Here is a 57,671-nt window from a genome sequence, read left to right as displayed (position 1 = left end):
CGGGATGACGATTATCGGCGTGATGTTTGGGGTATACCCGGCATTCAAGGCCGCGAAACTTGATCCCATAGAAAGCCTGCGGTACGAGTAGCAGAAGGTCGCGGAGGATCATGCGTTTTTTATAATTTTTTGAGTCCGGACACGGAAAATGCCTGCAATTGCAGGGGCGGGAGCTAGCGCGAATAGATCCTGATCAGAAAAACAGCGGACCTCCTTCAGATTCTCTTCAAATTGCATGGCTATGTTGAAGCAGTACAGGCAGCAGTGGAACTGGAATTGATGTACTTTCTCATTTTAACTTAGCAGAAAAATTCTTTAGTTAGTTTTTCAAGGATATCTATTAACCCCAATCACAAGCTCGATGAACGAAGAAATTCTCGAAAACCTGAACAAACGGCTCGACGACGCCCTGGACCGCGGGCGGCAGATCGTTGATGACGATGAACTGGCAGAACGGATCGAAGAACTGAAACTGCGTGCAGAGTCCGTCATACGGGAGAATCCCATAAAAAGCGTAGCCGGGGGACTGCTGATAGGCTATATAATCGGCAAAATGCTAAGTTCCGGTGAGGAATAAATATGTCACAAAAGAAAGAGGACCCTCTTGGGAACCGTCTGAAAGCAATTTCGGGCGATCTCAAGCGATATGTTGAAAAACGGGTGGAACTGTTATTGCTCAATGTCGGAGAGCATTTTTCCCGCATGATGGCGGAATCTGTCCAAAAAGTGGCTGGAATTCTGATGCTTTCGGGGGCCCTGGTCTTTCTGCTGGTGGCCCTGGCACTGTTTCTGGGAGACCTGCTGAATAACGAGAGCCTGGGATATATCCTGGTTTCGATACCTATGCTTGTAGCGGGCCTGCTGTTTTACTCCCTGAAGCCCAAAAGTATGGCTGAAGGTCTGCAAAGTCATTTCGAAAAGGAAATTATCAGGGCTATATCGGCGAATGAGGAACAAAAAAAAGAGCAATTAACGCCCGGGCCCGAACAGCAGCAAATGGATGAACAGACTAAATAAAACGAACGGTTACAATATGTCGAAAGAGGAACTGGACGAACTGAAAGCGAAAAAAGAGGAGCTCGAGGCCGAACTTAACCGGATTCAACATGAACTGGACAGTAATATTGATGAGGTTCGCGCCGATGTTAGCGAAAAGCTGAAGCCCTCTGAAATTATAAAAAACTACCCGATTCCCGTGGTGGGATTATCGGTGTTTGTCGGATTTTTGGCCGGGCATACCCCCAAACGAAAAGGCAGTTCCCGGTCAGGCTCGCATAGCTCCGGGGATGGATTTGCCGCTCTTCTGATATCCGAGCTAAAAAAGATAGCTACCCGCAAGGCAGTATCGGCGGCAACCGACTATTTTGATAATTTTATAGAATCCCGAAAAGGGGACCTGTTGAATCATATGGAAGAGACGCCGGAACAGGAGTCGTAGAGGGGAGCATTTTCAAATCTCCGTTTGTACAAGTGAAACTAATCGAAATGAGATTCGTGTACCTCCACGAGTCGCCAAACAGAAATGCTAAAATATCTAACCGAAGTTATATGAAACGTGGGATAATTCTACTACTCATCGTTGGGATGCCTCTCTTACTGCACGCTCAAGACACCAGTCCCGAAATGATCTCTCTTGAAGAAGCGATAGAACTCGCCATAGAAAATAATTATCAGCTTAAACAGGCGCGCAACGACCTGGATTTGGCAGAATACCAGGAGTTTAGCGCCAAAGCCGATTTCCTGCCTTCGGTCTCGGCAAGTCTCAGTGGCAACAAGCGGGTTGGTCGCCAGTTCAACCAGACGACGGGTGATTTTGGTGATTTTACCATTAACGGGTTCAGCAGTAACCTGAATACCAGTATCCCGCTGTTTACCGGGTTTCAAAATATCAACAATTTAAGAAGCAGCCAGTATTCGTCCGAATCGCAGGAGGAGACCGTCCAGCGGGTAAAAGAAAATGTCATCTTTGATACCGCATCCCGCTACCTGCAGGTACTGCTCGACAAGGAGTTGCTGCAGATAGCGAACGAAAATCTGGCTTCCTCCCGCAAGCAGCTCGAGCAGGTTCAGGCCCAGGTTGAGGTGGGGTCGAGACCTTCGGTTGATCTATATAACCAGGAGGCGACTGTGGCCAATAACGAACTTGAAGTAACCAACCGGGAAAATGCCCTGCAGATAAGCCGGCTTCAACTGATCCGCACGCTGCAGATCGACCCGCTGGGACAGTACGAATTTTCAATTCCTGACATTGGCGCCGAGGATCTGACGCCCCGGGAATACCAGCTGCAGGCACTGGTTGATGCCGCTCTCGAAAACCGTTCGGACCTGCAAAGTGCCCGGCTCAATATCAAGGCCATTGAACACCAGCTGAAGGCCACCAAAGGAAGTCTGTACCCATCGCTGAACTTTAGCGCGAGCTTGTCGAGCAACTACAATGATCAGAACTTCGACCGCGCTACCGGGGAGCTCGTTGGGTTCCAGGACCAGTTTTTTGATCAAAACCTCAACCGGTCGCTCGGACTTTCAGTGAATATCCCGATTTTTGACAATTTTAATCGCCGTACCAATGTACAGTCGCAGCTAATCAGCTATCGGAACCAGCAACTCTCGCTGGAAAATACTGAGCTGCAGGTCGTGCAGGAGGTCAACCAGGCGTATACCGACTACCAGGCAGTCATAAAACAGCTGGAGGCCACAGAGAAATCACTGCGTGCCGCTGAGCGTTCCTACGAGACTGAAAGGGAGCGTTACAATGTTGGAGCCACCACCCTGATTGAGCTGAGCAATGCCAACGCACAGTATGTCCAGGCACAATCTGACCGTGCACGGGCCGTTTTTAACTTTGTATTTCAACAAAAATTACTGGATTACTACATCGGGCGGCTGGACCAAAATATTTCGTTAAATCAGTAAGCCAATGACCGTACATTTTTCACACATGAGGGGATAAGAGAGGGGATGCGTTATGGCCGGAAAGACCAAAAAATCGCCGACAAAAAAACTGATGATGGCAGGGGGAGTCCTCATTATTGTAGTAGTTCTCGGGGCCCTGGCCGCCAAATCGATGGGCTGGCTCGGCGGGGAGGGCGAAGGCATCACGGTAGAAACGTCGACAGCCAAATTGAAAACAATTACACAGGTCGTTTCCGCATCCGGCAAGATACAGCCCGAGGTGGAAGTCATCCTCCGTCCCGAAGTTTCCGGTGAGATTATTGAGCTGCCGGTGAAGGAGGGCGACTATGTTGAAAAGGGCGACCTGCTGCTGCGCATAAAACCGGATATTTATGAAGCACGGATTGAGGAGATTAACGCCACGCTGCTGACGCAGAAGGCGCGCCAGGAACAAGCGAAAGCCAACCTGCTGGAAGCGGAATCGAACTATAACCAGCAACAGCAGTTATACGAAAAGGAAGCGATCTCCCAGGCGCAGTATGTGCAGGCAAAAACTGCGTATGAGGCGCAAAAAGCCAATTACAAGGCCGCTGAATACCAGGTTCAAAGTATTGAGGCCCAGCTCGACCAGGCGGAGGAGGAGCTTAAAAAAACGACTATTCGTTCGCCCCGGGACGGTACAATCAGTGCCCTGGCCGTAGAAACGGGCGAACGCGTCTTGGGACAGACCCAGATGACCGGCACGGAGCTTATGCGCATCGCCAAAATGGACCAGATGGAAGTGGTCGTTCAGGTCAATGAAAACGACATTGTGAATGTCGCACCCGGAGATACGACCAGGATTGAAGTGGACGCCTATCCTGAACGCATCTTTGACGGCCTTGTCACGGAGATTGCAAACTCTGCTGAAATCACCGCGTCGGGGACGAATGAGCAGGTCACGAACTACGAGGTTAAAATACGGATCACAACCCCTCATAACCTGGATATGGCGGGGGGAGAGCAGATCGTGCAGGAGGCATCGCAGGAACTGCCCGGCAGCGAATTTGTACCCAGTTTCAAGCCTGGGATGTCGGCCACCGTGGATGTGGAGACCGAAACCGTGTACAACGTGGTGTCGGTGCCGATCCAGGCTGTGACGGTCCGCGACTTCGCCCTGGACCGCAGCAGCCGCACTGATACAAGCGCCACGACCCCGGAAACGGGTACGGATTCGGATACAGCAGATACCGGGGAAGGGATGATTATCCCCGATGAAGACCTGCGCAAAGTGGTATTCCAGGTTGAAGGTGGGATCGCCAAACGCCGTGAAGTAGAAACCGGGATCAGCGACAACAGCCATATCCAGATTCTTTCCGGGATTTCCGCCGGAGATGAGATTGTGATCGGAAGTTATCGAACCCTATCCCGGGATTTAAAGGATGGAGACAAGGTGAAGGTGGACAACAATCAATTTCAACGATTCGCACAAAACTAACCTGATTATGAAACGAGCAATAATTGAGATCCGGGATCTCACAAAAATATACCTGATGGGAAACAACGAGGTGCGGGCCCTTGACGGCGTCTCGTTTGACGTACTGGAAAATGAATATATCGCCATTATGGGTCCTTCCGGTTCCGGGAAGTCTACCCTGATGAACCTGATCGGCTGCCTGGACACTCCCACTTCCGGGACCTATATCCTGAACAACCAGGATGTGAGCGAGCTGGAGGATTCCGAGCTGGCCGAAGTGCGAAATCGCGAAATCGGATTTGTGTTTCAGACCTTTAACCTGCTGCCCCGCACCGACTGCCTGGCCAATGTTGAACTGCCGCTGATCTATTCCGGGGTAAAGGCTTCGGAACGGCACGAACGGGCCACAAGTACGTTGACCCGGGTGGGCCTGGGAGACCGCATCGACCACAAGCCGAACGAGCTTTCCGGCGGACAGCGGCAGCGGGTAGCCATTGCGCGGGCCCTGGTCAATAACCCCTCCATCCTGCTGGCCGACGAGCCGACGGGAAACCTTGACACCAAAACGGGAGAGGAGATCATGCGACTGTTTGAGGAGCTCCACCGCATGGGAAATACGATTCTGCTGGTTACCCACGAAGATGAGATCGCCAATCACGCGCGGCGTATAATCCGCCTGCGGGATGGAAAGATTGAGAGTGATCAAAAGGTGGAAAATCCTGAACTGGCCAATTTGGAGATCAACGTAGCCCCGGCTTAGCACAGACATTCGGCCGCCGGGTGATCCTCTCAGAGCAGGAACAGGATATTGTTTATCAGAGGACTTTGCAAAACACTCAATTCCTCGTTTTGAGGGAGTTTACTCCCGTTAAAGGTCCCCAAGGTCGGTAGTACAGGTACCTCCCAACAAATGGCAGGCTCTGCAAAGGTTCCTAGCAGAATATTCTGCACCTGTACTCAGCTGCTCCGTGCAAAACCGGTGTTGCACAGCCCTCTCCATATTGAATTCCGTGCGTTGATTATATCCGTCAACTTTTTTACCGGGAGAAACGGTATATTATCCCCGATCTTTTATTTTAATAAATCAATCTATTCTGTTTTATTACTGCCGAGTGGATCGGCACAACAGTTCACCATGTTAACAGATTAATCACAAGCTTCTGCATTTTGAGTTATTATTCCAATAATTACAGTCCCAATACAGCCTTTTCCATATTTCCGCCTGCCGTAAAGCATCTTTTGATTATAAACGGGTTGTTTTTTGTGGGATTAAGCACCCCGGTTGTGGGACAGTTTTTATTCCAGTACGGGGCTCTTTGGCCCATAGGATCCGGGTTGTTTCAGCCCTGGCAGCTGATTACCTATATGTTTTTGCACGGCGGATTCGGCCATATTTTTATGAACCTGTTTGCCCTCTGGATGTTCGGACAGTCAATAGAAAACTACTGGGGGACCAGGCGGTTTGTCTGGTATTATTTTTTAACCGGCATCGGGGCGGCCCTGCTGCATATGTTTATCGGAGGGGGAGGAGCCCCTACTGTCGGAGCTTCGGGCGCGGTCTACGGGATATTGCTCGCCTTTGGCATGATGTTTCCTGAACGTCCCATTATGCTGCTGTTTCCGCCGATCCCTATAAAAGCCAAGTATTTTGTTGCTATTTTCGGCGGCCTTGAATTAATGAACGGGGTCATGGGTACCGCCACGGGGGTCGCTCACTTTGCTCACCTCGGTGGAATGATCGTCGGCTATTTCCTGATCAAATACTGGGGATTAAAGGGAGAACAGTACTATTAGGGAGGTCTCTGCAAAACCCTCAATTTCTCGTTCAGAGGGAGTTATACTCCCGTTTAAAGATCAATAAGTTCGGTGGGATAACCACTTCCCAACAACGTAGCAGGTTCTGCAAAGGTCCCTGTTAGTTCCGTGTCCTTCACACCAGGGACACCTTGCAAAACCAGGAGTTTTAGTCCAGGTCGTCTAACAGACATACCATTTTGTTGATGAAGAAATCCGGGCTGGAACGTCCATCGGTTAACAAGTGAATTGGTTTTCTGTACACAACGTTTCAGCCTCTTTCCCAGGGGCGACTTGTAACAAAAGTGGGAGGAACCATCATGGTGATCTCATCATTTTCCAAACGCCCGGTCATAGTCCTCCATCGCGGCGTCGATCACCTTAATCGCCTTTTTCTTGTCATAGACTTCTTCCACCGTCACGGTTTTATCTTCACCCTGCACCAGCTTGTAGGTGGCAAAGTAGTGCCTCAGACGGTCTCTTATATTGTCCGGCAGGTCAGAGATATCGTGGGCGTCAGCCCAGAACTTGTCGTTGTTCAGCACGGCAATGATTTTGTCATCTGCTTCTCCGTTGTCGATCATATGAATACCTCCGACAACCCGTGCTGTCAAAATGACCTCCGATTTACTGATGGGGCGCTCACTCAAAACGCATACATCGAGCGGATCGTGGTCCCCCTCGTCGGTATAGTCGGAGAGCGCTCCCACCCGGTTCCCGCAATAGGTACGGGGGATAAATCCGTAAAGCGATGGCGGGAGCGAGGAGCTCTGCTGGGGGCGGTCAACACGGAGATATCCCGTGGCTTTGTCCACTTCATATTTGACCAGGTCAAATGGAGTGATTTCAATAAAAGCGTTAATAATACCGGAATCTACATCACCGGGTTCGAGTCCGTGCCAGGGGTGCGGGCGCCAGCGGTAAAAAGGGTCGGGAAAGCTCATTGGCTTTATTTATTCGGTTAAGGGGTCTTTGTCACAAGAAAATAAGATAACCTGTTAATTTTACAAGACATCCTGAAGTAAAACCAATATCTTTGGCTCTAATTCGAACCAACAATATATTACATGATTGACCGATATTCGCGTAAGGAGATGGCAGAAATATGGACCGAGGAAAGCCAGTTTCAGGCGTGGCTGGATGTGGAGCTGGCCGCCTGCTGGGCCTGGAGCCAACTGGGGCATATTCCCGAAGAAGATGTCGAAAAACTCTACCAGAAGGCCACCTTTGATGTGGAACGGATTAAAGAGATCGAAAAAGAAACCCGTCACGATGTCGTGGCTTTCACCCGTTCTGTATCAGAGTCGCTCGGTGAGGAGAAAAAGTGGGTACACTACGGCTTAACATCCACCGATGTCGTTGACACAGCCCAGGGAGTACGCCTGAAGCGGGCGAATAAAATTTTGCGTGATGATATCGAGCACATTATTGATGTGCTGGCCGCCAAGGCCAAAGAGCATAAATACACGGTGATGATGGGACGAACCCACGGCGTGCATGCCGAGCCGACGACGTTTGGCCTCAAGTGTGCTCTCTGGTATGCAGAAATGAAGCGGAACCTCGAGCGTTTTGAGAAGGCGGCGCGCGATGTCGAATTCGGAAAAATGAGTGGGTCTGTGGGCACGTTTGCCAACATTCCGCCGGAGGTGGAAGAGCTGGTTTGCGAGCGACTGGGCCTTCAGCCGGCGCCCATCTCCACGCAGACGCTCCAGCGCGACCGCCACGCCCATTATATCGCGACGCTGGCTCTTGTAGGTTCCACGCTCGAAAAAATGGCGGTGGAGGTGCGTCACCTGCAGCGCAGCGAAGTTCGTGAAGCCGAAGAGTTTTTCCGCAAGGGACAGAAAGGCTCCTCCTCCATGCCGCATAAACGGAACCCCGTGGGATCGGAAAATATCAGTGGCTGTTCGCGCGTACTCCGGGGTTATATGCTCACTTCGTATGAGAATATTCCCCTTTGGCACGAGCGCGATATCTCTCATTCCTCTGTCGAGCGGATCGTCTTTCCCGATGCCACAATCCTGCTTGATTACATGCTGAAACGGTTTTCCGGGATCATTGAGAAGCTGACGGTTTACGAGGACAACATGGAGGAAAATATCTACAAAACGTACGGCCTGACATTTTCGCAGCGCCTGCTCCACCTGCTGATTGACAAGGGGATGTCGCGCGAAAAAGCCTATGACACGGTCCAACCGCTGGCGATGCAGTCGTGGGAGGAAAAACGGATGTTCCGTGAACTGGTGGAGGAGGACCCCGCGATCATCGAATATCTCACCACGGAAGAGATCGAGAAGGCGTTTGATCTCGAACATCACACCAAAAATGTGGACCGGATTTTTAGCCGGGTCGGATTGGAGTAATGAATCTCAATATTTTTATAACTGATAGCCATAAATCACAGCATCATGAAAAAAATAATACGTGTTACACTGGTCGTCTTGTTTGGGGTGGCCGCTTTTGCCGTGCAACAGGGAGTAAACTCCACGGGTGAGCGCCAGGAATGGATCCCGATCTTTAATGGAGAAAACCTGGACGGCTGGACGCCAAAATTTGCAGGGCATGAACTCGGGGTAAATTACAAGAATACCTTCCGGGTCGAGGACGGGCTGCTGAAGGCCTCCTACGAAAATTATGATCAGTTTGACGGGGCGTTCGGCCACCTGTATTACAAGACGCCCTATTCACATTATAAAATCAGGGCGGAATACCGGTTTGTGGGAGAGCAGGTTCCGGGAGCCCCCGACTGGGCCTGGCGCAACAGTGGACTCAAGCTGCACAGCCAGCCCCCGGAAACGATGGGAAAAGACCAGATGTCACCGGTATCCGTGGAGGTACAGCTGCTGGGTGGAAACGGCACGGATGAGCGTCCCACGGCGAATATGTGCTCTATGGGAACCCATATTGAGATGGATGGGGAATTGGTTACCCAGCACTGCGTGAATTCCAGCTCCGAAACGTTTCATGGCGACCAGTGGGTTACCGTGGAGGCAGAAGTGCGGGGTAGTGAACTTTTCCGACATTTTGTGAATGGCAGGAAGGTGCTGGAATACACCAACCTTCAGTATGATTCGGAAGATGCCAACGCACAAAAGCTGATCAAAGAGGGACAGCAAAATTTACTGATCGATCACGGATACATATCGCTGCAGGCCGAAAGCCACCCTGTTCATTTTAGATCCGTGGAGATTTTACCGTTGGAGAAGTAGAAATTTTTAAAATGTATGCGAGCCCGTTTCAACGAACGGCGCGCATGTTGAATTTGTCCCTGTTATGACCGACTGGAACGAGCTGATCTTTGATGACGAGGTGGACTTCTCGGCGAAGCTGGAGAACGTGTTCACGTACCAGTATAGAGAGAACAAGGTTTACCGGCGGTTTTGTGATGCGCTCTCCTATTCGTTTGATCCGGATACCGAACCGCCTCTGCTGCCGATCCGGGCGTTCAAGGATGCGGTGGTGACCTGCAAGCCCGATAAAAAACCGGATCTCGTTTTTCAAAGCAGTGGCACCTCCGGCATGGATCGAAGCCGGCACCTGGTGGCTGATGAAACGTTGTACCGGCAATCGCTGCTTCGTGGTTTCCGCCAGTTTTATGAGCTGGATCGATCGGTAATATGGGCGTATACGCCCGGCTATTCCGACAATCCGGTTTCTTCACTCATCTGGATGCTGCATGAGCTGATTGAGCAGGAGCAATCCGGACTGAGCCGCTTTCTCCCCTTGGGTGAACCGCTGGATCGGGCCGATATAAGCCAGGTCGAAAAGACGGGCAAGCAGCTTATACTCTTTGGAGCTGCTTTTGGATTGTTGGACCTGCTGGATATGGGGGCACCTCAACTTCCGGGCAACAGTATCGTCATAGAAACGGGTGGAATGAAAACGCACCGCCGGGAGATCGGCAAAGAGGAACTGCACAGACGGCTGGCGGCCGGTTTCGGGCTGGATCAAAGTCGGGTCCATTCGGAGTACGGCATGTGCGAGCTGCTCAGCCAGGCCTACACCACCGGTGGTCAGTGGTTTAAGACGGTGCCCTGGATGAAGGTGTCAATCCGAAATCCCGACGACCCGCGGTCAGAGATGCCGCCATTCCAGGAGGGGCTGATCGGTGTCATCGATTTGGCCAATGTGCACTCCTGCTCCTTTTTGTTGACCGGGGACAAGGGAATTCGTCACAAGGATGGCCGGTTTAAAATTCACGGCCGATGGAATCCAAAAGACCTGCGCGGGTGTAATTTTTTGATCGATGAGGATTAGAAGATAAACGTAAAGCACACATATTTTAATCCAGGTACTTGAATCGTCATAACCCTTAACCCGGATTATTCACCAGGAAATTCGGTTGTGAACGAGGTGAAGGAAAAAAGACGGCGGAAAGGCACGGTTGTACCTTGAGTACGTCATTTTTCCTCCAACGAAGTGCACGGCCCAATTTCGCAGCCGTTGCAGCTATCTTCTATAAATTTGGGGCATAAACAATTTTCGATATGCAGAGTAATAACAATGACTTACCCATCCATTGTCAGCATTTCGTGAATAATCCGGTTAAAGAAACCATCCGGGGACACTTGTTATTCCCGTTTTGGATTATTTGATTGAGAGCTTTGCAAACCCCTCAATTCCTTGTTTATAGGGAGTTGTACTCCCGTTTAACGGACAATAAGGTCGGTGGTACAATCACCTCCAACAACATAGCAGGTTCTGCAAACGTCCCTAATGATCAGATTTTTTTGTTGAAGGAATAAAACTAAAAATTATCAGTATGCATTTGGAAAAACGGATATCGGCTCTTCTGGAAGCCACTCAAAACTGGCTGAACAAGGATAACGAGTATCTCAGTACCGCGTATGACCAGACGGTTCGGGAGGGTTTTTTTAGTTTTGAAGATGTGAAATACGCCCTCCTGGCAATCAGGGAAGCAGTCAGTGAGACAGCCGTCCGAGATTGGGTCCAACGGGCCGGACTCTCCGATACAAGCAGCGCAGAAGGGCAGAATGTGCTCTGCCTGCATGCCGGAAATATTCCGTTGGTCGGGTTTCAGGACGCTTTTGCCGCGATTCTCAGCGGAGCAACCTATTACGGTAAAATATCGCGAAAAGATCCCTACCTGCTACCTACTTTTTTGAATGAGGTGAAAAAGACCGGGGTTTTTTCAGATATCGATATCCAGTGGGTCCACAACCTGAAGCACCTGGAAGGCTTGCAGACGGATAAAATCCTGTTCGCGGGTTCCGAAGACTCGGTGCCCGGCGTCAAACAGAGGATTGAGGAACTCCACCTGGCCAGCAGCAAAACCCGGTACCTGGTTCGCACGGCCCACTTTTCGATAGCTTGCCTGGCAAACCCGCAGGATTTACGGATGGAGGAGCTTGTGGAAGCAGTGTTTCGATACGGAGGCAAAGGATGCCGTTCGGTTGCGATCGTTGTGGCTCCTGTTGGACTCGATGAGGTGAAAAGTGAACTGACCGATCATGTCCGCGACTTCTGGTCAAAAAATCCACAACAGGAGTCGCCGGGTCCCCGCCTGAAGTACCGTTATGCCTACAACAGGGCGATAACACGAACCCAGGTGTGGCTGAATGATTTCCTGCTGCAGGAAGGAGGATTGGAGATGGACCAGGATTTTATCTGTTACTGGGTGCAGGGAGATGAGCAGAAGGCTGCTGAATTGGCAGCCGGGGCCGGCGATCGGCTGCAGAGCGTGTATGTGACGGACTCTGAAACCAGGATTCCCGGTTTCGAAGAGCGAACGGAGCTGCTGTCTGTGGCCCAGGCTCCCCCGCTCGACTGGAAACCCGACGGTACGGACACGCTGGAGTGGTTAACAGAAAGGTAACGTGTTGTCCCGCCTGTACTTCCCTTCGACTTGCTGAGGAATAAATTTCTTGATGAGAAATTTGCGCTGGTTCCGGTAAGTCCGTGAAAAAACTCCTGTAAAAAGCCTGCTTGAAGCGTATTCAGATTGTATTAACAGTAAAACAGCCCTAATCGGGATATTCTCCCCGTAACATACGCAGAAATGCATTTCGGATCTCGGGACTTGCATCCCGGTAGGTTTTGAATTCGACATGCTGTTTGGCCCGGGTGGTGTCGGCTACAATACCCCACAGTGGCGTTACTGAAGTAGGAAGCATGGCATAGCGCCCGTCGCCGATCACCTGTGGACGGTCCGGGTGCGCCACGAGGAGTCCTTCCGAGAGCGTGCTGAATCGTTTAATATCGTTGTAGAGCGTTGTTCCCTTGTAACGGGCATAGGTTTGCTGCCAGGGAATAAGCTGGGTCGACCGCCCCCGGAATACCTGGGGTTTGGAAAAGGGAATGATCCGCACCCCGTCGGCATATATGCGGTTGCCGCTCACATAGCGGGTGCTCCACAACAGCTGATTGGCAATGGTTGGCTTTACGACAAGTCGCTCGACAAAGTGGTTGCGCTGACTGGCCAGTGCCCGGGCCGTCAGCCGGGCCTGTTGCTGCTGGGTTATCGCAAAAAGCAGGTAAACCGTGATCCAGATAAAAGAGATTCGGGCAACTCCCTTTTGCTTCCGGTACAGGGCAAGTCCGACGGTAAGGATTAAACCGAGAGAGAAAAGCGGGTCAAATACGGAGACAAGATTCCAGGCAAAGCGCTCGTCGGTCAGTGGCCACAGCAGCTGAACACCGTAGCTGGTGAAAACGTCAGCAATGCCGGCCGTTGCAGTACCCAGCAGGGTGAAGCTATATGTTTCTTTAAAGCTCAGTTTCTTTTTGACCAGCCACCAGCAGGCGACAGCGGCGAGCAGGGCACCGACCGGAATAAAGAGGAGGGCGTGGGTAAATTGACGGTGGAACTCCAGGGTGAGCAGCGGATCCGAAGAGGTGCCGATCAATATATCGAGGTCCGGCAGCATGGCACCGGTGGCTCCAGCCAGTGCAGCAAGTCGCAGCTTCTCCTTGTCAGCAAAAGACTGGGAGGCAGAAGCCCCGATAAGGCCGTGAGTAACGGGATCCATTTGGCAGAACGTTTGTTATATGATCGTTATTGAGATGCCTTTATTCCGGCAGTTCACAAAAGATAAACGCATGAAGATAAAGATATTGGATGCTGAGTCCCCAGAAATCGGCAAGTTTTATCCCCTATGATTCCTTGATTAACCCAGACCGATATGCTTCCAGCAGTTGCTTAAGGTCCTCAATCTTTCGCTGGATCTCGCGACCGTTGTCGGTATCACGTACGCGGATACGTTCCGTATTTTGTTCCAGTATTCTTGTGTTGGAGTGGATATCGATCTCTTCTTCAATGGCTTTCTGGCGCGACTCAAACGGCTCGTGGGCGGCCAGTATCAAACCGTACGAATTAAAGATGAGGGTATAGCCGGCGATGCCCGTCTTTTCCTGGTAGGCCTTGGCAAATCCCCCGTCGATAACCAGCAGTTTTCCGCCTCCCTTTACCGGGCTTTCACCCCGGGTGACTTTTACCGGAACGTGACCGTTTATGATATGGCCGTTTTCCGTATCTGCGCCAAACTCTTCCAGGATCTTTACGGCTACCTCTTCGTCGCCCCTGTAGTCGTAGTAGGGATTCATCTGCTCTTTGTGGGTAGAGGGATCTTCAATAAAATAGCGTTCAAATGTAGCCATCTTGTCTTTCCCGAAAAGCGGAGACTGGGATCCGCTCCACAGGTACCACATCGTGTCCATGCCGTACTGTTTTTTTTCAGGATTGTCTTTGGCAAAGTATCCCTGGCGGGCCAGCCGGTCCAGTCGATCCATAAAGCTGCTGGGGCTGTGCGCCACCCCGTCAAACGTAAAGTGGCGCAGGCGGCCGTTTTGTGTCATCGGGATACAGCCGTGATACAGGAGGTTGCCGTTATACGCAAGATACATGCTGCCTTTGGAGAACAGGAACCGTACATGCTCCTGCAATCGCTCGCTGTTCTGGAACGAGAGGCGGATTTTATCCATTACCGACTTCTCCTGGGCCGAAAGTGCATATGGATTTTCAGGATCAACTGTGGGAAAATGGGTATCAAGCAGCGGGTAGGATTGATCACCGACCCGGACAGTGCCCTGCTGGAAATCGATCTTGTCGAGCAGCAGCCGGTCCTGCATCTGGTATTGAGGCCGCCGCTGTATAATCTGTCCCTCCAGTTTGAGCTGTATCATGGTAATCGCCTTCTGCATCTGGGCCATCAGCAGCTGCTCGTTTTCCGTGAACTCCTCATCAGCATCTTTGGGACGGAACTGCTCGCATGGGTCGTCACCATACACATCCACGGCAAGTGAAATCAGCGGGAGCATGCTGATGCCATAGCCATTTTCCAGGGTTTCCATATTGGAATATCGGAGGGAGACACGAATTACATTCGCAATACAGGCTTCGCTACCGGCCGCCGCGCCCATCCACACGATGTCGTGGTTGCCCCATTGAAAATCGACGGCGTGATGTTCCATCAATTTATCCATGATGATATGCGCCCCGGGACCGCGATCGTAGACATCCCCGATGACATGCAGCCGGGCTATGGTGAGCTGCTGAATCAGGCGGGCCAGGGCGACGATAAAGGCACCTGCCCGGTCGGTCTCAATGATCGATTCAATGATACTGGTGTAATACTGTTCCCGGTTTTTAATGCTCTCCTGTTCGTGCAGCAGCTCCTCAATAATGTAGCTGAAATCTTTCGGCAGGGCCTTGCGAACTTTGTTACGCGTATATTTCGAGGAGTACACCCGGCAAAGCTTTATAAGCTGAAACAGAGTCTTCCGATACCACTGCTTCGGATTTGAGATCTTTTTTAAAATAATGGCCATCTTTTCCTCGGGATAGTAGATGAGGGTGGCCAGGTTTTGTTTCTCCTGTTCATTTAGCGAATATTCGAATATTTCGTCGATCCTTCGTTTAATCGACCCCGACCCGTTGCGAAGTACATGTAAAAATGATTCGTACTCTCCGTGGATGTCAGAAATGAAGTGCTCGGTCCCTTTTGGTAGTTCCAGGATTGCACTGAGATTTATAATCTCAGTTGATGCCGCCTCGATAGAAGGATATTGCCTGGAAAGCAATTTGAGGTAGCGCATTTGACTTTCGGATGCCTGCATGAAATACTCCCGGTGGCTGTTTTTATAAATTGATGCGCAGCGCGGCCGCGTGAAATCCCGTTGTCTTTGTACTGTCAAATCTGATGATTGAGCGTACGGCTGCACTGTTGAATGTACCCCGACATTGAGATGAATTCAATCGATAAAACGGATCTCCCGCTAAGACAGGGGGACAGACCATTAATTCAGACTCCCGCAGCTGCTGCCGTGCCCGATCCCTAAACCGGACCAACATTATGTTGAAGGGACCTTTCTTCTGGTTTCTGCAATAACGATGAACCCGAGCCCGAGGAACGAAAAGGCGATCATGCTAACCGGGAACCAGTCGCCCCAGCGGGCGTAAATTGTTTGTTTTACGAGAATGGGAACAGCGTAGCGAAAGGCGGTTTTTTCCCAGTAGTCGGTCTTAATCTCGATATTTCCGTGGGGATTGATGATACCGGAGATCCCGTTGTTGGCACTGCGGACCACCCACCGCCGGAACTCGATCGCCCGCAGCCGGGCAAAGGCAAAGTGTTGATGGTGCCCGCTGGTATTGCCCCACCACCCGTCGTTGGTGATAATGCTGATAAAGCCGGAACCCTGCTCTACATATTGGCGAACCCAGTTGGGGAAGACCGAATCGTAGCAGACCAGTGCCGGTGTTGCGGTGCCATTGACCTGGAACTGCTGGGCGGTGGTCCCTTTCCCATAGCCCTGAACATCAGCCCAGTTCACCATCCCAAAAATGTCAAGCTGATGGAGCGAGTGGACAAAGGGAACGCGTTCTACGATGGGGACCAGGTTGTATTTCCGGTACACCTCGTATGGCTGATCGGGGTAAAACGCCAATGCCGCATTATAATAAAGGTAATGGGAGTCGCCCGACGTTCGCGCCAGCGGGGGGATGCTGTCCGGCGGAAAGTAGTCGAAGTAGGTGGACCCGGTTATCAGGGTGCTGTTCCACTGTTGGGCAGTATTGCGAAGCTGGTTCTTGATTTCAAGAGCGGTTGACCCCTCCACTTCCCGGGATGTCAATGAGGTGCGCACTGCATTTTCCGGCCAGAGGAGGAGATCTGTGGAGTCGGTCCGGAGTGAATCCGAAAGTTCCAGCAACACTTGCTGGGTTTGAAAAATGTTCTCATAGCCCCCATAGGTTTGGTAGGTGTCAAAGTTGGGCTGCACTACTACCGCTTCAATTTTTTGATCAGAAGAAAAATTGGCTGAATGGTACTGTATTAATGAAAGGGCGGGGAACAGGAAAGCGGCGGTCGCCGCCCCGATAGTGAGCCGGTTGTCATTCGTCCTGATCGCCTGCCACGCCAGGCTTGCCGTAACCAGTATCCAGAAGGAGATACTCCAGTAGCCGGTCAGCGAAATGTACTGGACCAGTCCCGGAACGTTGGACCAGGCGTTGCCGAGGGTCAGCCAGGGCCACGCCAGGTCCCAGTTGTGATGCAGGAACTCGTAGCTGATCCAGGCGGCGGCGTGCAGGGGAGCAGTCAGCCAGGGCGATGCAAGCTTTGCCTGGAACTGCCGCTGGATTACGAAGGGGATCGTCATGACCGCCGAATTGGCCAGTATGGCCGCTATTCCACCGGCCAGGGTCGCCATCATCAGCCAGTAGGTAGTGATCAGGTTCCATATTACGAACGAGATGTAGCTCCAGAAGGCGGCTCCGCGGTTGCTTTCACATAGCTCTGCCAGCCGGAACAGCAGGATCCAGGCCGGAAAGACCAGGAACGGAAAGGGCAGGGGAGGAAAACTGAGTCCCAGCAGCAATCCGGCCAGGATACTTAATCCCCATTTACTGGACCATATATTGGTGGTGATTTTGGTCAGACTACTCATCATATCCCTTTGGTGCCAGGACAATAACAAATTCTCCCTTCAGTTCTGAACGACTGCCAAATTCCCCCAGCAGATCTTTCAGACGCCCCCTGACCACTTCCTCAAACTTTTTGGTCAGTTCGCGGCAGACGGCTGCCCACTGGTTCTCGTCAAAATACTCAACCAGTTCTTCCAGCAGCTTAACTACCCGGTAGGGGCTTTCATAAAATACAATGGTGCGATCTTCGTCCACCAGCTGGTTCAACTGTTTTTGGCGCCCCTTTTTGTGGGGAAGGAACCCCTCATACACGTAGCGATCGCAGGGCAGACCGCTGGCCACCAGGGCCGTAGTGGCGGCATCGGGACCAGGAATGACGGAGACGGTATGGCCCTGCTGGTGAGCGGCGCGTACTGCCAAAAAACCGGGATCGGAAATGCCGGGCATTCCTGCATCGGATATCAGCGCTACGGATTGGTTGGCATCCAAAAGCTGAATAAGATGCTCCACTTTTTGATGCTCATTGTGCTGATGGAATGAAAAAGTGGGTGTATCTATGCCGTAGCGATTCAATAGTACCCCCGAGTTCCGGGTATCTTCACAGGCGATATAGGAAACCGAATTCAGTACCTCGGCCGCACGGGGAGAAAAATCATCCAGATTTCCGATCGGGGTTGCAACGATATAAAGTGTAGACACGGTGGCTCACAGTTGAGGTTCAAGATCTGGATGAAGATAAGAGCTAAAAACGTTATTATCAGGGCTAATGAAGAAAGAGTGAATGACGGACAAATGATTTTGATACGAACAATGTATCCATTTCCTTTGGAAGTAAGAGAGCTTTGCAAAACCAGGGTTTGGTTCAGGGTCAAAGCATAAGCGAATTCGAATCCGCAGTTTATATCTCATAAATGAGGATTTCGAATCCGCGAAAATACAGAGATTGGACAAGACAACGGTTTTGCAAAGATTTCAGTAATTACAGGCAGCCCCGGAGTTCGATGAGGGGTTTACAATACATTCAACATATTAATTTCGATCACAAATAGAAGAATATGGCAAAATTTAATCCTTCAGGACTGAATCACATAACAATCAGGGTGAATGACATTGAGAGAGCTGAAGAATTCTACGGTGAGATTCTTGGCTTTGAGCTGGTTCGAAAAATGGGTAAAAGCATGGCGGTCTACCAGGTGGGTGAAGAAGATACCCTTGTACTGGTGGAAGCTGAAACCAGCTATGATCCCAATTCCCGTGATTACCGCGTGGACCATTTTGGATTTTATGTCGATTCCCCAGAAGAGGTGGATGAAATGGCAGAATATTTCAAAGAACAGGAAGTCAGTATTTTGAGCGGACCCGCGAACCGGAAAAGGGGACGATTTGTCTTTATCTCTGATCCTGATGGCAACATGATTGAAGTTTTTTACGAAGAGGATGAAGACTGAAGCCAGGCAAACAGCCGGACTGGGTAGCCTGGAGACAGGCTCCCGGCGGTTCACTTTTCTGGCCCCGAGCCCGGGAAACATCCGGTATCCCCACAACAGGTTGATGTTTGCCGGCAAGTACGATACTGCGAAACTTTGGCAGTAAAACGGGATTCAAAACCGGGTGGCATGTTATTTGCATAAAAAGATAGCAGTGCATGAAGCGATTTATTGAATTTTTTAAAAATGACAAGGATATGAGCGACACGAATGAAAAGGTGAAAAAGGACCAGGAAACCCAGGATGAGCCGGAAGAGCTGGATACTGCAGAAGGCAAACAGTCTGCCGACAAAGAAGAAAGTAAATACGCCGATTGGCAAAGGGAAGAGCTGATCGAGAAGCTGGAAGAACAGGACCTGCTTATCGAAGAGCTCCAGAAGGAGATGGAAACAGCCAAAGAAAATCATCTCCGGAAAGCCGCTGAACTGGAAAATGTACGAAAACGGTTCAAACGCGAGCGAACCCAGCTTTTCGAGACAGCCCGCGCCAAGGCCCTTGAAGATTTCCTGCCGATCAATGACGACTTGCACCGGACCCTGAAAGCGTTTGAAGAATCGGAAGTAAATGAGAACTTTATGGATGGAGTGGAGCTGGTTGCCAGTAAGTTCGAAGAGGTATTACATAAATACGATGTGGAGCGAATTGATGAAGAGATGGTCCCGTTCGATGTAGATCTGCACGATGCGATGATGCGCCAAAAACCGGAAGATGACAGCATCGACAGTGATATGGTTTTGAAGGTTGTTGAAAACGGGTACCGCATGGGCGACCGCACCATCCGACATGCAAAAGTAATTGTAAGCGAATAACGGAAGGACATAACTTAGTATGCCCCGCGATTATTACGAAATTCTTGGAGTGACAAAAGATGCCAGCCAGGACGAAATAAAAAAAGCCTATCGAAAGCTGGCCATGAAATATCATCCGGACCGAAACACGGATGATCCCAAAGCAGAAGAAAAATTTAAGGAGGCCTCTGAAGCGTACGAGGTGCTCCGCGACGAGCAGCAGCGTGCCAAATACGACAAATTCGGCCACCAGGGCGTAAACGGTGGCGCAGGATTTGGCGGCCGTGGCCAGTACCAGGATGTTGGATTTGATGATATCTTCAGCCGGTTCAGCGAAATTTTCGGATCTGATTTCTTCGGCGGAGAGTTCAGCGGCGGCGGTCGTGGTCGCTCGCGGGGGCGCCGTTCGTCGGGCCAGCCGGGCTCCGACATGAAGCTCCGTGTTAAGCTCAGCCTGGAGGATATCGCCTTTGGTACCGAAAAAAAATTGAAGGTAAAAAAGCAGGTCAAGTGTGATGAGTGCAACGGAACCGGCGCTGAGACCGAGCACGACTTTGAAACCTGCAGCACCTGCGACGGCATGGGAGAAGTGCGGCAGGTACACCGCACGATGCTCGGACAGATGGTTAACGTGCAGCGATGCCCCGACTGTAACGGGGAGGGACGAATAGTCAAGAACAAATGCTCCAAATGCCACGGCGAAGGTCGCTACAAGGGAAAAGAGACCGTCAAGATTCGCATTCCCGCCGGAGTTTCGGAGGGTAACTACATCACGATGCGCGGCCAGGGGAACGCCGGTATCCGCGGAGGTGAAGCAGGCGACCTGATTGTATTAATAGAGGAGGAAGAGCACGAGGATTTCGAGCGCGACGGCAACGATATTTACTATGACCTGGTCTTGAGCGTCCCCGACGCCATCTTGGGCACCGAGGTGGAAGTGCCAACCCTGAAAGGCAGGGCAAAAATCAAGATTGAGCCCGGTACGCAACCCGGCAAGTTGTTGCGGATGAAGGACAAGGGAATTCAGAAGCTGAACAGTTCGCAGACCGGAGACCAGTTTATCCGGGTCAATGTTTATATCCCGGGCAGTCTTACCAAGGAGGAGCGCGAGCATGTGGAAGCGCTCAGGGGACAAGATCATTTTGCCGCCACCAACAAGGAGGATGACGGCAAAGGCTTTTTCTCAAAGATAAAAGATGTATTTACCTAGCCTGTATTACCGGGCAATCAGATGATTAACCTGGTTCGTGATTCCACCTCATTTCCGGGGTAAATAGCTGGTTCAGGATTATATCCAGGATGTGATTGCTGTTTCTGATTCCCCCGCAATACCGGGGCTCTGTTGCCAGCGTGATCCCTTCCAGGCGTTCCTGCAGAAAGATGAATAAGCGGCTGTTGGGATCGATCAGGCTTTTGATCTCCTCATCCCCGTAGAGCTCGACCTTTTCACGCTGATAGGGAGCGACTTTGTTTTTGATGAAGTAGTCGAGGTCGATGTCGAGGAAAAACCGCTCGTTGTCCCGGCTCACAATCTCTGACTGAAATCTGCTGGGATCCCTGAATTCCAGGATCTGATGGGCATTATCCAGCTGATCAGGCCAGACATCCTGCTGTTCCATCCCGTAATTTTTAAGCAGTATGATGTCCCCCACCAGGTTCAGCCATGCCGCCGAAAGAATTTGCCCGTCGTTGTGGGGATCAAGCCCGTTGGTGGTAAACTCCACGACTGTTTGCAGATTCTGTTGGTGAAGGTCGTTTAACATCCGTTTTTCAGCTTCCGAAGGAGGAGCGAGGTCGCGGTGCCAGTCAATGGTCACGAGCGTGGGTGGCGGGGTATTCCAGCCGTTTTGGAGCTTCCTGGTCCACTTCAGCCAGTAAAAAAAGGAATAACGGTGATCGTTGAAAATCGCCAGTTCAATCTGCCGTCCTGAATCTTCACACGGGAGAATGATATCCTCAGCATATGTCCCGGGGGGAGCGGGGTCCGATATTTTGGGATCTTTATGCATAGGCTGGGCCAATCATAACATTTCTCAATCACTCATTCTTTCAAGTATCAAGTCACTCAATCACCAAATCAGAAACCTTCCACACGTCATCCTCGGTTTGATGGACTGATGCAGTGAAATGCGCTTTGACGGTATCACCAGACCGGGTTTGGTATTCGGCATAACTTTCTACCCGGTAGGTCTGTTTTTTGCCGGTTCGACGGATGCTGACAGCCGAATTCCAGGGAAATTCTACCGGTCCGGTGTCCTTGAGTTGTTCCCGAACTTTGTCCTGAACGGCCAGGTATGCGCCCATCCAGTCATCCTCGTTGCGGAACTCTTTGGCCTGTGACTCCACCTCTTGTTTTTGGGAAACGGTGGAGTCCGTTTGAGTGGTTTGCGAAGAGGGGTTAAATGAAAAGTCACTGCTGTTGATATACTGCATCGCCCACAGGGCCAGCAAGCCCAGTCCGAGGCTGATTACAATTTTTTTAACAGGGTATTGTCTCATGATTTTATCGCTTTTTCATGGTGACTCCCATGCCGGCGCCATGCATCAGCAAGAACATGGTTTCGAGCACGGGATTTTGTGTAATTGCTTCAATATAATCGGGGTCTGGACTGGGATACCGCATGTTGTGGGCGATAACCAGTCTGCCGGGCAACACCGGAAAAGAGACAGCAACAAGCATAAAAAAGGTCGTCAAAAAAATCATTGAATATTTCATGCTATTCTCCCCGGTTTTAACACATGGACGTTGCACAAGAGATAACGAACAAGGTATACATTCAAATTTATATTTATTGGTTGCGGCCTATTATTATTCAATTTCCAATCACTCAGTCACTCATTTACTAAATCATTCATTTTCGCCTGTCTTTAATATAGATCGCTTTCGACTGCCCTTCGCCCACGGGACGCTCCTCCATCTCAAAAAGCCTGGTGGCCTGTACCAGTTCACCCAGTTTTTGATACCCGTAATTCCGGGGATCGAAATCGGGTGACTGCTTGGCAATATAGCTGCCCACCGGCCCCAGGTGCGCCCAGTTTGTTTCGTCGGACGAGGCCTCTACGGCATTGCGGAGCAGGTTTACCAGCTTGGTATCCTGCTTCAGCTCGTTGGTGGAGCGGCGCTTCATCTGGGGCTTGTCGTCCTCTTCGTCGCGCAGTACCTCGGTATACACAAATTTGTCGCAGGCCGCTACAAAAGGTTCGGGCGTTTTTTGTTCGCCGAATCCATACACCACCAGGCCGGATTCACGAAGCCGGGCCGCCAGCTTGGTGAAATCACTGTCACTGGAAACCAGGCAGAACCCGTCAAACTTGTCTGAGTAGAGCAGGTCCATCGCATCGATGATCATGGCACTGTCGGTGGCATTTTTCCCCTTCGTATAGCCAAACTGCTGGATCGGCTGTATTGAGTGCTGAAGCAGCACCTCTTTCCAGCTGCTGAGTCGCGGGGAGGTCCAGTCGCCGTAGATCCGTTTTACGTTGGCCGTTCCAAATTTGGCCACTTCTGCAAGCAATCCCTCAACGATCGAGGGCTGGGCATTGTCAGCGTCGATGAGTACCGCCAGTTTATCTGTAGTTTCAGATTCCATATCCCGATATCCTGATGTTTTGTAATGATTGATTACTGCAATATAAGGAAAAGCAACCGACTGAATTACATGAGGCGATATAGCTGTTTCTGGTGCTTTTACATTCAAGGTCGTTAAAAAATGAGAGGCATGCAGACTCCCGGGACTTCTTAAAAAAATCGTGGCAGCTCAACGTCCGGGAAAGTCCCCAGTCACTCAAATGACCGTCCACAGCCGCGGTAGGTTTTGTCATCAACCGTTAACAGGGTGGTAGAAGGAAACTCCTTGCCCGAAGGGGCGATACACTCTTCAGCCGTTATCCTGATCGAGATATGGTGATCCGCCGCATTCATCTGGTATACTGTCTCCGTGCTATCCGGGTTGTAATCGGGTTCCGTAGTGGGTGCGGAGAATGAATATTCGCCATAGTCAAGGACAAAGGTAGTGGTGTCTGGAAATAGTTCAAGGTGCCACCCCGGCTCAAACCCGGAAGCCCGAAACGCAGCTCCCCGGAATTTGGCATCCTGCCAGACCGCTTCCTCCGGGTCCAGGTCGCAGTAGCCGTAGCTTTTGTCGTCGATCTCGATGATCGCATCATCGCCTTTCGACCAGTACATATAATCCCCGCCTTCAGACATAAACCGTGCTCCCGAAGCCGACCTGCGCCGGGGGAGATGCACCGTGGTGTCCGGGAGTATCAGCCAGGCATCACTGGTATCCACTTTCACCACCAGGTCCCACTCCACGAGGCAGTCATAAACCAGGGTTTTGCCGGTGGGCTGCGGAGCTGACGGCGTAACTTCGCCGGGCAGCTGATCTTTTTCAGTACTGCCGGTGCAGCCCGTAAATGAGAGAGAAAACAGGAGCAGGAGGGATAGCAAAAGTCGAGATCGCATAAAATGGTTTTGGATTAACATGTTGCCAGGATTAGGGATTGGCATCTTCATGACCCCAGAGGGAGATTCCTATCCACGACATTCTCACATTTTTTTGGAATAACGGCAAAGCTGGAAAATAAGCTTGTGCCCGGAAAAGCTAAAATGTATTCCTTCCTGTGGCCAGAGAAAATAAAATAACTGGCTGCCTGCAACCTTGCGTATCCCAAAGCCGTAGAGCAGGTATGTTTAATTTGAAAGGGAAGCTCATATCAAAACCCCAACTTTATAATCGACCAAAAGATATCTGATATGAAAAAATGGCTTAAAATTACAATAGGGATCATAGTCATCGGCGCAGTGGGAATGGCTGTCTTTGCGATGGTACAAAACGATAACACCGACCAGGAAGAAGTAAAAACGGTGGAGGTAAACCGCAGCAAGCTGCAGGATATCGCCATTGCAGTGGGAGCCATAGAACCACGAGTAGAGGTGGACGTAAAATCCAAAATATCGGGAGTGGTGGAGAAGCTGTATGCCGAGGCGGGAGAATACATTGAAGCCGGCGAACCGCTGATGGAGATCAAACCGACGCCGACCCCGCAGGAGCTGGTGGACGCCCGCCGGGAGCTGGAACGCATGCAGTTGTCGTTCAACAACGCGGAAACCGAATTTGAGCGGATCTCCAAATTAAAGGAGAAAGGATTGATTGCGGATCGGCTGTATGAGGAAACAGACCAGTCGTACCAGCAGGCCCGGGTAAACCTGCAGGCCGCCCGGGAACGGCTGGACCTGATTGAAAAGGGAAGCATTACGACCTATGGACAGGAGATTAAGTCTGTCGTTACAGCCCCGATTTCCGGCTACATACTGGAGAAAGCCATTGAAATCGGTGATCCTGTGGTGCCGCTTACCTCATACCAGGAAGGGACCGTATTGATGACCATGGCGGATATGGACGACCTTTTGTTCCGGGGAACGGTGGATGAAATAGATGTCGGAAAGCTGCAGGAGGGCATGCAGGCAGATATCAAAATCGGGGCGCTGCCGGATGCCGAGGTACGGGGAGTTCTTTCAAAGATTTCGCTTAAATCCCGTGATGAGGACAACACTATCGTTTTTCCTATTGAAATAATGCTCACTGACCTGGGGGGAAATGTGCTCCGGGCCGGATATTCCGCGAATGCCGAAATTATGGTGGAGGAGCGAGATAACGTACTCACGATCCCGGAACGGCTGATCACCTTTCGGGGAGATACCGCACATGTAAACGTGCTGCTGGCCGACGGTTCCCGGGAAGATCGGGTCATCGAGATGGGACTCAGCGATGCGATCAACGTGGAAGTGAAAGAGGGGCTTGCCGAGGGCGAAAAAGTGATTGAAAAAGAAGCGAAAGAGATTGAGTAACCGGAGATCAACGATGTCGATATGGGCCTTTTTACAGCAGTTTTGGGTGGACCTGAAAGCCCAGAAGTTACGGTCAACGCTGACTATACTCGGAATTACGTGGGGAACCGTTTCCGTGGTGGTGCTGCTTGCGTTCGGGATGGGACTGGAAAAACAGAATCGAAAAAACATGCACGGTATGGGGCAGGGCATCGTAATACTTTTCCCCAACCAGACGACCAAGCCGTACAAGGGGTACCCCGACGGGCGAAGAATTCGGTTCACCCCGCGTGATGCCGAAATCCTGGAAGCCCAAATCCCCCAGATTACCAGTATCAGCCCGGAGTTCAGGCGCTATGGCACACCGGTTCGCTATAAAAACAATCGAACGCTTCCCAATATTATCGGGGCAAATGAGAAGTACGGGGAGATGCGTAACATTATTCCGGACGACGGAGGACGCTATATTAACCGGCGGGATGTGGAGCTGCGACGCAGGGTGGCCGTGATCGGCGACAAGCTGAAGACGTTGCTGATGGGAGATGCACCCGCTATCGGGGAGACAATCTATATTGCCCAGTCACCCTTTACCATTGTGGGCGTCATGAAGCCCAAAGTGCAGAACTCATCCTATGGCAGTCGCGATGAAGACTGCATCTTCATACCAAATACGACCTACCAGTCGCTCTTTGGGGATGTGTACCTGAACAACCTGATCTTCCGGTACGACGACCCGGAGGCTTCTGAGTTTGTGACCGCCAGCGTATATAATACTCTCAGCACTATTCACACCTTCGACCCCACCGACCAGGATGCCGTATTTATCTGGGATACTAATGAGATGGATAAATTTTTGAACTATTTCTTTATCGGATTTAACCTGTTTATGGGAATCATCGGGGCTTTTACCCTGACCGTCGGGGGGATCGGCGTGGCTAATATCATGTTTGTGGTAGTCAAGGAAAAAACCGGGGAGATCGGCATTAAGCGGGCTATCGGGGCCACGCAAAGGACTATACTGGGCCAGTTTTTCCTGGAGAGTTTCGCTATCGTCATGATCGGCGCCCTGCTGGGATTCCTTATTTCGGTCGGGATGGTCGAACTGGCAGGCCTGCTCCCGATAGAGCAGGAGGTGGGTCAGCCGGAAATCTCTTTTGCGGTGGTTGCGGTTACCGTTGTTCTCCTTTCGGTGATCGCCCTGCTGGCAGGATATTTCCCCGCGCGAAAAGCTGCAAAACTGGAACCAGCCGAATGTCTGCGGCAGATCGCCTGAACCTGATAAAAAGGATAACGATATGTGGAAAGTATTATTCCAGGAATTTATTAATGACTTGCGCATACAGAAACTCCGGTCATTTTTGACGATGTTCTCCATTGCGTGGGGAACAATTGCGGTGGTGTTGCTGCTGGCGTTCGGGGAGGGGGTCAAAAACGTAATGTCGGCCGGTTTTACCAACGCGTATGACAATATTCTGATGGTCTATGGCGGCACCACCAGCAAGGAGTACGAGGGGCTGCCCAAGGGGCGGTCCATACGATACAAGCTGGAAGATGTGGAGATGCTGGAGCGGGCAATACCGGCGATCGAAAAAATAAGTCCTTCGTACGGCAAATGGGGCACGAGCCTGCAGACCGACCTGATGAAGCGCACCACGTATATGGAGGGGGTGTATCCCTCATTTGTAGAATTGCGGTCGATGTATCCGGCGGAGAAAGGACGATTTTTAAACGACCTGGATGAGAAATACCGGCGGCGGGTGGTGTTCCTCGGAAATGACATTGCCGCCCAGCTCTTCGGGGATGAATCGCCTGTGGGCAAGCAGGTAAAACTGGACGGTATGCCGTTTACGGTGATCGGCGTTATGATCCCGAAAATACAGAACAGCATGAACAACGGGCCCGATGCCGACCGCGCCATTATACCGGCTTCCACCTTCAAAGCTGTTTACGGCAGCCAAAATATCAACCACATGCTGATACGCCCGCGTTCAACCCAGGAGATAGAGCAGGTAAAGCAGGAGGTTACCCGCCTGCTGGCCAATCGCTACAAGTTTGACCCGGCCGACCCCAATGCCATATCCATTTGGGATACCATAGAAACAGCGGCGAATATCCGGATGGTGATGCTGGGCATACAGATTTTTCTGGGCGTAGTCGGTTTATTCACGCTCTGCATTGCGGGGGTGGGTATCGCCAACATCATGTATGTAGTTGTAAAAGAACGAACCCGTGAAATCGGTATTAAACTGGCGGTGGGGGCCCGCCGGCTTCATGTCCAGATTCAATTTATGTTTGAAGCACTTGCAATTTCGCTGGCAGGGGGTGGCATCGGCCTGGCTTTTTCGACAGCTGTTATTGCGGCTGTACGCAGCATTCCCGCCGATGACGGGGCTATGCAGTTTCTCACGCAGCCTGAGCTCTCAACCGCCATAGCACTGCTTTGTGCTGCTGTACTGGTGGCAGTCGGTGTTGCCGCGGGCTTTTTCCCCGCCCGAAAAGCCGCTTCGCTTGACCCCGTTGAGTCATTGCGGTACGAGTGATTTGACGGCTTCTCAAGGTGCTATTTTTGGAGCGAATCCGGGATGGTGAGCACTTCCTGGGTGTTGACTTCATCGGCACCGCGCACTTTGGACCCCGCAGCAATATAAATGTTACCGTCGTAAACCACCGCCTGGGTCCCGTGCCGACCGGTATTCAGTGAGGGAAGAGCGGTCCACTCGCGGGTCTCGGTATTATAGGCTTCTACTTCTGCGTGGGCCTGCTGTTGTGCTCCGCTTTCACCGCCAATAACAATGAGATTGGCTCCCACCGAGATGGCAGTAGTACCGGCCCGTTCGGTCGGAAGGTCACCGGAAGGGGGGAGCGGAGACCAGGTGCCGGTCGCAAAATCATAAACATCCACTTCCGGGATGGTGAGCTGGAACGTCTCACCGGTGGCCTGGGAGGTTCGTCGCCCGCCGGCGGCGTAGAGCTTTCCATCAATAATGGAAACCTGGAAATGATCGCGATAGCGGGGAGCATCAGCCAGCCTGGTCCACTCTCCGGTTTCCGGATCAAACGAATCGAACCAGCGCACATGCCCGTCAATGTGGCCGTTCTGGATGCCGCCTACAAGATAGATTTTCCCATTATGGGCGATCGCTCCCGCAGCCCCCCGCCGTCGATCTTTGGGAATAGCGGGCCCCCTGGTCCACTGATCCGCTTGAGGATCATAAATATAGACGTTGGGTACGGGGTCTTCATCCGGGTAGCCGCCCGTCAGTGCGCCCATGACGTAGATCTTGCCCTCGTAACTGACCGCCTGGAAGTGGTGCATCGGCAGTGGAGGAGTGGCGCCGGTTGACCAGCTGTCGGTGCCGGGGTCATAGATATCCACGGGGCGTTCTCCCCGTCCCCCCAGCAGGTAGAGCTTGTTGTCGACCGCTGCGTAGGCATTTTCGTGCCGGTGGTGAGGTTCTGTGTCGGAAGAGAGCGTGTGCCACCCGGCTTGCGTTTGTGCGTTAGTCATTGATACCGAGCCAAAGAGCATAAAAAGCAAGATGGCTGTCGAAATTGGGGAAATCAGGTTGAATGCTGGAGTCTTCATGCGTGGACTGTTTTTTCAAAGTTGTGAGCCGGAAAATTGACGGGTTTTGGACAGTTATGCAAGCGCAAGACCATAATTTTATCCCCGGTTTTTGTTTCCCGAGAGATCGATAAAACGTATTCCCTAACTTGTGTGTTAGGTATGTTACATATTCTGATCAACAAAGACGGGAGGTTGTGATGCCATTAAGCAGATTAACAAAATATCTGGATGAGAACGATAAAAAGTATGTCGTAATAAAGCACTCGAAGGCGTTTACGGCCCAGGAGGTCGCGGCCTCGGCCCATATACCGGGTAAAGAGATGGCCAAAACCGTAATGCTGAAGGTGGATGGGGATCTCAAAATGCTGGTGCTACCTTCCACCCACCAGGTGGACTTTGAGCTGGTCAAGCAAGAGCTGCAGGCGGATGAGGTGGAGCTGGCTTCTGAACAGGAATTCAACGGGTTATTCCCGGATTGCGAACTGGGTGCCATGCCCCCTTTTGGCAATCTCTACGATATGGAAACCATAGTAGCTGAATCCCTGACCGAAGATGAGGAAATTGCGTTTAACGCCGGCACACACAGGGAACTTATCCGGATTTCCTTTGATGACTACAAAGAGCTGGTAGCTCCTGAAATAATTCACGTTTCAGTCAAAAAACAGGCTTGACAGCGACCGGTATTTCTGTTTCCGGTGCGTGTGAGTACGGATCATCCCTCACTGGCGCTTACGCTGTTTTCGGGCCGTGCTGTTATCAATTTACCTGGATTATTTAAATTTGGCGGGCTTGCCTCGTCTCAGGGCGGTGAAACGAAAAAATATTCTCTCGCGGGAGGGACTTCCGTTCCATCTGTGTTGCATGACTTGGAACGGCAAATACGCGGGATGCATCCCTTGCGCAATATTAAAGGTACAGAACCAAGCAAGAGTCTGGATAAGGTTTCAAGACAAAGCAGTTCTTGTCTTCTCAAAAATAATTTCTAACATTTGGGTAGCCTTTACAGTGGGTAGCCTTTACAGGTGGTCCTGGCTCATTTGTTGCGATAGTATATTTTCATAGACGGAATTTATCAGAGCAAAATAACTCAGACAAAAGGGGTAAATCAGAATGCAGCATTCTTTATTCAAGTTTTACGGGAACGTATTGTGTGCCACAATAATTATTTGCGCAGTATCTGCTCCGGGTATGGATCTTTTTGCCCAGCAGCGGGTAATTACCAAAGATATTGAGCCGCTCGACGCCCCGTTCCCGATGGCGGAGCTGCAGCGACCGGGATTCCCAGACACTACGTTCAATATTCAGGATTACGGAGCTGTGCCGTTGGAGAAGGATTCTTCCTTTAAAAATACCGGGGCGATTCATCGGGCTATTGAGGCGGCGCACGACATCGGCGGGGGAACGATTGTTATCCCCAAAGGAGGATGGTTGACGGGACCCATTCACTTGATGAGCAATATCAATCTTTATATTGCCGATGGGGCTACCGTGTATTTCAGTACGGATAAAGAGGATTACCTGCCGGTGGTCCCGCAGCGCTATGAAGGAGTTGAAGCGTATAACTACTCTCCGCTGATTTATGCCCGGAATGTAAAAAATGTTGCAGTCATCGGCCGGGGCACGCTGGATGCACAGGGAGCCCACTGGTGGAGCTGGTTTGAAGAGCACGGGGCTCCCCCTCGGGGTATCGCCACGAAAGTGCCGTTGTCGCGCCGTGATTTTGGAAAGGGAGCAGGAAATGAGGGTATGCGTCCCAACTTTATGGTATTCTGGAAATCGGAAGATATCCTGGTGGAAGGGATCACCCTCAATGACAGCCCGATGTGGAATGTACATCTGGTCTACAGCAAGCGGGCGATTATACGGAATATTACCGTCAACAGCCTGGATGCCCCCAATGGAGACGGGGTGGTGCTGGATTCCTCGAGGGATATTCTCGTCGAATACAACCATTTTGAAACCGGCGATGATGCGGTTGTCCTTAAATCAGGGTTTAACGAAGAGGGGTTGCAGATCGATATACCGACAAAAAATGTGGTGGTGCGTAATTTTGAGGCTCGCGATGTCCGCACCGGCAGCGGGGGTATTGTCTTTGGCAGCGAAACTTCGGGTGGTATCAACAATGTATATGTTCACAATGCGTACTTTGAGGGAGCCGACCGCGGAATCCGGTTCAAAACCGAGCGCGGCCGGGGCAACGTCATTGAGGATATTTTTATCCGCAACATCCGGATGCGGGATATCGAAAACCAGGCCATCAATTTCAACACGTTTTATACCGGTCCCGAGGCCACTGGTCCCGCCCCGCTGATTCGCAATATCGAGATACGGGATGTGCAAATTGACAGCGTGCCAACGGCGATATCACTGATTGGCCTGCCGGAAAAGTGGCTTGAGAATATCACCCTGCAAAATATTCAGGTAAGTAATGCGGGTGAGGGCGCAAGAATTGAACGAGTCAAGAACCTGACTCTTCATAATGTTGATATTCAGTCAGAAGAGCGGGCAATGATTGTGAATGACGTGTATGAGATGTATTTCGAAAATGTGGCTCTCAGCGACAGCATGATGGATAACACCGCTCCGATACTGCTTCAGGGCTCCTATACCGGGAGTATTTTTATGCCGAACTTTCCCGCCAGTCAAATTGAATTCGGCGAGGACGTTTCACCCAACATTATAAAAAGGGAGCCTCAGCAACAAGTCTGGTAATATTACCTGCAGAATACGGTCACGATTTTTTACCCTGGGAATCTGCCGGGCTTCACAAGGTTTTGTTCCCTCGGTGAGTGGTTGCTGCCCGATGTTGTGCCGTATTTACAATCCTGATTGACAAAAGATTGAAAAAAATGAACAAATGGTTCTGTAACCGGGTAATAATAATATTAGGAGAGGGGAAGGACCTAGTTAACGGTACTTCCTTTCTTGGCTTCGATATCCTGTTTTCGTTCGCAGGTCTCCGGATCTTCGCAAGCCCCAAAAAAGTGAAGTGAATGCCCTTCAATGTTAAAATTGTGGATCTTCTCCATCATACTCTTGATTTCCTGGATGCGCGGGTCGCAAAACTCCATAACGGTACCACACTCTTTACAGATAATATGATCGTGCTGCTGGTAGGCGTAGGCGCGTTCGTAAAAATACTGGTTTTTCCCAAATTGCTGGCGCTGAACAAGTCCGCACTCCACGAGAAGGTCAAGTGTATTGTAGACGGTGGCACGTGAAACGCGGCTGCCTGAATCTTTCATGTTGAAGAAAATATCATCGGCATCAAAATGGCCGTCGGCGCGGTAGATCTCCTCCAGTACCATAAACCGCTCGGGGGTTTGCCGCTGATTGTGTTCCTTCAGATATGAGCTGAAGATCTCTTTTACGAGGTCAATTGTCTCTTCTTTTGCTGGATGTGCCATAAAAAATTGATCAATTTTTGTTTCAATATAATGAATAACGCCGGGCATTTGAAAAGATTTTGATTAGCAGGGCAGGATGGTGGTCAGCCCAGTCCCAAACGTTACAGTCCAATCGTTTCAATAATTCTACCATTATCACTGCAGAATGTTATATTCATGAATCTTGTAATTGACCAGGGGAATTTAATCTAACATTCAGGTTATTTATGCCTACAGTTGTTGCCTTTGAGACACTGACGGAACTCTTTATAAATCTATCCAAAAAATATGAAGGAAAGCGAAAAACGGCGTTTGGTCGAAAGCCTTCCACGAACGACCGTTACGAAGCGATAACCTGGGAGACGGTCGCGGAGGATGTCCACGCCCTGGCGGCGTATCTCACGGAGCACGGTATCGAAGCGGGAGACCGCGTGGCGATTCTCAGTGAAAACCGGTATGAGTGGGCGGTGGTGGACCTGGCAATTCAGCTGGTGGGGGGCGTCAATGTTTCCCTGTATACTTCGCTGCCACCGGACCAGTGCAAGTATATCCTGCAAAATTCGGAAGCGGAGCTTTTTTTCGTCTCCACGGGAATTCAGCTAAAAAAGGCGATTGAAATTTTTGAAGACTGTGAGCATGTACGCCAGGTAATCGCTTTTGATGCCCCTCGTGTTCAGCGCCAGCTGGAAGAACCCTACGTGGTGCTTTACGAAGATGTGATGAGCGAAGGCTTCAAGCTGTATCCGAAACATGAGGAAGAGATCCATGACCGGAGCAAGCGTATTGAGCCGGAAGACCTGGCAACGCTGATCTATACCTCCGGAACTACGGGCAAGCCGAAAGGGGCGATGCTGACCCATCGAAACATCGTGAGCAATGTGAAAGCGGCGCATCAGCATATTCATATTGATGAGAACGACCGCGCCCTCTCATTCCTGCCGCTCTGCCATTCATTTGAGCGCACAGCCGGGTATTATGCGCTGCTTGCGGGAGGCGGGGAGATTTATTACGCCGAAAGTGTGGATACCGTTGCCAGGAACTTGACTGAAGTGCATCCCACAATTGTGATGAGCGTGCCCCGGCTGTTTGAAAAGATCTATAACCTGGTTGCCAAAAGCGTGGAGGAGGGCAGCGCTGTAAAGAAAAAGATATTTGACTGGGCATTTGATGTAGGCCAACGATACGCCGATGGTGAGCGGGGACTGGTGGCCATGCAAAAAACGGTGGCCGACAAGCTGGTATTTGACAAGCTCAAGGAGCGTACGGGGGGCAATATCCGCTTTTTTGTATCCGGGGGAGCCGCACTGCCGGCAGAGATCGGTCATTTCTTTATGGCGGCGGGGCTCAACATCCTGGAGGGATATGGACTCACGGAAACCTCACCGATTATGGCAGCCAATTCGTATGGCAATGAGCGTATGGGCACGGTGGGACAGATTTTAAACGGCATAACAGTGGCTATACAGCGGCTGGAGGATAACAAAATAATTGCCGAGATCAGTGGTGAGGACTATCCCACCAAGCTGACCAGCGAGCCGGGAGAAATTTTGTGCAAGGGTCCCAACGTGATGAAGGGGTACTGGAAAAATGAAGAGGCCACGCGCGAGATGATCGACGAGGAAGGGTGGCTGCATACCGGCGATGTGGGACGATTTGTGGAGGGCAACCTGCAGATCACCGATCGCATCAAGCATATGATCGTAAACGCAGGAGGCAAGAATATCTACCCCGGACCGATTGAAGATATGTTCAAAACCAGCAAGTGGGTTGATCAGCTGGTGGTTGTGGGGGAACGCCAACCCTTCATGGCCGCGTTGATAGTACCTGATTTTGAAACCCTGGAAAAACATGCGGAAGAACGTGGGCTCAAGTACGATTCGATGGAGGATCTGATCCAAAAGGATGAGATTCAGTCGATCTACAAGAAAGAGATCCGAAACTATTCAAAACAGTTGGCATCCCACGAAAAGATCCGCGATTTTAGGCTGGTCGCAAATGAGTTTTCAGTAGAAAGCGGCGAGCTGACTCCAACACTCAAAGTGAAGCGCCGGGTTATTGAAGATAAGTACGGCCACCTGATTGATGATATTTTCGATAGTGCCGCTGTCTAGTAAAGTCACTGGATCATTCGTTGTGAGATACAGGTGTGTTTTTTCAGCTCAATTAATTCTGATATTCTATCCAAATTAGCACACCTGTTGAATCACGAATGCAGCAGAAATAACACGAGCCAACTAAACATTGAATTTTCACAATATAAATTGATACGTAATGTCATATAATATTTTTTACTGGGTCCACATTGTCTCCTACATAGCATGGTTGCTGGCGTTTGCAGGTAGCTTATACTTTGCCTGGCGGGCGGGCAAGGCGTTTCAAACCGACGATGAACCCAGACTTATGAAGCTGGAGCGTCGTTCAACCAGCATAGGGGCGCATCTGGGGGCACTCGGCATTCTCATCTCGGGTGGGGCGCTGGCCTCCATTCCCTCGGGACCCCAGTGGGGCTGGTTCAATTTTGAACTGTATGGCTGGCTGGCGGTAAAGCAGGCGATCTTTTTTATCATTCTTATCCTGGTCGGATTTTCCATCAAGCGGAGTGTCGCCTTCAAAAAGCAGCTCAAAACGGAAAATGGCAGTCGTGTGGGCGACGATACCCGTCAAAAATGGCGAAAGGCGTATAACATGTCCCTCATCGTCTATATCCTTGTGGTTGTAAATACCCTTCTGGGACTGTTTAAACCGTTTTAGGGCGAGGTGGTTATTCTCTTGCTTCATTATTATCCGCTTCAACCAGCCTGTTTTCCATCTGCTGCAGGAGATGTCGAACCCTCCGCCGGTTCACTCCAAAGTCACTATGTCCTACTCGACTGGCACTTCGGATGTGGAGATAGGTATTGTTATTTTCGGCTTCCTCCAGTTGCAGGGTCAGGTCATCCTGGAAAAAAACAACCATGAAGATCGCATCGATCCGGTAGGTATCGGGGGTGAGCTCGATATTATACGGCTTCATGGCCTGCAATATCTTGAGAGCGATCTCCCAGGTAGCGTCGACAGAAGCGGGGTATTGTTCAGTTAGCCGTACGCAGTTCGGGGATTCCGGGCAGGGAGGAAGGGGATTGTTCAGATCTTTACGCGAAGGAAAATCCGATGATTGCGAACCGCATGCCGAAAAGAAATAGATCATGAGCTGAAATATAAGCAGTTGTGCAGCCGGTATTTTCATAAAGCTCAATCCGGGGAATATTTTTCGTTACTGAAAATCAGGAAGAGGTCAGCAATTCCAGGCATTCATCCACGGTGGATATCACATATATGGCACTCCACTGCTGTTTCGTGATGAATCCCTGGTCTACCGCCTGGTCTATAAAGCTGACCAGGAGATCATAGTACCCGTCCATATTAAAGATTAGAACAGGTTTTTCGTGCAGCCCAAGCTGAACCCAGGTGATCGTTTCCAGCAGTTCCTCGAACGTACCGAAGCCGCCGGGCAGTGCAATAAAGGCATCCGATAGTTCGGCCATCATCGCTTTTCGTTCATGCATGGAATCGGTGACGTGCAGGGCGGTAAGGTTGCCGTGGGCGTGGCTCATAAGGTGTTCCGGGATAACGCCGTGTACGCTGGCTCCGTAGCTGAGTACGGCGTCCGCAATCACATTCATCAGACCAATTGAGCCGCCTCCGTATACCAGGTCGATATGGTTTGTGGCCAGGGCTTTCCCAAGTGTGCGGGCCTGCGTGGCAAAAGCGGGATTCCGCCCCGTTTTTGAACCACAAAATACACATACCCGTTTTATCTTGATCATCAGGCAGTCACCGTTCGCATTCGGTCTACGACAAGCTTCAGCTTTTCAATCAGATAGTCGATTTCCGCTGCCGTGTTGTCTCTTCCCAGGCTGATGCGGATGCTGGAGTTCGCAATATCGTCGGCCATGCCGATGCCGGAAAGCACATGAGAGGGCTCCATGGCGCCGGAGGTACAGGCGGAACCGTTGGAAACACAGATGCCCTCGACATCCAGGTTCAGCAGCAGCATTTCGCCATCCAGTGCCCCACCGGAAGGATTTGTAAATGATAAATTGATAATATGGGGGACGCCGGCACCCGTCTCCGGACCATTGATTTGCACTGTGTCTCCAAACTGTTGATCCAGTCCTTTGATAAGCCTGGCTCTTAATTTTTTGAAATGCTCGTTTTGTTTTGCCCGCTGCTTGTCGATAAGCTCCAGCGCCGTTGCCAACCCCACGATACCGGGCACATTCAGCGTTCCCCCCCGCCGCCGCCGTTCTTGTGAGCCGCCATGCATCCAGGGGATCCAGGCAGAGCCGTGTCGCATGTACAGCACGCCAACACCTTTGGGACCGTAGATTTTGTGGCCGCTTATGCTCAGGAAATCGACTCCAAGTTCGTTTACGTCCACCGGTAGCTTCCCCACGCTTTGCACAGTATCGGAATGGAGCAGGACCTCATGTTCGCGGCAGATTGTACTGATCTCTGAAATCGCGTTGATTGAACCGATCTCGTTGTTCACATGCATAAGGGTAACCAGCGCTGTTTCGTCGGTGATAGCCTCGGCTACTTTCCCGGGCGCAACGGTTCCGTCATCATCCGGCTCGAGATATATCGGTTTGACTCCGCGACGTTTAAGGGCTTCCACCGCGTGAAGCACGGCGTGATGTTCGATCGGCGAGGTGATCACTTCCGTTTTGCCGGTCGCTTCAACCACTCCCTTTATCGCCGTATTGTCGCTCTCGGTACCGCCGCTGGTAAAAATGATCTCAGCGGGCTCTGCGCCAATAATATCGGCGATCGTTTCGCGAGCCTCTTCCACCGCTACTTTGGCACTGCTGCCCAGCTCATGCGTGGAATTGGCGTTGCCGTATTGCTCGGTGAAGAAGGGAAGCATCGCATCCACTACGCGCTCGTCAACCGGTGTCGTGGCTGCGTGATCCAGGTATACTGTTTGCATTATTCAAAAAATTCATTACTGGAAAATTACCTGTGAAAGAGGGCTTTGAACATGCCGGAGTTGGGCAAACCAACGGTTTTGCAAAGCCCATTGAAAGATATTCAAAAAAGCCCAGAATAACAGGCCGGGAAATCAGATTCCACGACCAATCTTGCAAAAATCAGTTTGATTGCGGTCATGACCCGGCCGGCTTTGCCCGGATAGCAGGTACAGGGTTTGGACGATTTGCAATAAGCTGGTAAATTCCGGCTCCGAATTACTTTCAACAAAGACAGGATGTTCACTAATGGAAAAGATGACGCTTAAAGATGTAGATGTAAACGGCAAGAAGGTATTAATGCGGGTAGACTTTAATGTACCGATTGAGGACGGGGAGATCACCGATGACAACCGTATCGTGCAGGCCTTGCCCTCCATCAAGCACGTGGTTGACCAGAACGGGGTGCTTATCCTGATGAGTCATCTTGGACGTCCCGGCGGGGCCCCGGACCCGGAATTGAGCCTGAAACCGGTGGCCGAATACCTGCAAACGCTGCTGGATGCCAAGGTCCATTTCGCTGAAGACTGTGTCGGTGAAAAGGCGAACTCGGTGATTGCAAAGGCCGGTCCCGGAGAAATTGTGGTGCTTGAAAATGTGCGCTTCCATGAGGGTGAAAAGGCTAATGACGAAGGTTTTTGCAAACAGCTGGCCGCGCATGGCGATCTCTTTGTCAATGACGCGTTTGGCAGCAGCCACCGCGCGCATTCGTCGGTTGCAGGAGTTACCCGGTTTTTACAGCCGGCGGTTTCCGGATATCTGCTTGAAAAAGAGATTAAATACCTCAGTGATGCCATTAACAACCCGGTTCATCCCTTTATCGCCATTCTGGGAGGCGCCAAGGTATCTGACAAGATCGGTGTTATTGAAAACCTGCTGGACAAAGTGGATACCATTCTTATCGGCGGAGGCATGACCTATACTTTTTACAAAGCCAAGGGACTGCCGGTCGGAACTTCGCTGGTGGAGGAAGACAAAGTGGAGCTGGCCGGCGAGCTTATCAAGAAAGCCGCAGAACAGGGCGTGGACCTGGCCCTTCCCGTTGATCACGTGGTGGCCACCGAATTCAAGGCGGACGCCGAGTTCAAGGTTGTGGGAGAAGATGAAATAGAGGAGGGCTGGATGGGGCTCGACATCGGTCCCCAAACTACGATCGCCTTTGGCAACAAGATAAAAAATGCGAACACTGTTGTCTGGAATGGACCGATGGGTGTGTTTGAGATGGAAAATTTTGCCGATGGCACATTCTCTATTGCGGAACACCTGGCCCAAACCACCGAAAATGGAGCCACAACGATCATCGGCGGCGGAGACTCGGCCGCCGCAATTAAAAAAGCCGGGCTGGAAGACAAAGTATCACACGTCTCAACCGGCGGCGGCGCCAGCCTGATGTTTCTCGAAGGCAAAGAACTGCCCGGGGTGGTGGCATTAACTGACAAGGAGTGAGCGTCGACTTTTAAAAAGATCTGACACAGTATAAAACCTTCCGGGAAGCTCCCGGAAGGTTTTTTTGTAGATAGAACTTTTGAAAAGCGGAATCCTGTACAGTACAGGTACGCAAAATCCAGCTTTTTTCGAGGGCCCTTCGCAGAACCTGCTATGTTGTAGGTGGTTGTACCACCGACCGTATTGCCCTTCTAAACGGGAGTACAACTTCCTCAGAACGAGAATTCGAATGTTTTGCAAAGCCTTCTTTGATTGTAAAGCACCATTTGATGGAGCTGCAGTACCCGGGGATGGAATAAAAACCCATGTTGAAAGAGGGTAGTAAGCCTGCACATATTCCCCATTCAGCGAACAAATATGGCCGTTAATAACGGCCAGCGCTAAAATATCGGGCGATATCCAAATTTTTCTGTAAGGATTTCCTCTGAAATATATCTTACCTTATGAACGCAAAGCTAAAAAAATAAAATGAGGTAACAGTTATGAGTTCTTTGAACAAAGCTATGATTATCGGGCGCTTGGGTCAGGATCCTGAAGTACGTTACACCCAGTCGAACACGGCTGTAGCCAATCTTTCGGTAGCTACTTCTGAGCGGTATAAAGACAGCTCGGGAGAGTGGAAAGAGAACACCGAATGGCACCGGGTTGTGGCGTGGGGGCGATTGGCTGAGATCTGCCAGGAATACCTCAGGAAAGGGTCACAAGTATATATCGAGGGTCCAATACAAACGCGACAGTGGGAGGATCGCGATGGGCAAACACGCTATACAACGGAAATCAAGGCCCTTACGCTTACGATGCTGGACAGCAAAAGCGACAGGGACGGAGAACCCCGGGTGGTCCCGGACAAACCGGCCTCCTCCAAGCCGGTGGACAGCAAGGTAGAGCTGGACGAGGACTTCGACGATCTTGACGACGATCTCCCGTTCTAGGCATGTGTGAGATCGCGGAAAAGACAGCACGGGGTCTGGATACACAAAAACATATGCAAGACCCCGTGCAGGCGTTCCGTTTGACCTGAAAAAACCTGACAGGTGATGAGGCATCCGCTTCATCACCTTTTTTATTCCGGCCGGATTATTTATGCGGGCTGGTGTTAGAAACAATATGTGGTAGCAGTTGCACCCGATACCATCAATATGTAGCTTTAACATACTAATCAAAGAATGAAGTAACATAATTGGACGATCCCGGCAGTATAGGTTTACATACGATTGCATACCTGTTACAAGAGGCAGCGGTATATCACGAAACGTTCGACCCTGTCGATCTCTCCATCCAGCTGGTGATTGTGGTGGTGGGATTGCTGTTTTCGGCGATATTTTCAGGTTCCGAGGTTGCGTTTTTTTCGATTTCCAACCAGATCGACCTGCTGGATCAGAGTGAAACAGAGGGAGCCGCGGATCAGCTGATCATCCGGATGCTGGAGAAGCCACGCCGGCTGCTGGCCACAATTCTCATCGGAAATACATTTGCCAATATCATAACATCGGTATTGGCAGCGGTGATAACCGGCAACCTGGCGGTATACCTGGGGTATTCCGAAGTCGTCGTCTATATCGTCGAGGTGGTCGTTCTTACGTTCACCATTTTAATCCTCAGCGAGATTACCCCAAAAATTATTGCGATCAACAACCCGCTGAAAAGTTCCCGCCGGCTGGCCCGTTTTATATACGTGTTTTACTGGTTGCTGAAACCGCTCTCCAAGCTTATCGCCGAAAGTACACTCAGCCTGGAAGAACGGCTCCCCAAGCCGGAGAACCGGATGTCCAGCGAAGATATTATGACGATGGCCGAAGTGGGAGAGCTGGAGGGCTCGATCCGCAGCGATGAGCGCGAGATTATCGAAAATGTGATTGAGTTCGGCACCACCTCGGTGCGGGAAATTATGACCTCCCGCGTGAACATTGTCGCCGTTTCGACTGACGATACGCTGGAAAACGTTTTAAAGCAGATCCGCGAAAAGGGGTTTTCCCGCATGCCGCTTTTTGAGAATGACCTTGATAATATTTTAGGTATAATCTATTCAAAAGACGTACTTCCATATATCAATTCCGATATTGAACGGACGACGATCAACTGGCGGACCATCGCCCGAAAGCCGCTTTTTGTTCCCGCAACCAAGAAATTGGATGATCTGCTGCGGGTATTTCAGCAGGAAAAAACCCACATCGCCATCGTGGTGGATGAATATGGCGGCACGGAAGGACTGATTACGCTGGATGACATACTGGAGGAGATCGTGGGAGAGATCTCTGACGACTACGAGACCAGTGATGAGCAGCTGTTTAGAGAGTTTAAAAACGGCGTGTTTATTTTTGACGCCCGTATCGACCTCGATGATATGGAGGAGATTGTGGGGTTTGAACTGACCAGTGACGAAGATGAATATGAGACGCTTGGCGGACTGGTATACCACCTGACAGAGCGGATTCCGAATGTGGGGGAGCGGGTCTATTTCAAGGGACTGGAGCTGACGATTCATTCGGTCCAAAACAACCGGGTCCGCAAGTTGAGGGTAAAATTGAATCCCGATGACACTTCCCACAGAAAACGAACTCCGCTCAAAAACGAGGATTAAGAGTTCAACGGCATGTCTGATACCATCTTGATGCAACTAAAAGAGAATCACAGCCTGAAACCCTACAATACCCTTGGAGTTGAGGCAAAAGCAGAACAATTCATTTCGATCGGGGCAGTGGATCAGCTTGTTCAGGTGTTGACCGATCCGAATTTCAGGGATATTGACAAGTGTGTTCTCGGGGGAGGCAGCAATGTGCTTTTCAGGGATGATGTTAAAGGACTTGTACTCCACATCTCGATCAAGGGAATCCACAAGGTCAGGGAAGATAAAAACCATGTGTGGGTCCGTTCGGGAGCGGGAGTGATTTGGCACGATCTGGTCCTGCACTGCGTTGAGAGGGGATGGGGCGGTATCGAAAACCTCTCCCTGATTCCGGGTACCGTCGGGGCGGCTCCCATCCAGAATATTGGTGCGTATGGAGCCGAGCTAAAGGATGTGTTTGAATCGCTGGAAGCGGTGGAGACGGAGACCGGTGAGGTACGGACTTTTACCTACGATGAGTGCCGATTTGGTTACCGCGACAGTATTTTTAAAAATGAGTTGAAGGGGAAATATATTATTACCCATTGTACGCTACGGCTGTCCAGGCATCCGGAGGTGAACACCTCGTACGGGGCGATACAAGCCCGCCTGGAAGAGCGGGGAGTTACAGATCCGACCATCCGGGATATCAGTGAAACCGTTATCGATATACGCAGGAGCAAGCTTCCTGACCCAGACGCGCTGGGCAATGCGGGCAGCTTTTTCAAAAATCCCGTTGTGAGTAAGGAGAAATATGATCAACTGAAACGGCGATATCCCGAAATCCCGGGGTATCCGCTTGAGGGACCGGTCGTGAAAGTGCCGGCGGGATGGCTTATTGAGGAAACCGGCTGGAAGGGGAAGGTTGTGGGCAACGCCGGAACCTATCACAACCAGGCACTGGTGATTGTCAATCACGGTGGAGCCACCGGGACGGAGATATTGCAGCTTGCCGAAAAGGTGAAAACGGCTGTGCATGAGAGATTCGGTATAGAACTGGAACCGGAAGTGAATATCATACCGTAAAGGGCCCATGTCCGCGGAAGAATCAGAACAACAATTGTTTACCAGGCACCTTTTCCGCACCGCCTGCACCTGTCCCACCAAGCTGTATTACAAGGCGAATCCTGTCACCTATCCCGAACAGCGGAATATCTGGCCGTTTATCGCCCATATCCGTTATAACAAGCGCCAGTTGAGGTTGCTGCTTCAGCGGTTGTACCCTGAAGGAACTGCGGTGGAGTCCCGGGCATATCATGATGCGGCGGAAGAAACCCGGCGGAGGCTGAAGCAGAACCGCGTTGTACTTTTTAACTCCACTTTTTTGCACGAGCTGTTTGCAGTACGTATTCCGGTACTCGAGAAAGAGGGGAGGCGCGTTCGAGTTTATAACCTGCAGTCGAAGGTATTTGATCCCGATCGCCATTCCCTGTCCGACCGAAACGGCAGAATTCACTCCAGATGGAGAAAGTATTTGCGGGATTTTTCTTTTCAGCTATTTGTAATTCAGCAACAGTTTCCGGAATGGAGACTGGAGGGCTACCTGGTGATGCCTGACAAGAGAGGAACCGCCGCTGTTGACAACCTGGATCAGATGCTGGCCGCGGGAGAGCCGGTGGAGCGGGATGGGTTGTCGAACCTGCTCGCCTTTGTGCCGGCCATGGAACAGATCGAAGCGCTGTGGGAGGGCAAAGAGCCGCTGTTTGAAAAGGGAAATGCGCCGCTTGGGATGGAGTCGTTATCCTTTGAAGAGGTGGTCCGTCAATCCGCCCGTTGGTATGCGGACGGAGATAAAATTGTGACCCCCCTGGGCGGGAAGTGTGCAAATTGTGAATATAGGGTGGATTCCGACAAGCTGCGCAAAGGAGAAAAAAGTGGTTTTGAGGAATGCTGGCAGCATATTCTGGAAAACCGGGACGGAGAGGCACATATTTTTGACCTTATCGGCGCGGGCAATGGTCAGCTGATCGAAGACCGGGTATTTCTTCAGCAGGAAATTTCGCTGAATGACAAAGTCACTCCCCGGGAGATTGCAGAATCTGAAGGCCGTATAACAGATCTCCACCGGCGCATATTACAGGTGGCCAAAGCCCGGGGAGAGCCGGTGCCCCGCGAGATTGTCAAGCCGCCGCTGTTCAGGGAGCTTGAAAAGTGGCAATATCCACTCCACTTTCTCGATTTTGAAGCGGGTAGTTTTGCGGTGCCACTCCGGGCCGGACGAAATCCATATCACCAGGTCGTATTTCAATACTCGTGCCACACGCTTCACGCTGATGGTTCACTCGTTCATCATCAATGGGTACATCCAGGGAGGGGAGGATATGCCCATTATCAGCTGGTCTCAGAGTTAAAAAAGATCCCGGGATTTCGAGAGGGCACCATCATCCACTACTCGGGTTTTGAACGGTCCGCACTGAGACGTATCCTGGCGGAATTCAAAGAGGAATCTGAACAGCACACAGAGTACTCGGAGCTAATCAACTGGCTGGAAACGATTGTTTACGACCGATACTCCAGGCCGCTCATGGCCGATATGGGAAGATTGTTGAAAAATTATTATTACAACGAACAGATGGAGGATTCACTGAGCATCAAAGATATCCTGGTGACCGTCATGAAAGTGAGTCCCGCAGTACAAAAACGGTTTTCAACGCCCTATCACAGCAGCAATTTTAAGAATATTGTCTGGTGGCAGTGTGAGGACGGGAGGCTTCGGGATCCCTACGAGATGATACGAGAGCGACAGGAGCATGCCATTGGTCGCGGAACAGAGGCGATGGTGGCATACGGCCAGTTGCGGACGGGCGAAAATGGAGCCGAAAAGCGAGGTCAGCTGATTGACGGACTGCTCAGTTACTGCGAGCTGGATACCCTTGCGATGGTGATGATCTACCTGCACTGGGAAGCGTTGCTGCGTGAGCAACAAACTGAATAATTCAGAATTTCAGGCATTCCCTGTTTTTTAAACGCAGGAAAAACGGATGAGTAAATTTCAGAATTAGTTTATTTTCGGCTTCTACAGTGTCATGGAACTATTTATATTGCAACAGCTTTAAATGGATTCACAAATGAGAGCTCATAAAGGAAATAGTATGGTTCGTTTACTTGCGTGGTTTTCAATACCGGTACTGGTAGTTTCGCTAACGGTATCAGCCTGTGTGGTGCAGAAAAACCCGGTGTCAGGCAAAAAACGGGCGTACGGCTACAGCTGGGAAGAGGAGCTCCGCATAGGCAAGGAAGCTGATGGACAGATTCAACAGCAATATGGAGTGTATGATGACGAGGAAATTATCAATTATGTTGAGGAGCTTGGCCAGGAGGTCCTCGCTGTCAGCCATATGCGCCGGGAGGATACCGATCCCAGGTACAGGAATACCGAATTTTACTTCCGGGTGCTGAGCAGCCCGGTAGTCAACGCTTTTGCCCTGCCGGGAGGCTATATTTATGTCACCCGGGGACTTCTTGCGCATCTCAATAACGAGGCGCAGCTTGTCGTGGTGTTGGGCCATGAAATTGGTCACGTAGCCGCTCGTCATGCCTCCCAGCGGGCGTTTGAGCAACAGATCGGCCAAATTGCGCTGGTGGGGGGCGCCATTGCCGGACAGGAGCTGCTGGGACTGCCGGGGCAGGATCTTTTGAATCTGGGGAGCACTGCCACGCAGCTGATGTTTCTCAAGTACGGGCGGGATGACGAGCGCGAGTCGGACCGCCTGGGAGTGGAGTATGCCGCCAGGAAAAACTATGTGGCGGCCGAAGGAGCCGCCTTTTTTACCTCGCTCAAGCGACTTTCAGAAGATTCTGGTCAGAATATCCCCTCATTTTTGTCGACTCACCCTGAACCCGGAGAACGCGAGAAAACGATTCCCGAGCTGGCAGAGCGCTGGCGCGAGAAGGGTTTTGAGCAGTCCAAGCTTAATAAAGAAACCTACATGAATATATTGGATGGGATTATCTACGGGAATAATCCCAGAGAAGGATTTACCGAAAACAATCGGTTCTACCATCCTGAACTCGAATTCCAGTTCCCGGTGCCGGCAGACTGGCAGGTCATCAATGAACCGAGCCGGGTTGTGATGGCCAATCAGGAGGGGAACGCCGTGATGATTATGCAGATCGATGCTGAAGCGGACGGGCCTCGGCAATCGGTACAGAATTTCGTGAGCCAGGATGGCATAACAGTGGTAGATCAGGCGGAGACCCAAAGTGGCAACCTGCCGGCTTATGAAGCGGAGGCGGAGGCCGTAACCCAGGATGGAACCGAGCTGGGTATTTATGCCTACGGCGTAGAGTACGGCGGCAATATTTACCGATTTATCTCCTACACCACGCTCGCCCAGTACAATGCACAAAAACCCAATTTTACGGCAACTACCGGTCAGTTCAGCCAGCTTACAGATCCCGAAATTTTGAATATACAGCCGGTAAGACTGCAGGTCATCAAGGCCGACCGCACCGGTTCTTTTCGTTCGTTTTTGCCGGATGAGCTTCCGATGGATATCACGGTCGATGAAATGGCGATAGTGAACCAGCTGGAGGCCGACGACCAGGTTGAGCAGGGGAGCTATCTTAAGATTCCACGTCAATAGAGTATTCTCTGCAAGTGAAAATGCCGAGTTGAACTGTCAATACAGTTGCAAAACAGCTTCAATATGGCTGACGTTATTTGTATTTTATAACCATTCAGAAACGAATATACGGGAGATGGCGTTAGTAGCCTTCTCCACATCTTTTGCACCCAACTATGAGGCATGTATAACGATTCGTTCGGAAATTCCATGAAGCGCGGATATTTCGGTCTTCCGATCGCTATCCGTACGATAATCACCATCAATGTGGTGATGTTTTTACTACAGGTGTTCGGGTTGAACAGTTTCTTCATCCAGGCGATGGCGTTCAATCCCGACCTGCCCACCGCTGTTATTCAGCCCTGGCGCCTGGTCACGTACATGTTCCTGCACGCCGGTGGATTTCACCTGTTGTTCAATATGCTCTGGCTCTGGTGGATGGGGCGTTCTGTCGAGCAGCATCTTGGTCCGCGTACATTTTCTGTGATCTATTTTGGATCGGGCATCGGCGGGGCCCTGCTCGATATAGCGTTTGCGCAGTTTGTGGGCATTAATCTCGTGATCGGGGCGTCCGGTGCGGTGTTTGGAATAATGGTGGCGTTTGCCATGCTTTTTCCACGCATGCCGATCATGCTGTTTCTGCTTCCCCCGATTGAAGCACGGTATGTGGTGGCCGGCCTTATTGCACTGGACCTGCTGTTCCTGGGATCCTCCGACAATACCGCCCGGATTGTTCACCTGGGAGGAGCCGGAATCGGCTACCTGTTGATGCGTTATCACCAGCAGGGTTTTGATCTAAGTGGCCTGGTTCGCCCGCTGGAACAGTTTTGGTATAACCTGAAAGGGACTTACCAGAAAAAGAAGAGTACAAGAAAATCGAGCAACTTGCGTTCTGTATCGGACGTGGAAATTGTGGAAGAAGAATCGGAACAGTCTGAACTGGACAAGATACTTGAAAAAATTTCCAGGAAAGGGTATGACGGCCTGACCAAGGAGGAAAAGCAGAAACTGTTTGAACTCAGCAAAAAAAATTGAATATGTTTGTGTTTGGCGATGCTGAGACACAAGACCGTAAACAGCGGTATTCCCTGCACGGACCGGTTATTTACAACTCAACAATCAGAATTTAGTCTATGTCCAATATCAAACGACGTAAATCTATCCAGGTGATGGTCGGTGACGTCCCTGTCGGCGGCGGTGCACCGATCGTGGTACAGTCGATGACCAACACCGATACGGCCGATATAGATGCAACGGTAGACCAGATTAGGTATTTACATGAGGCGGGATCAGAACTCGTAAGAATTACAGTCAATAACAAACAGGCGGCAGAGGCGGTACCCTACATCAAGGAAAAGCTGCTCAATCAGGATGTGACGGTTCCGGTTATCGGTGATTTCCATTACAACGGGCATAAACTGCTGCCCGCTTATCCTGAGATGGCCAAGGCTCTGGCCAAGTACAGGATAAACCCCGGGAACGTGGGGACGCGGCAGCGGGATGAAAATTTTTGCACGATTGTGGAACAGGCCATTAAATATGACAAGCCGGTTCGCATCGGCGTCAACTGGGGGTCACTGGACCAACAATTGCTGGCACAAAAGATGGATGAGAACAACGAGCGCGAAATTCCCAAATCTTCCAAGCAGGTGATGCTTGACACCATGGTTGAAAGTGCCCGCCGTTCGGCTGAACTGGCCGAAGAAGTTGGGCTCGGCTCCAACAAAATTATTATAAGCTGCAAAATGAGCGGGGTACAGGATGTGATATCGGTGTACCGGCGGATTGCCGAAATTACCGAGTATCCGCTGCATGTAGGTCTGACGGAAGCCGGAATGGGGATGAAGGGCATTGTTGCCAGTAGCACGGCACTTTCAGTGCTCCTGCAAGAGGGCATCGGAGACACGATACGCGTTTCGCTGACCCCGAAACCGGGCGGAGATCGGGCAGAAGAAGTACGTGTGTGCCAACAGATACTGCAATCGCTGGGAATCCGGAACTTCATCCCCCAGGTTACCGCCTGTCCCGGCTGCGGTCGTACGAACAGCACCTATTTCCAGGAACTGGCCGATGAAATCCAGGAGTATTTGCGCGAGATGATGCCTGTCTGGCGCGAGATGTATCCGGGAGTGGAGGAGATGGATGTGGCCGTCATGGGATGCGTGGTCAATGGGCCCGGAGAATCGCGAAACGCCAATATCGGGATTTCACTGCCCGGTACATTTGAGGAACCTGCCGCTCCCGTATACATGGATGGAGAACACTATACCACGCTGAGGGGAGAAGGGATTGGCGAAGAGTTCCGCAGCATCCTGGATGAATACGTGATGCGCAATTACTCCCAATCCCAAGCCAATGGACAGGACGCAGAGGAGGAAGAGACCGGAGTGGAGGGATAGCGCCGCTCCCGTAAGGCTCAAGACCCTGCCACGTTAATTTTTGCCACAAGCCTGCCTGCGGTACTGAATTTCGAGGTCATGCTGATGGAACAAATTTGTTGATCCTTTTTTAACCATTCTATTGAACCCGTTCGAACACCCCGGCAGAGCCATATTACGCATTCTAGTATTAGCGGTTATTTTATTATATTCCGTTCATTTTGAAACCAGGCTTGTGCAACAGGTATGAAATTTTTTTTCATACTTTTCATAGTATTTATGACCGCCACAGGCGTGGCATCTGCGCAGGATACTGCTGCCGATTCGTTACTGGCGAAAGCAGATTCCCTGTACGATCATTTTTATGAAGCTAAGGCATTGGAATTGTATACCTCCATTTTGAATCGTCATCCAGACCATTATACTGCTCTTTGGCGGGCCAGTTTTTTATACTCCAGGATCGGGTTTCGACTTGACAGCAAAGAGCGGCAGCAAGCGTACTACGAGAAGGGGATCGCATTGGCCGGGCGTGCCCTGAATGTTGACTCCACGGATACGCACTCCCACTTTGTAATGGCCGCGGCCCTTGGTCGCAAGGCGATGATATCCGGTGCCAGGGAACGGGTGAAAGCCGCACATTCAATCAAGCACCATGCCGAGCGGGCCATCCGCCTGGACAGCACCAACGCCGGGGGCTGGCATGTTCTGGGCCGCCTGCATTTCAGGCTGGCTAACCTGAGTTTTGTAGAACAGCTTGCGGCAAATACGCTCTACGGTGGACTCCCTGAAAGCGATGAGGCCACGGCGGTCCGCTCAGTGGAAAAGGCTATAGAACTGGAACCCGAGCGCCTGCTCTATTATTATGATTTGGCCAGAATGTACAAACACCTCGGGAAGGAACAACAGGCCATTTCAGCTTGCGAGGACGCCCTCCGACGTGACCCTTTATCCCCTGCCGACCCCGGCTGGCTGGATAAGTGCCAAAAAATGATCAAGGATTTTCAATAACGTATCTGACAACTATTTAACAAAAAAGCATAACAGTTGAACTATGTCTGAACAAAAACTCCAAAAAATTGGTGTGCTTACTTCCGGCGGAGATGCCCCCGGCATGAATGCCGCCATCCGGGCGGTGGTTAGATCATGTATCTACTACGATGTAACTCCGTACGGCATCCGTGAAGGCTATGAAGGATTGATACAGAACGATATGTATCGAATGGAAGCGGGATCGGTGAAGCATATTATTCACCAGGGGGGTACCATCCTGAAATCGACCCGGAGCCATCAATTCAGAAATAAAAAGGGCCGGGAAAAGGCACATGAAAACCTGATTAAGCGCGACATCGATGCCCTTGTGGTTATTGGTGGAGACGGAACGTTTAAAGGGGCCGACATTTTTGGCCGCGAGTTTGATTTTCCCGTCCTGGGTATTCCCGGTACCATCGACAACGATATTTCCGGGACCGATTTTACGATCGGGTTTGACACGGCAACCAACACCGTGGTGGAGGCGGTAGACCAGATCCGGGATACGGCCACCTCCCATAATCGCCTGTTTTTTATTGAGGTTATGGGCCGCGATTCCGGGTACATTGCGATCCACTCCGGTATCGCCGCGGGGGCTGAAGAGATCTTGATCCCCGAAAAAGATCGCGGCATGGACAAGCTGATAGAGTCGCTGGAAAAGAGTTCGCGCCGCAATAAGACCTCACGGCTGGTGATAGTGGCTGAGGGGGAAAAATCCGGCAGTATCTATGAGCTGGCCGACAGCGTAAAACAAAAGTTCGGCAAAGAGTATGAAATTAAAGTCACCGTGCTTGGCCATATCCAGCGGGGCGGGCGCCCGAGCTGTGCTGACCGGGTGCTGGCGAGTCGCCTGGGAGTGAGTGCTATCGAAGCTCTGCTGAACGGGGAAAGAGGAGTGATGGTAGGTGTTCAGAACCACAAAGTATGCTATACCGACCTGGACAACGCAACCAAGCAACAGCACACAATTGACGAGGACCTGTTGAAAATTGCTGATATCGTATCAATTTGACATGTAATTTAGTCTGAAAATATTTGTAAAATAGTAAGGGTTTAAGGCTTTTTCATTTAACGTTATATAGTGGGTTGAGTTATGCAAATGATGCAGCATCCAAGTAAGGATATCACGGTCAAAGAGACCCGTGAGAAGGTTCCCTATAAGACACCAGAGTGGGCCAAACATGTTATCTGGTATCAAATTTTCCCGGAGCGCTTCAGAAACGGGGATCCCACGAATGATCCCACTGCAGACCGCGTGAACGGCCCTGAAGGATGGGAGATAAGTCCGTGGACCGGCGACTGGTACCAGCGGGCCGAATGGGAAAAAAAGCTGGGACCAAAGTTCAGGGACAGCGTTTTTCACCGTCGGTACGGGGGCGATCTCCAGGGGATTCTGGACAAGCTGGATTATATCGAGGAGCTGGGGATCGGTGGAATTTACCTGAATCCCGTTTTTGATGCGGTCTCACTTCATAAGTACGATACCAGCCACTACCATCATGTCGATCGTTTTTTTGGTCCGGATCCGGAGGGCGATGTGGCAATCATGGAGCAGGAAGACCCGGCCGATCCGTCGACATGGCAGTGGACATCAGCGGACAAGCTGTTCCTGGAACTTATTGAGGAGGTACACAGCCGCGGGATGAGGATTATCATAGATGGAGTCTTCAATCACTCGGGAAGCGATTTCTGGGCCTTCCGGGATCTGAAGGAGAACCAGCAGGAGTCACCGTTCAGGGACTGGTACGATGTAATCTCTTTTAATCACCAGGATGGCAGTGAATTTGCATATCACGGCTGGTGGGGTATCAAGGATCTGCCCGAGTTCCAGGCACAGAATGGAACGCTCATTGAGCCGGTCCGTCAGCATATTTTTGATATTACCCGGCGCTGGATGGATCCCAACAGTGACGGCGATCCCTCAGACGGAATCGACGGCTGGCGGCTGGATGTGCCTGAAGAGGTGGGGCAGGATTTCTGGATTGAATGGCACCAGGTTGTCCGGGGAATAAACCCCGAGGCGTTCACTGTCGGGGAGATCTGGACCGATAACGCCGTCAATTACATCAATGCCGAGCAGTTTAATGCCTCCATGAACTACCGGTTTTTCCAGGCAGTGGAGGAATATATGATTGACCGGGATATCGGGGTGGAAGATTTTAGCAACTGGCTGGATGAGATTCGAAACAGCTATCCCGAAGAAGCAAATTATGTGCTGCAGAACCTGATGGAAAGCCATGACACGCCCCGGCTGGCGTCGATCATCGTAAATTCCGGGCGTAAATTTGACCAGTGGGGATTGCCGGCGGATGGTTTTAAGGTACGCAAGCCGAATGCAAAAGAGCGACAGCTGCAAAAGCTGATTGCCCTCTTGCAGTACACCTATATCGGGGCACCGATGGTATTTTACGGAACCGAGGCCGGCATGTGGGGTGCCGACGATCCCGATGATCGCAAACCGATGGTGTGGCCTGATATGGAGTATGAGGATGAAACCACGCATCCAATCAAGGGAATGCAGCGCCCGGCAGACAGCAACGAATTTGACCGGGACCTGTTCAACTGGTACAAAAAGCTTGGGCAGATCCGGAACAGACACGAGCTGTTGCGAACCGGGCAGTACCTCAATATTGTGAGCCGGGACGACCTGTTTGCTTTCGGTCGCCATCGAAAGAAGGAAAATCCAATGATTGTCGTCCTCAATCGTTCCGATAAAGATCGGAAAGTGACGCTCGATCTCTCCCCATTCATTGCCACTCCCGACACCTACCGAAACCTGCTGGATGAAACGATGGTGAAGGTGACCCTGGAGAACAAAGTGACGCTCCAGGTCTCTGCACTGTCGGGAGTCATCCTTGAACCGCAATAAGATCGGAAGTTCAATGCGCATTGATCCCCGGCATTTTAACAAATTTATGGCTGGTGTGGCGGTGGTAGCTGCCATTCTTATTGCGATTGCTACGCTCAACTACACCTCCGGCCGGGAGGATGCCTTCCAGCGGCAGATGATGGAAGCGGATTCTCTCGGATTGGTCAAGTTTCCCCGCATAACGAGTGGCGACAGCCTGCAGCTCAACCAGTTCAGGGGGCAGTATCTGCTGCTGGATTTCTGGTCTACATGGTCAGAGGCTTCGACCGAATCGCACGCGCAGCTCGCTGCAGAAACCCGGGGGGATTTAAGTGATTTGGCAGTGATCGCCGCTTCGGTACGCAATAGCCGGAACGAGATCCTGGAGTACCGGCAAACACACAACTACCCGTTTGTATATGTCGACGGGACAGCGTTTTATCGAACAATGAATTTACCGGGTGTTCCCAGCCAGGTTCTGTTTGACAAAGATGGGGAGGTTGTAGCCACGTTTGTCGGATATACGGATTCAACCCGGTATGACAGCCTGAAAGCCCACATTAGGAAATGAACTCCTCTCAACCCAGATGGATGTTGGTGAGTGGCCGTTACTGCAGGCAGGGAGAGCCCGTGCTCGCAGCGGATTCCCGGGCTGTACGCTATGGAGATGGCTGCTTTGAAACCTTTCGTTCCTACAGGGGGCGTTTTTTTTACCTGGGAGAACACCTCGAGCGATTGCGAAATGGACTGCAATACCTGCGCATTAGGCCCCCGTTCGAAATTGAGTGGGAATCTGTCAAGAAGAAAGTTATTACCCTTCTTCAAAAAAATAATCTTTACGATGGAGAGGCGGTGGTACGGATCCAGGTTTGGCGCGAGGGGAAACGGGGATTCCAGGTCTCAACAAGTGCAAAGGCCGGTTACTGTATTACCGCCGATCCGCTGCCAGCGATTTCATCCCCGGTCAGCCTGGCAACCGTTTCTGTACGGCGAATCCCGTCTGAAGCAATAGATCCACGGTACAAGCTCTCCAACAGCATCAATTACATCCAGGCGGCAACCGAAGCCACCGAGCGGGGTGCGGATGATGCGCTCATGCAGACTACGGACGGGTATATTTCTGAAACCACGATCGCCAACATATTCTGGATGCGCGGGAAGACAGTTTATACCCCCTCGGAACAGTGTGATATTCTTCCCGGTATCACCCGGGGCAGGATCCTGCACCTGTTGAAAACGGAATTGAATGCACCTGTCTCAGAGGGCGCGTTTTCCCTGGAACAGCTAAAAAAAGCAGATGCCGCCTGGATATGTAACTCCGTGCGGGAACTGGTGCCTGTGGCGTCAGTTGACGGGCACACGTTCCCAGGTGCTCATCCGTTTGTAAAAGAGCTGGAAAAAAAATTTAAATCCTATAGACAGAAGTTACTGGTTTGAATACCGTTGCCGGTGGCCTGTAGAGCGGGAATCCATTACTCTTATTCGAATTAATAATTTGAGCACAGCTGTAGTTGAAGTCAATTGACAATGATATCGATCTTTTGAGGTTGATTCCACCTCTGCAGGAAGAGGGGGCCGTGGTGCTCCTGGAGTCGCAGTCGTATACCCATCCGGCAGCTCAAAAAACGCTGCTGGCGGCGCGACCCCAAGCGGAAATATTTGTATACGAGAATCGCATTGTTATCCGGAGAGAAGGAGAGTATCAAGAAAAAACCGGGGCCGATGTGTGGGAAGAGCTGAAACAATTTCAGTCTCAGACAGATGGCTGGTTGTTCGGTTACCTGGGGTATGACCTCAAAAACCAGGTAGAACAGCTTTGTTCCGGGAATCAAGACCCGGTTCAGGCCCCGGACTTGTATATGATGAACCCGGGATTACTTGTAGAGGATACTTCAACGGGAAGGAGGATGTTGAAGGGAGATATAACCACCGATTCCCAGGTTCTGGATCTGGATCAAATTCCCACCGAATATACTATTGGAGATATTCGGCCGCAGGTTTCGGAGGAGGAGTATCGTGGCATGATCCGGAAGGCCCAGTCCGCCATTCAGGAGGGAACATATTATGAAATTAACCTATCCCACCAGATGAGAGGATCGTTTTCAGGGGCGCCACTCGGACTTTACGAAGATATGAAAAGCGCGGGACCGGTCCCTTTTGGTGCCTTTATCTCATTTAAAGACAGACACCAGGAATTTAGCATCTGCAGCGCTTCCCCGGAGCGTTTCCTGGGCAAACGGGCAAACCGCGTATTTTCCCAGCCGATCAAGGGAACGGTATCGCGGGGAGCAACAGCCGCAGAGGATCGGGACCTGAAAAGATGGCTCTCCTCGTCCGAAAAAAACAGGGCTGAAAACCTGATGATTGTAGACCTGGTTCGCAATGATCTCGGAAAAATTGCAACGCCGGGCTCGGTCAGGGTTTCAAACCTGTTTGAGGTTCAAACCTTTGAGACGGTACACCAGATGGTATCGACTGTTGAGGCGGAGGCGCCCGGCCGACACCCGGTAGATATTATCAGGGCCTGTTTCCCAATGGGATCGATGACGGGGGCACCCAAAATAAGCGCGATGCGTGGAATTGAGCACCTGGAGAACTACCGGCGCGGGATATATTCCGGGGCTATCGGGTACCTGGCGCCCGAAGGGGATATTGATTTTAACGTTGTTATTCGTACGGCTGTAATTCGCGGGGAAGAGCTTTTCTACTGCGTGGGGGGAGCGATCACCAGTGATTCCGATCCCCGGGAGGAATGGAGGGAAACACTGGTGAAAGCCAAAGCGTTGACGACTGCCGTTTCTCCGGAAAAATCCGGTGTGGCCAAAGAGCCTGACATATCCCGGTAGTTGCCGGTTCCCGTTTTACCAGTTGTAAGGCAAGAGTATCAATCGCTTAGGATCTGCTCAATCTGTTGCTCCTCATCATCACTGAGCTCCAGGTTTTGCTGGATCGCTGCGGCTTCTTCGATATGGCTGACCTTGCTGGCGCCGATCAGGGCGGAAGTTACCTGCGGTTTTCGCAGCACCCAGGTGAGCGCAAGCTGGGCCATGGTTTGTCCCCGCGCTTTCGCTATCTCATTCAACTTTTTTACCTTGGAAATTTTTTCTTCGGTGACCCCTTCTTTTTTTAGGAATCCACTTTCCCGGGCCGCGCGGGATCCTTCCGGAATACCATCGATATATTTATCGGTCAAAATGCCCTGGTCCAGGGGAGAAAAGACGATACTGCCGATGCCCTCTTCTTCAAGTGTTTCCAGCAGGTGGTCCTCCTCTACCCAGCGGTCGAACATGCTGTACCGGGGCTGATGGATGAGACAGGGCGTTCCCAGATCCCGCAGAATTTCAGCGGCTTTTTGGGTTCGTTCCGTCCCGTAATTGGAGATTCCAACATAGAGCGCCCGCCCGCTGCGGACGGCATAGTCGAGTGCACGCATCGTTTCTTCGAGCGGGGTATCCGGGTCGGGCCGGTGACTGTAAAAGATATCCACATAATCGAGCCCCATCCGTTTGAGGCTTTGATCCAGGCTGGCAATAAGATATTTGCGGGATCCCCAGTTACCATACGGTCCCGGCCACATCAGGTACCCGGCTTTGCTGGATATAATGAACTGATCCCGGTAGGAGCTGAGATCCTGGCTTAAGATTTGGCCGAAAGTTTTCTCGGCGGAACCGGGCGGCGGCCCGTAGTTGTTGGCCAGGTCGAAGTGGGTGATCCCCAGGTCAAATGCACGATGAATCATTTTTCGAGCATTTTCAAGGGTATCCACACCACCGAAGTTGTGCCAAAGACCCAGCGAAACCAGGGGCAGTTTGAGCCCGCTTTTTCCGCACCGGTTGTACTTCATTTGTTCATACCGATGGTCGGCGGGGAGATAGCTCATAAGAAATATAATAGTTTTCGTTTCGGTTTTGACTGGAACATCCTAAATAAAAATTCAGGGAATGAAAGGCAAAACAGAATACGGGGGGATGCGGCAGGCAAAGCAGGAAATGAAAAAGGGGAAGCACTATTGAATGCTTCCCCGATACCCTAACAGGTGATTATGGCAAGTGAAAGATCAGACCCGTTTATAGCTGGAGCACGGTCCTTCTTCCTTACCATTTTTTTCGCAGTCTTCTCTCGTCTCGAAGCCGCGCTGGGAGTGTTCCTTGATTTCCCCCTTTTGTTTGAGTCTCCATCTCCACTGGTCTAACTGATCCTTGTAAATTTCACACTTAGGCATAAATCTAACCTACTTTTATATTTTTGTAATTGGCAAATTATTGGTTGGCGCATATAGATATCAAGGCATGATGTTCTATAGCACAATAAATGGTTCGAACCTGAATATCTATATACCTGCAGTTGTTTCCAACCTGTTGAAGATAACAATTTTTGAAACCAAAATCGTTGCCGGCTTACCCTGGCATGTTTAGAAAGGATTTAACATATGAGTGGATTTCTTAACCAGGGTAAGAAACGCGGGTGCAAACGTTTTCATAATTTTTAATATTATTACATGCGAAAAAATGAGTGTGCACATGAAAGATCGGTAAACATTAAATAAAACCGGATTACCATGCTTGTACATTATGATACCAGGATGCAGATTATTGCACTTCTGTTGTTATCTGTTTTGGGGATGGCGTGCCAGCAGCAGCGTTCCGGCGAAGTCCCCGGGACGGCGGAAAGTGAGGCTGACACCACCTTGACCTCGGAGATGAGTGATACGCTGGATGCCATCTCGGAGCCGCTGGTCGATCATATGTATACGGCTGACCCGTCGGCGCACGTATTCAACGGAACACTTTATATCTATCCCTCTCACGACATTGAGTCTGGCGTGCCCCAGGATGATATGGGCAGTCATTTCAACATGAAGGACTATCATGTTTTTTCTATGGAAAAAGTGGGGGGAGAGGTTACCGACCACGGAGTTGCCCTCCATGTAGATGACGTACCGTGGGCAGAGCGACAGATGTGGGCACCCGATGCGGCGAAGAAAGGGGATACCTACTACTTCTATTTTCCGGCAAAAGATGAGAACGGGGTGTTCAGAATCGGGGCGGCGACCAGCGATTCGCCCACGGGACCGTTTGAGCCTGAGCCCGAACCTATTGAGGGGAGCTACAGTATCGATCCGGCTGTCTATAAAGATACGGACGGGACCTATTACATGTATTTTGGCGGAATTTGGGGTGGCCAGCTGCAGCGCTGGCAGACAGGTGAGTATGTAGAAGAGGATACCTATCCCGCAGATGATGAGCCCGCACTGGCCCCCAAAGTAGCCAGAATGAGCGGGGACATGTTGAGTTTTGCCGAACCTCCGAGGGATGTTCAGATCCTGGATGAAGAGGGCAACCCCATAACGGCCGGCGACAATAAACGCCGTTTTTTCGAGGCGGCATGGGTCCACAAGTATAACGGGAAATATTATTTTTCCTATTCTACCGGCGATACGCACTACATTGCCTATGCCATCGGAGACAGCCCGTATGGCCCATTCACGTACCAGGGAAATATTTTAGAACCGGAGATCGGGTGGACCAACCACCACTCCATTGCCGAGTTTAACGGGCAGTGGTCACTAGTGTCCGGTTTAAACTCATTGGTACTCAATGAGTTATGGAATGAAGCGTAAAATCTGTGAGATATTTTTCAAAATATGGTGTTTAAACATCATATACATACATTTTATCTCCCTAAAATAATTATGGCTGTGAGTAAAATAG

The 57,671-nt window shown here is 50.9% G+C and carries 54 protein-coding genes (1 of these 54 running past the window's edge); 38 read left to right on the top strand and 16 right to left on the bottom strand.

The annotated features are described in order from the left end of the window. From ACG2F4_RS05810 to ACG2F4_RS05775, 8 genes are all read left to right on the top strand, one after another. Window positions 1–91 carry the end of an ABC transporter permease gene (locus ACG2F4_RS05810; RefSeq protein WP_395259271.1) on the top strand. Its footprint begins 1,133 nt before the window's first position, so 91 of the gene's 1,224 nt are visible here — the last part of the coding sequence; its start codon lies off the left edge, out of view; the stop codon is at window positions 89–91. 270 nt (window positions 92–361) lie between these two features. Next, window positions 362–577 carry a hypothetical protein gene (locus ACG2F4_RS05805; protein ID WP_395259270.1) on the top strand — a complete coding sequence of 72 codons (216 nt, stop codon included), beginning with the start codon at window positions 362–364 and terminating at the stop codon, window positions 575–577. A 2-nt stretch (window positions 578–579) separates the two neighbouring features. Continuing rightward, window positions 580–1,017, top strand: coding sequence for a phage holin family protein (locus tag ACG2F4_RS05800; protein WP_395259269.1), 438 nt, complete (start codon window positions 580–582; stop codon window positions 1,015–1,017). Between the two features lie 16 nt (window positions 1,018–1,033). Then, a complete protein-coding gene (locus ACG2F4_RS05795; protein WP_395259268.1) occupies window positions 1,034–1,438 on the top strand; it encodes a hypothetical protein in 405 nt (134 codons plus the stop codon). Between the two features lie 110 nt (window positions 1,439–1,548). Then, a complete protein-coding gene (locus tag ACG2F4_RS05790; protein ID WP_395259267.1) occupies window positions 1,549–2,913 on the top strand; it encodes a TolC family protein in 1,365 nt (454 codons plus the stop codon). A 52-nt stretch (window positions 2,914–2,965) separates the two neighbouring features. Continuing rightward, window positions 2,966–4,369, top strand: a complete 1,404-nt coding sequence (locus tag ACG2F4_RS05785) for an efflux RND transporter periplasmic adaptor subunit (protein ID WP_395259266.1) — start codon at window positions 2,966–2,968, stop codon at window positions 4,367–4,369. 7 nt (window positions 4,370–4,376) lie between these two features. Next, window positions 4,377–5,108: an ABC transporter ATP-binding protein gene (locus ACG2F4_RS05780; RefSeq protein ID WP_395259265.1), complete on the top strand. Its 732-nt coding sequence runs from the start codon at window positions 4,377–4,379 to the stop codon at window positions 5,106–5,108. A gap of 503 nt (window positions 5,109–5,611) precedes the next feature. After that, on the top strand, window positions 5,612–6,142 hold the full coding sequence (locus tag ACG2F4_RS05775; protein ID WP_395259264.1) for a rhomboid family intramembrane serine protease: 531 nt from the start codon (window positions 5,612–5,614) through the stop codon (window positions 6,140–6,142). A gap of 332 nt (window positions 6,143–6,474) precedes the next feature. Here the strand turns inward: ACG2F4_RS05775 and ACG2F4_RS05770 are convergent, their stop codons facing one another. Next, entirely contained in the window at window positions 6,475–7,086 is a 612-nt protein-coding gene (locus ACG2F4_RS05770; protein WP_395259263.1) for an inorganic pyrophosphatase, read from the bottom strand. Between the two features lie 123 nt (window positions 7,087–7,209). Here ACG2F4_RS05770 and purB point away from each other — a divergent pair, with 123 nt between their 5' ends. The 4 genes from purB to ACG2F4_RS05750 all read left to right on the top strand — a co-directional run bounded on the left by purB (window position 7,210) and on the right by ACG2F4_RS05750 (window position 11,978). Beyond that, window positions 7,210–8,505: an adenylosuccinate lyase gene (gene purB, locus ACG2F4_RS05765; RefSeq protein WP_395259262.1), complete on the top strand. Its 1,296-nt coding sequence runs from the start codon at window positions 7,210–7,212 to the stop codon at window positions 8,503–8,505. A gap of 45 nt (window positions 8,506–8,550) precedes the next feature. Further along, window positions 8,551–9,351 (top strand): DUF1080 domain-containing protein, encoded by an 801-nt coding sequence (locus ACG2F4_RS05760; protein ID WP_395259261.1) that lies wholly within the window; start codon window positions 8,551–8,553, stop codon window positions 9,349–9,351. Window positions 9,352–9,415: 64 nt separating this feature from the next. Then, on the top strand, window positions 9,416–10,399 hold the full coding sequence (locus ACG2F4_RS05755) for a hypothetical protein (protein WP_395259260.1): 984 nt from the start codon (window positions 9,416–9,418) through the stop codon (window positions 10,397–10,399). A gap of 505 nt (window positions 10,400–10,904) precedes the next feature. Beyond that, a complete protein-coding gene (locus tag ACG2F4_RS05750; RefSeq protein ID WP_395259259.1) occupies window positions 10,905–11,978 on the top strand; it encodes a hypothetical protein in 1,074 nt (357 codons plus the stop codon). Between the two features lie 148 nt (window positions 11,979–12,126). Here the strand turns inward: ACG2F4_RS05750 and ACG2F4_RS05745 are convergent, their stop codons facing one another. The 4 genes from ACG2F4_RS05745 to rsmI form a co-directional block, all read right to left on the bottom strand. Further along, on the bottom strand, window positions 12,127–13,131 hold the full coding sequence (locus ACG2F4_RS05745; RefSeq protein ID WP_395259258.1) for a metal-dependent hydrolase: 1,005 nt from the start codon (window positions 13,129–13,131) through the stop codon (window positions 12,127–12,129). Between the two features lie 124 nt (window positions 13,132–13,255). Beyond that, complete coding sequence (locus tag ACG2F4_RS05740; protein ID WP_395259397.1) at window positions 13,256–15,217, bottom strand: fructose-1,6-bisphosphatase; 1,962 nt, start codon at window positions 15,215–15,217, stop codon at window positions 13,256–13,258. Between the two features lie 234 nt (window positions 15,218–15,451). Further along, a complete protein-coding gene (gene lnt, locus ACG2F4_RS05735) occupies window positions 15,452–17,050 on the bottom strand; it encodes an apolipoprotein N-acyltransferase (protein ID WP_395259257.1) in 1,599 nt (532 codons plus the stop codon). Then, window positions 17,040–17,723 (bottom strand): 16S rRNA (cytidine(1402)-2'-O)-methyltransferase, encoded by a 684-nt coding sequence (gene rsmI / locus ACG2F4_RS05730; protein WP_395259256.1) that lies wholly within the window; start codon window positions 17,721–17,723, stop codon window positions 17,040–17,042. Before rsmI ends, lnt begins: the two co-directional genes overlap by 11 nt. Window positions 17,724–18,079: 356 nt before the next feature. Between rsmI and ACG2F4_RS05725 the strand changes: the two genes are divergently transcribed. The 4 genes from ACG2F4_RS05725 to dnaJ are packed head-to-tail and all read left to right on the top strand — an operon-like array spanning window position 18,080 to window position 20,509. Next, on the top strand, window positions 18,080–18,472 hold the full coding sequence (locus ACG2F4_RS05725; RefSeq protein ID WP_395259255.1) for a VOC family protein: 393 nt from the start codon (window positions 18,080–18,082) through the stop codon (window positions 18,470–18,472). After that, the gene (locus tag ACG2F4_RS05720; protein ID WP_395259254.1) at window positions 18,462–18,617 is read left to right on the top strand and encodes a hypothetical protein; all 156 of its coding nucleotides are present in this window, start codon (window positions 18,462–18,464) and stop codon (window positions 18,615–18,617) included. The genes ACG2F4_RS05725 and ACG2F4_RS05720 overlap by 11 nt, the downstream gene beginning before the upstream one ends. Before the next feature lie 52 nt (window positions 18,618–18,669). Further along, window positions 18,670–19,320, top strand: coding sequence for a nucleotide exchange factor GrpE (locus ACG2F4_RS05715; RefSeq protein ID WP_395259253.1), 651 nt, complete (start codon window positions 18,670–18,672; stop codon window positions 19,318–19,320). Window positions 19,321–19,339: 19 nt separating this feature from the next. Beyond that, on the top strand, window positions 19,340–20,509 hold the full coding sequence (gene dnaJ, locus ACG2F4_RS05710) for a molecular chaperone DnaJ (protein WP_395259252.1): 1,170 nt from the start codon (window positions 19,340–19,342) through the stop codon (window positions 20,507–20,509). A gap of 25 nt (window positions 20,510–20,534) precedes the next feature. On the opposite strand, the gene ACG2F4_RS05705 is transcribed toward dnaJ, so the two are convergent. From ACG2F4_RS05705 to ACG2F4_RS05685, 5 genes are all read right to left on the bottom strand, one after another. Next, a complete protein-coding gene (locus tag ACG2F4_RS05705; protein WP_395259251.1) occupies window positions 20,535–21,308 on the bottom strand; it encodes a hypothetical protein in 774 nt (257 codons plus the stop codon). A gap of 52 nt (window positions 21,309–21,360) precedes the next feature. After that, a complete protein-coding gene (locus ACG2F4_RS05700; protein WP_395259250.1) occupies window positions 21,361–21,798 on the bottom strand; it encodes a hypothetical protein in 438 nt (145 codons plus the stop codon). A 4-nt stretch (window positions 21,799–21,802) separates the two neighbouring features. After that, window positions 21,803–22,015 carry a hypothetical protein gene (locus ACG2F4_RS05695; RefSeq protein ID WP_395259249.1) on the bottom strand — a complete coding sequence of 71 codons (213 nt, stop codon included), beginning with the start codon at window positions 22,013–22,015 and terminating at the stop codon, window positions 21,803–21,805. A 136-nt stretch (window positions 22,016–22,151) separates the two neighbouring features. Next, window positions 22,152–22,889, bottom strand: coding sequence for an NYN domain-containing protein (locus ACG2F4_RS05690; protein ID WP_395259248.1), 738 nt, complete (start codon window positions 22,887–22,889; stop codon window positions 22,152–22,154). A 191-nt stretch (window positions 22,890–23,080) separates the two neighbouring features. Then, entirely contained in the window at window positions 23,081–23,764 is a 684-nt protein-coding gene (locus tag ACG2F4_RS05685) for an MliC family protein (protein ID WP_395259247.1), read from the bottom strand. Window positions 23,765–24,055: 291 nt separating this feature from the next. On the opposite strand from ACG2F4_RS05685, the gene ACG2F4_RS05680 reads away from it, so the two are divergent. The 3 genes from ACG2F4_RS05680 to ACG2F4_RS05670 are packed head-to-tail and all read left to right on the top strand — an operon-like array spanning window position 24,056 to window position 27,669. Further along, window positions 24,056–25,150, top strand: coding sequence for an efflux RND transporter periplasmic adaptor subunit (locus tag ACG2F4_RS05680; RefSeq protein ID WP_395259246.1), 1,095 nt, complete (start codon window positions 24,056–24,058; stop codon window positions 25,148–25,150). Window positions 25,151–25,163: 13 nt separating this feature from the next. Then, on the top strand, window positions 25,164–26,402 hold the full coding sequence (locus ACG2F4_RS05675) for an ABC transporter permease (protein WP_395259245.1): 1,239 nt from the start codon (window positions 25,164–25,166) through the stop codon (window positions 26,400–26,402). A gap of 22 nt (window positions 26,403–26,424) precedes the next feature. Further along, entirely contained in the window at window positions 26,425–27,669 is a 1,245-nt protein-coding gene (locus ACG2F4_RS05670) for an ABC transporter permease (RefSeq protein WP_395259244.1), read from the top strand. 20 nt (window positions 27,670–27,689) lie between these two features. Here the strand turns inward: ACG2F4_RS05670 and ACG2F4_RS05665 are convergent, their stop codons facing one another. Beyond that, the gene (locus tag ACG2F4_RS05665) at window positions 27,690–28,715 is read right to left on the bottom strand and encodes a Kelch repeat-containing protein (protein ID WP_395259243.1); all 1,026 of its coding nucleotides are present in this window, start codon (window positions 28,713–28,715) and stop codon (window positions 27,690–27,692) included. Window positions 28,716–28,894: 179 nt separating this feature from the next. Here ACG2F4_RS05665 and ACG2F4_RS05660 point away from each other — a divergent pair, with 179 nt between their 5' ends. After that, on the top strand, window positions 28,895–29,368 hold the full coding sequence (locus tag ACG2F4_RS05660; RefSeq protein ID WP_395259242.1) for an aminoacyl-tRNA deacylase: 474 nt from the start codon (window positions 28,895–28,897) through the stop codon (window positions 29,366–29,368). Between the two features lie 517 nt (window positions 29,369–29,885). Next, window positions 29,886–31,409, top strand: coding sequence for a glycoside hydrolase family 28 protein (locus ACG2F4_RS05655; protein WP_395259241.1), 1,524 nt, complete (start codon window positions 29,886–29,888; stop codon window positions 31,407–31,409). Window positions 31,410–31,600: 191 nt separating this feature from the next. On the opposite strand, the gene ACG2F4_RS05650 is transcribed toward ACG2F4_RS05655, so the two are convergent. Next, window positions 31,601–32,104, bottom strand: coding sequence for a Fur family transcriptional regulator (locus ACG2F4_RS05650; RefSeq protein WP_395259240.1), 504 nt, complete (start codon window positions 32,102–32,104; stop codon window positions 31,601–31,603). Between the two features lie 206 nt (window positions 32,105–32,310). Here ACG2F4_RS05650 and ACG2F4_RS05645 point away from each other — a divergent pair, with 206 nt between their 5' ends. Together ACG2F4_RS05645 and ACG2F4_RS05640 are read left to right on the top strand one after the other, a co-directional pair. Beyond that, window positions 32,311–34,194, top strand: a complete 1,884-nt coding sequence (locus ACG2F4_RS05645) for an AMP-dependent synthetase/ligase (RefSeq protein WP_395259239.1) — start codon at window positions 32,311–32,313, stop codon at window positions 34,192–34,194. A 160-nt stretch (window positions 34,195–34,354) separates the two neighbouring features. Then, on the top strand, window positions 34,355–34,834 hold the full coding sequence (locus ACG2F4_RS05640; RefSeq protein WP_395259238.1) for a hypothetical protein: 480 nt from the start codon (window positions 34,355–34,357) through the stop codon (window positions 34,832–34,834). A gap of 10 nt (window positions 34,835–34,844) precedes the next feature. On the opposite strand, the gene ACG2F4_RS05635 is transcribed toward ACG2F4_RS05640, so the two are convergent. From ACG2F4_RS05635 to ACG2F4_RS05625, 3 genes are read right to left on the bottom strand one after another with little or no spacing between them, the layout of a single operon-like run. Further along, entirely contained in the window at window positions 34,845–35,309 is a 465-nt protein-coding gene (locus ACG2F4_RS05635) for a DUF1499 domain-containing protein (protein ID WP_395259237.1), read from the bottom strand. Between the two features lie 37 nt (window positions 35,310–35,346). Continuing rightward, a complete protein-coding gene (locus ACG2F4_RS05630; RefSeq protein ID WP_395259236.1) occupies window positions 35,347–35,889 on the bottom strand; it encodes a TIGR00730 family Rossman fold protein in 543 nt (180 codons plus the stop codon). Next, window positions 35,889–37,052, bottom strand: a complete 1,164-nt coding sequence (locus ACG2F4_RS05625) for a cysteine desulfurase family protein (RefSeq protein ID WP_395259235.1) — start codon at window positions 37,050–37,052, stop codon at window positions 35,889–35,891. Before ACG2F4_RS05625 ends, ACG2F4_RS05630 begins: the two co-directional genes overlap by 1 nt. A 286-nt stretch (window positions 37,053–37,338) precedes the next feature. Between ACG2F4_RS05625 and ACG2F4_RS05620 the strand changes: the two genes are divergently transcribed. From ACG2F4_RS05620 to pabB, 14 genes are all read left to right on the top strand, one after another. Further along, a complete protein-coding gene (locus ACG2F4_RS05620) occupies window positions 37,339–38,535 on the top strand; it encodes a phosphoglycerate kinase (protein WP_395259234.1) in 1,197 nt (398 codons plus the stop codon). Between the two features lie 482 nt (window positions 38,536–39,017). Then, complete coding sequence (locus ACG2F4_RS05615) at window positions 39,018–39,467, top strand: single-stranded DNA-binding protein (RefSeq protein ID WP_395259233.1); 450 nt, start codon at window positions 39,018–39,020, stop codon at window positions 39,465–39,467. Between the two features lie 248 nt (window positions 39,468–39,715). After that, on the top strand, window positions 39,716–41,116 hold the full coding sequence (locus tag ACG2F4_RS05610; RefSeq protein WP_395259232.1) for a hemolysin family protein: 1,401 nt from the start codon (window positions 39,716–39,718) through the stop codon (window positions 41,114–41,116). A 12-nt stretch (window positions 41,117–41,128) separates the two neighbouring features. After that, window positions 41,129–42,166, top strand: coding sequence for a UDP-N-acetylmuramate dehydrogenase (gene murB, locus ACG2F4_RS05605; RefSeq protein ID WP_395259231.1), 1,038 nt, complete (start codon window positions 41,129–41,131; stop codon window positions 42,164–42,166). 7 nt (window positions 42,167–42,173) lie between these two features. After that, window positions 42,174–44,075 carry a DUF2779 domain-containing protein gene (locus tag ACG2F4_RS05600; protein WP_395259230.1) on the top strand — a complete coding sequence of 634 codons (1,902 nt, stop codon included), beginning with the start codon at window positions 42,174–42,176 and terminating at the stop codon, window positions 44,073–44,075. A 157-nt stretch (window positions 44,076–44,232) separates the two neighbouring features. After that, window positions 44,233–45,726: a M48 family metalloprotease gene (locus ACG2F4_RS05595; protein ID WP_395259229.1), complete on the top strand. Its 1,494-nt coding sequence runs from the start codon at window positions 44,233–44,235 to the stop codon at window positions 45,724–45,726. A 162-nt stretch (window positions 45,727–45,888) separates the two neighbouring features. Then, window positions 45,889–46,740, top strand: a complete 852-nt coding sequence (locus tag ACG2F4_RS05590; protein WP_395259228.1) for a rhomboid family intramembrane serine protease — start codon at window positions 45,889–45,891, stop codon at window positions 46,738–46,740. A gap of 98 nt (window positions 46,741–46,838) precedes the next feature. Next, window positions 46,839–48,104, top strand: a complete 1,266-nt coding sequence (gene ispG / locus ACG2F4_RS05585) for a flavodoxin-dependent (E)-4-hydroxy-3-methylbut-2-enyl-diphosphate synthase (RefSeq protein ID WP_395259227.1) — start codon at window positions 46,839–46,841, stop codon at window positions 48,102–48,104. A 225-nt stretch (window positions 48,105–48,329) separates the two neighbouring features. Continuing rightward, the gene (locus ACG2F4_RS05580; protein ID WP_395259226.1) at window positions 48,330–49,091 is read left to right on the top strand and encodes a hypothetical protein; all 762 of its coding nucleotides are present in this window, start codon (window positions 48,330–48,332) and stop codon (window positions 49,089–49,091) included. Window positions 49,092–49,134: 43 nt separating this feature from the next. After that, entirely contained in the window at window positions 49,135–50,124 is a 990-nt protein-coding gene (gene pfkA / locus ACG2F4_RS05575) for a 6-phosphofructokinase (protein ID WP_395259225.1), read from the top strand. A gap of 87 nt (window positions 50,125–50,211) precedes the next feature. After that, window positions 50,212–51,981: a glycoside hydrolase family 13 protein gene (locus ACG2F4_RS05570; RefSeq protein WP_395259224.1), complete on the top strand. Its 1,770-nt coding sequence runs from the start codon at window positions 50,212–50,214 to the stop codon at window positions 51,979–51,981. 13 nt (window positions 51,982–51,994) lie between these two features. Then, window positions 51,995–52,531 (top strand): TlpA family protein disulfide reductase, encoded by a 537-nt coding sequence (locus ACG2F4_RS05565; RefSeq protein ID WP_395259223.1) that lies wholly within the window; start codon window positions 51,995–51,997, stop codon window positions 52,529–52,531. Window positions 52,532–52,557: 26 nt separating this feature from the next. Next, window positions 52,558–53,397 (top strand): aminotransferase class IV, encoded by an 840-nt coding sequence (locus ACG2F4_RS05560; RefSeq protein ID WP_395259222.1) that lies wholly within the window; start codon window positions 52,558–52,560, stop codon window positions 53,395–53,397. 74 nt (window positions 53,398–53,471) lie between these two features. After that, a complete protein-coding gene (gene pabB / locus ACG2F4_RS05555; protein WP_395259221.1) occupies window positions 53,472–54,806 on the top strand; it encodes an aminodeoxychorismate synthase component I in 1,335 nt (444 codons plus the stop codon). Window positions 54,807–54,844: 38 nt separating this feature from the next. On the opposite strand, the gene mgrA is transcribed toward pabB, so the two are convergent. Next, entirely contained in the window at window positions 54,845–55,840 is a 996-nt protein-coding gene (gene mgrA / locus ACG2F4_RS05550; RefSeq protein ID WP_395259220.1) for an L-glyceraldehyde 3-phosphate reductase, read from the bottom strand. A 678-nt stretch (window positions 55,841–56,518) separates the two neighbouring features. Between mgrA and ACG2F4_RS05545 the strand changes: the two genes are divergently transcribed. Next, a complete protein-coding gene (locus tag ACG2F4_RS05545) occupies window positions 56,519–57,580 on the top strand; it encodes a glycoside hydrolase family 43 protein (RefSeq protein ID WP_395259219.1) in 1,062 nt (353 codons plus the stop codon). Window positions 57,581–57,671: the final 91 nt, after the last annotated feature.

It is taken from the genome of Halalkalibaculum sp. DA3122 (genome assembly GCF_043951865.1).
Classification (GTDB): Bacteria; Bacteroidota; Rhodothermia; order Balneolales; family Balneolaceae; genus JAMQKA01.
Note: the sequence above shows the minus strand (reverse complement) of the source record. Positions and strands in the feature narration are given on the sequence as shown.

Bases quoted from the DNA above. Each gene is read 5' to 3' on its own strand.
- ACG2F4_RS05805 (WP_395259270.1), top strand. From the start codon at position 362: ATGAACGAAGAAATTCTCGAAAACCTGAACAAACGGCTCGACGACGCC.
- ACG2F4_RS05800 (WP_395259269.1), top strand. From the start codon at position 580: ATGTCACAAAAGAAAGAGGACCCTCTTGGGAACCGTCTGAAAGCAATT.
- ACG2F4_RS05795 (WP_395259268.1), top strand. From the start codon at position 1,034: ATGTCGAAAGAGGAACTGGACGAACTGAAAGCGAAAAAAGAGGAGCTC.
- ACG2F4_RS05790 (WP_395259267.1), top strand. From the start codon at position 1,549: ATGAAACGTGGGATAATTCTACTACTCATCGTTGGGATGCCTCTCTTA.
- ACG2F4_RS05785 (WP_395259266.1), top strand. From the start codon at position 2,966: ATGGCCGGAAAGACCAAAAAATCGCCGACAAAAAAACTGATGATGGCA.
- ACG2F4_RS05780 (WP_395259265.1), top strand. From the start codon at position 4,377: ATGAAACGAGCAATAATTGAGATCCGGGATCTCACAAAAATATACCTG.
- ACG2F4_RS05770 (WP_395259263.1), bottom strand. From the start codon at position 7,086: ATGAGCTTTCCCGACCCTTTTTACCGCTGGCGCCCGCACCCCTGGCAC.
- purB (WP_395259262.1), top strand. From the start codon at position 7,210: ATGATTGACCGATATTCGCGTAAGGAGATGGCAGAAATATGGACCGAG.
- ACG2F4_RS05760 (WP_395259261.1), top strand. From the start codon at position 8,551: ATGAAAAAAATAATACGTGTTACACTGGTCGTCTTGTTTGGGGTGGCC.
- ACG2F4_RS05755 (WP_395259260.1), top strand. From the start codon at position 9,416: ATGACCGACTGGAACGAGCTGATCTTTGATGACGAGGTGGACTTCTCG.
- ACG2F4_RS05750 (WP_395259259.1), top strand. From the start codon at position 10,905: ATGCATTTGGAAAAACGGATATCGGCTCTTCTGGAAGCCACTCAAAAC.
- ACG2F4_RS05745 (WP_395259258.1), bottom strand. From the start codon at position 13,131: ATGGATCCCGTTACTCACGGCCTTATCGGGGCTTCTGCCTCCCAGTCT.
- ACG2F4_RS05740 (WP_395259397.1), bottom strand. From the start codon at position 15,217: ATGCAGGCATCCGAAAGTCAAATGCGCTACCTCAAATTGCTTTCCAGG.
- lnt (WP_395259257.1), bottom strand. From the start codon at position 17,050: ATGATGAGTAGTCTGACCAAAATCACCACCAATATATGGTCCAGTAAA.
- ACG2F4_RS05725 (WP_395259255.1), top strand. From the start codon at position 18,080: ATGGCAAAATTTAATCCTTCAGGACTGAATCACATAACAATCAGGGTG.
- ACG2F4_RS05720 (WP_395259254.1), top strand. From the start codon at position 18,462: ATGAAGACTGAAGCCAGGCAAACAGCCGGACTGGGTAGCCTGGAGACA.
- ACG2F4_RS05715 (WP_395259253.1), top strand. From the start codon at position 18,670: ATGAAGCGATTTATTGAATTTTTTAAAAATGACAAGGATATGAGCGAC.
- dnaJ (WP_395259252.1), top strand. From the start codon at position 19,340: ATGCCCCGCGATTATTACGAAATTCTTGGAGTGACAAAAGATGCCAGC.
- ACG2F4_RS05705 (WP_395259251.1), bottom strand. From the start codon at position 21,308: ATGCATAAAGATCCCAAAATATCGGACCCCGCTCCCCCCGGGACATAT.
- ACG2F4_RS05700 (WP_395259250.1), bottom strand. From the start codon at position 21,798: ATGAGACAATACCCTGTTAAAAAAATTGTAATCAGCCTCGGACTGGGC.
- ACG2F4_RS05695 (WP_395259249.1), bottom strand. From the start codon at position 22,015: ATGAAATATTCAATGATTTTTTTGACGACCTTTTTTATGCTTGTTGCT.
- ACG2F4_RS05690 (WP_395259248.1), bottom strand. From the start codon at position 22,889: ATGGAATCTGAAACTACAGATAAACTGGCGGTACTCATCGACGCTGAC.
- ACG2F4_RS05685 (WP_395259247.1), bottom strand. From the start codon at position 23,764: ATGCGATCTCGACTTTTGCTATCCCTCCTGCTCCTGTTTTCTCTCTCA.
- ACG2F4_RS05680 (WP_395259246.1), top strand. From the start codon at position 24,056: ATGAAAAAATGGCTTAAAATTACAATAGGGATCATAGTCATCGGCGCA.
- ACG2F4_RS05675 (WP_395259245.1), top strand. From the start codon at position 25,164: ATGTCGATATGGGCCTTTTTACAGCAGTTTTGGGTGGACCTGAAAGCC.
- ACG2F4_RS05670 (WP_395259244.1), top strand. From the start codon at position 26,425: ATGTGGAAAGTATTATTCCAGGAATTTATTAATGACTTGCGCATACAG.
- ACG2F4_RS05665 (WP_395259243.1), bottom strand. From the start codon at position 28,715: ATGAAGACTCCAGCATTCAACCTGATTTCCCCAATTTCGACAGCCATC.
- ACG2F4_RS05660 (WP_395259242.1), top strand. From the start codon at position 28,895: ATGCCATTAAGCAGATTAACAAAATATCTGGATGAGAACGATAAAAAG.
- ACG2F4_RS05655 (WP_395259241.1), top strand. From the start codon at position 29,886: ATGGATCTTTTTGCCCAGCAGCGGGTAATTACCAAAGATATTGAGCCG.
- ACG2F4_RS05650 (WP_395259240.1), bottom strand. From the start codon at position 32,104: ATGGCACATCCAGCAAAAGAAGAGACAATTGACCTCGTAAAAGAGATC.
- ACG2F4_RS05645 (WP_395259239.1), top strand. From the start codon at position 32,311: ATGCCTACAGTTGTTGCCTTTGAGACACTGACGGAACTCTTTATAAAT.
- ACG2F4_RS05640 (WP_395259238.1), top strand. From the start codon at position 34,355: ATGTCATATAATATTTTTTACTGGGTCCACATTGTCTCCTACATAGCA.
- ACG2F4_RS05635 (WP_395259237.1), bottom strand. From the start codon at position 35,309: ATGAAAATACCGGCTGCACAACTGCTTATATTTCAGCTCATGATCTAT.
- ACG2F4_RS05630 (WP_395259236.1), bottom strand. From the start codon at position 35,889: ATGATCAAGATAAAACGGGTATGTGTATTTTGTGGTTCAAAAACGGGG.
- ACG2F4_RS05625 (WP_395259235.1), bottom strand. From the start codon at position 37,052: ATGCAAACAGTATACCTGGATCACGCAGCCACGACACCGGTTGACGAG.
- ACG2F4_RS05620 (WP_395259234.1), top strand. From the start codon at position 37,339: ATGGAAAAGATGACGCTTAAAGATGTAGATGTAAACGGCAAGAAGGTA.
- ACG2F4_RS05615 (WP_395259233.1), top strand. From the start codon at position 39,018: ATGAGTTCTTTGAACAAAGCTATGATTATCGGGCGCTTGGGTCAGGAT.
- murB (WP_395259231.1), top strand. From the start codon at position 41,129: ATGTCTGATACCATCTTGATGCAACTAAAAGAGAATCACAGCCTGAAA.
- ACG2F4_RS05600 (WP_395259230.1), top strand. From the start codon at position 42,174: ATGTCCGCGGAAGAATCAGAACAACAATTGTTTACCAGGCACCTTTTC.
- ACG2F4_RS05595 (WP_395259229.1), top strand. From the start codon at position 44,233: ATGGTTCGTTTACTTGCGTGGTTTTCAATACCGGTACTGGTAGTTTCG.
- ACG2F4_RS05590 (WP_395259228.1), top strand. From the start codon at position 45,889: ATGTATAACGATTCGTTCGGAAATTCCATGAAGCGCGGATATTTCGGT.
- ispG (WP_395259227.1), top strand. From the start codon at position 46,839: ATGTCCAATATCAAACGACGTAAATCTATCCAGGTGATGGTCGGTGAC.
- ACG2F4_RS05580 (WP_395259226.1), top strand. From the start codon at position 48,330: ATGAAATTTTTTTTCATACTTTTCATAGTATTTATGACCGCCACAGGC.
- pfkA (WP_395259225.1), top strand. From the start codon at position 49,135: ATGTCTGAACAAAAACTCCAAAAAATTGGTGTGCTTACTTCCGGCGGA.
- ACG2F4_RS05570 (WP_395259224.1), top strand. From the start codon at position 50,212: ATGATGCAGCATCCAAGTAAGGATATCACGGTCAAAGAGACCCGTGAG.
- ACG2F4_RS05565 (WP_395259223.1), top strand. From the start codon at position 51,995: ATGCGCATTGATCCCCGGCATTTTAACAAATTTATGGCTGGTGTGGCG.
- mgrA (WP_395259220.1), bottom strand. From the start codon at position 55,840: ATGAGCTATCTCCCCGCCGACCATCGGTATGAACAAATGAAGTACAAC.
- ACG2F4_RS05545 (WP_395259219.1), top strand. From the start codon at position 56,519: ATGCTTGTACATTATGATACCAGGATGCAGATTATTGCACTTCTGTTG.